The sequence below is a fragment of the Nocardioides guangzhouensis genome, assembly GCF_004519545.1.
GTDB classification, from domain to species: domain Bacteria; phylum Actinomycetota; class Actinomycetes; order Propionibacteriales; family Nocardioidaceae; genus Nocardioides; species Nocardioides guangzhouensis.
Genome location: NZ_SDKM01000021.1, coordinates 1 through 53526, shown reverse-complemented (window position 1 = coordinate 53526; position 53526 = coordinate 1). Strand labels below are relative to the sequence as shown.

70 protein-coding genes (1 of these 70 only partly in view) are annotated in these 53526 nt (G+C 71.3%); 58 read left to right on the top strand and 12 right to left on the bottom strand.

What is annotated here, in order from left to right; translation table 11 throughout:
• A protein-coding gene (locus EKO23_RS14850; RefSeq protein WP_167880491.1) for a hypothetical protein crosses the window boundary here: on the bottom strand, positions 1-225 show its start. 537 nt of this gene lie to the left of the window's left edge; 225 of the gene's 762 nt are visible here — the first part of the coding sequence; the start codon lies at positions 223-225; its stop codon lies beyond the left edge, outside the window.
• Between the two features lie 122 nt (positions 226-347).
• Here EKO23_RS14850 and trmB point away from each other — a divergent pair, with 122 nt between their 5' ends.
• Positions 348-1076 (top strand): tRNA (guanosine(46)-N7)-methyltransferase TrmB, encoded by a 729-nt coding sequence (gene trmB, locus EKO23_RS14840; protein ID WP_134718619.1) that lies wholly within the window; start codon positions 348-350, stop codon positions 1074-1076.
• 21 nt (positions 1077-1097) lie between these two features.
• On the opposite strand, the gene EKO23_RS14835 is transcribed toward trmB, so the two are convergent.
• Both EKO23_RS14835 and EKO23_RS14830 read right to left on the bottom strand, forming a co-directional pair.
• Positions 1098-1526, bottom strand: coding sequence for a hypothetical protein (locus tag EKO23_RS14835; RefSeq protein WP_134718617.1), 429 nt, complete (start codon positions 1524-1526; stop codon positions 1098-1100).
• A 63-nt stretch (positions 1527-1589) separates the two neighbouring features.
• Entirely contained in the window at positions 1590-2210 is a 621-nt protein-coding gene (locus tag EKO23_RS14830; RefSeq protein WP_167880490.1) for a TetR/AcrR family transcriptional regulator, read from the bottom strand.
• 76 nt (positions 2211-2286) lie between these two features.
• Between EKO23_RS14830 and EKO23_RS14825 the strand changes: the two genes are divergently transcribed.
• The 39 genes from EKO23_RS14825 (at position 2287) to EKO23_RS14635 (ending at position 26474) form a co-directional block, all read left to right on the top strand.
• Positions 2287-3192, top strand: coding sequence for a homocysteine S-methyltransferase family protein (locus tag EKO23_RS14825; protein WP_134718613.1), 906 nt, complete (start codon positions 2287-2289; stop codon positions 3190-3192).
• Between the two features lie 9 nt (positions 3193-3201).
• Positions 3202-4497: an MFS transporter gene (locus tag EKO23_RS14820; RefSeq protein ID WP_246051101.1), complete on the top strand. Its 1296-nt coding sequence runs from the start codon at positions 3202-3204 to the stop codon at positions 4495-4497.
• Between the two features lie 388 nt (positions 4498-4885).
• Entirely contained in the window at positions 4886-5194 is a 309-nt protein-coding gene (gene rpsJ, locus EKO23_RS14815) for a 30S ribosomal protein S10 (protein ID WP_007078637.1), read from the top strand.
• A gap of 11 nt (positions 5195-5205) precedes the next feature.
• The gene (gene rplC / locus EKO23_RS14810; RefSeq protein ID WP_134718611.1) at positions 5206-5877 is read left to right on the top strand and encodes a 50S ribosomal protein L3; all 672 of its coding nucleotides are present in this window, start codon (positions 5206-5208) and stop codon (positions 5875-5877) included.
• A gap of 2 nt (positions 5878-5879) precedes the next feature.
• On the top strand, positions 5880-6518 hold the full coding sequence (rplD, locus tag EKO23_RS14805) for a 50S ribosomal protein L4 (protein ID WP_134718609.1): 639 nt from the start codon (positions 5880-5882) through the stop codon (positions 6516-6518).
• Positions 6515-6820 (top strand): 50S ribosomal protein L23, encoded by a 306-nt coding sequence (gene rplW / locus EKO23_RS14800; protein ID WP_134718607.1) that lies wholly within the window; start codon positions 6515-6517, stop codon positions 6818-6820. Before rplD ends, rplW begins: the two co-directional genes overlap by 4 nt.
• A 29-nt stretch (positions 6821-6849) precedes the next feature.
• A complete protein-coding gene (gene rplB / locus EKO23_RS14795) occupies positions 6850-7686 on the top strand; it encodes a 50S ribosomal protein L2 (protein ID WP_134718605.1) in 837 nt (278 codons plus the stop codon).
• A 5-nt stretch (positions 7687-7691) separates the two neighbouring features.
• Positions 7692-7973: a 30S ribosomal protein S19 gene (gene rpsS / locus EKO23_RS14790; RefSeq protein WP_090969263.1), complete on the top strand. Its 282-nt coding sequence runs from the start codon at positions 7692-7694 to the stop codon at positions 7971-7973.
• Between the two features lie 33 nt (positions 7974-8006).
• A complete protein-coding gene (gene rplV / locus EKO23_RS14785; protein WP_134718603.1) occupies positions 8007-8429 on the top strand; it encodes a 50S ribosomal protein L22 in 423 nt (140 codons plus the stop codon).
• A complete protein-coding gene (gene rpsC, locus EKO23_RS14780) occupies positions 8429-9268 on the top strand; it encodes a 30S ribosomal protein S3 (protein WP_134718601.1) in 840 nt (279 codons plus the stop codon). The genes rplV and rpsC overlap by 1 nt, the downstream gene beginning before the upstream one ends.
• Positions 9269-9273: 5 nt before the next feature.
• The gene (rplP, locus tag EKO23_RS14775; protein WP_134718599.1) at positions 9274-9693 is read left to right on the top strand and encodes a 50S ribosomal protein L16; all 420 of its coding nucleotides are present in this window, start codon (positions 9274-9276) and stop codon (positions 9691-9693) included.
• Positions 9693-9932, top strand: a complete 240-nt coding sequence (gene rpmC / locus EKO23_RS14770; RefSeq protein ID WP_134718597.1) for a 50S ribosomal protein L29 — start codon at positions 9693-9695, stop codon at positions 9930-9932. Before rplP ends, rpmC begins: the two co-directional genes overlap by 1 nt.
• Entirely contained in the window at positions 9929-10201 is a 273-nt protein-coding gene (rpsQ, locus tag EKO23_RS14765) for a 30S ribosomal protein S17 (protein ID WP_134718595.1), read from the top strand. Before rpmC ends, rpsQ begins: the two co-directional genes overlap by 4 nt.
• 105 nt (positions 10202-10306) lie before the next feature.
• Entirely contained in the window at positions 10307-10675 is a 369-nt protein-coding gene (gene rplN / locus EKO23_RS14760; protein WP_011757324.1) for a 50S ribosomal protein L14, read from the top strand.
• A complete protein-coding gene (gene rplX / locus EKO23_RS14755) occupies positions 10675-11037 on the top strand; it encodes a 50S ribosomal protein L24 (protein WP_217702637.1) in 363 nt (120 codons plus the stop codon). Before rplN ends, rplX begins: the two co-directional genes overlap by 1 nt.
• 1 nt (position 11038) lies before the next feature.
• On the top strand, positions 11039-11614 hold the full coding sequence (rplE, locus tag EKO23_RS14750) for a 50S ribosomal protein L5 (protein WP_134718593.1): 576 nt from the start codon (positions 11039-11041) through the stop codon (positions 11612-11614).
• Position 11615: 1 nt separating this feature from the next.
• Positions 11616-11801, top strand: a complete 186-nt coding sequence (locus EKO23_RS14745; protein WP_011757321.1) for a type Z 30S ribosomal protein S14 — start codon at positions 11616-11618, stop codon at positions 11799-11801.
• Between the two features lie 79 nt (positions 11802-11880).
• Positions 11881-12288 (top strand): 30S ribosomal protein S8, encoded by a 408-nt coding sequence (rpsH, locus tag EKO23_RS14740; protein WP_134718591.1) that lies wholly within the window; start codon positions 11881-11883, stop codon positions 12286-12288.
• A gap of 28 nt (positions 12289-12316) precedes the next feature.
• Positions 12317-12859, top strand: a complete 543-nt coding sequence (rplF, locus tag EKO23_RS14735) for a 50S ribosomal protein L6 (protein WP_134718589.1) — start codon at positions 12317-12319, stop codon at positions 12857-12859.
• 2 nt (positions 12860-12861) lie between these two features.
• Positions 12862-13245 (top strand): 50S ribosomal protein L18, encoded by a 384-nt coding sequence (rplR, locus tag EKO23_RS14730; RefSeq protein ID WP_134718684.1) that lies wholly within the window; start codon positions 12862-12864, stop codon positions 13243-13245.
• Between the two features lie 31 nt (positions 13246-13276).
• A complete protein-coding gene (rpsE, locus tag EKO23_RS14725; RefSeq protein ID WP_134718587.1) occupies positions 13277-13876 on the top strand; it encodes a 30S ribosomal protein S5 in 600 nt (199 codons plus the stop codon).
• Positions 13876-14058, top strand: a complete 183-nt coding sequence (rpmD, locus tag EKO23_RS14720) for a 50S ribosomal protein L30 (RefSeq protein ID WP_134718585.1) — start codon at positions 13876-13878, stop codon at positions 14056-14058. Before rpsE ends, rpmD begins: the two co-directional genes overlap by 1 nt.
• 1 nt (position 14059) lies before the next feature.
• On the top strand, positions 14060-14500 hold the full coding sequence (rplO, locus tag EKO23_RS14715; RefSeq protein ID WP_134718583.1) for a 50S ribosomal protein L15: 441 nt from the start codon (positions 14060-14062) through the stop codon (positions 14498-14500).
• Positions 14501-14680: 180 nt separating this feature from the next.
• Positions 14681-15982: a preprotein translocase subunit SecY gene (gene secY, locus EKO23_RS14710; protein WP_134718581.1), complete on the top strand. Its 1302-nt coding sequence runs from the start codon at positions 14681-14683 to the stop codon at positions 15980-15982.
• The gene (locus tag EKO23_RS14705; RefSeq protein WP_134718579.1) at positions 15982-16557 is read left to right on the top strand and encodes an adenylate kinase; all 576 of its coding nucleotides are present in this window, start codon (positions 15982-15984) and stop codon (positions 16555-16557) included. Before secY ends, EKO23_RS14705 begins: the two co-directional genes overlap by 1 nt.
• 12 nt (positions 16558-16569) lie before the next feature.
• Complete coding sequence (map, locus tag EKO23_RS14700; RefSeq protein ID WP_134718577.1) at positions 16570-17394, top strand: type I methionyl aminopeptidase; 825 nt, start codon at positions 16570-16572, stop codon at positions 17392-17394.
• A 178-nt stretch (positions 17395-17572) separates the two neighbouring features.
• A complete protein-coding gene (locus EKO23_RS14695) occupies positions 17573-17803 on the top strand; it encodes a hypothetical protein (RefSeq protein WP_134718575.1) in 231 nt (76 codons plus the stop codon).
• 29 nt (positions 17804-17832) lie between these two features.
• Positions 17833-18936 carry an LLM class flavin-dependent oxidoreductase gene (locus tag EKO23_RS14690; protein ID WP_246051100.1) on the top strand — a complete coding sequence of 368 codons (1104 nt, stop codon included), beginning with the start codon at positions 17833-17835 and terminating at the stop codon, positions 18934-18936.
• Positions 18923-19777: a phosphotransferase family protein gene (locus EKO23_RS14685; RefSeq protein ID WP_167880489.1), complete on the top strand. Its 855-nt coding sequence runs from the start codon at positions 18923-18925 to the stop codon at positions 19775-19777. The genes EKO23_RS14690 and EKO23_RS14685 overlap by 14 nt, the downstream gene beginning before the upstream one ends.
• A 219-nt stretch (positions 19778-19996) precedes the next feature.
• Positions 19997-20218: a translation initiation factor IF-1 gene (gene infA, locus EKO23_RS14680; RefSeq protein WP_036490070.1), complete on the top strand. Its 222-nt coding sequence runs from the start codon at positions 19997-19999 to the stop codon at positions 20216-20218.
• A 33-nt stretch (positions 20219-20251) separates the two neighbouring features.
• Positions 20252-20365: a 50S ribosomal protein L36 gene (gene rpmJ / locus EKO23_RS14675; protein WP_056707964.1), complete on the top strand. Its 114-nt coding sequence runs from the start codon at positions 20252-20254 to the stop codon at positions 20363-20365.
• A 174-nt stretch (positions 20366-20539) separates the two neighbouring features.
• A complete protein-coding gene (rpsM, locus tag EKO23_RS14670; RefSeq protein WP_134718569.1) occupies positions 20540-20914 on the top strand; it encodes a 30S ribosomal protein S13 in 375 nt (124 codons plus the stop codon).
• Between the two features lie 70 nt (positions 20915-20984).
• Positions 20985-21380: a 30S ribosomal protein S11 gene (rpsK, locus tag EKO23_RS14665; RefSeq protein WP_134718567.1), complete on the top strand. Its 396-nt coding sequence runs from the start codon at positions 20985-20987 to the stop codon at positions 21378-21380.
• 35 nt (positions 21381-21415) lie between these two features.
• Positions 21416-22024: a 30S ribosomal protein S4 gene (gene rpsD / locus EKO23_RS14660; protein WP_134718565.1), complete on the top strand. Its 609-nt coding sequence runs from the start codon at positions 21416-21418 to the stop codon at positions 22022-22024.
• Between the two features lie 69 nt (positions 22025-22093).
• Entirely contained in the window at positions 22094-23110 is a 1017-nt protein-coding gene (locus EKO23_RS14655; RefSeq protein ID WP_134718563.1) for a DNA-directed RNA polymerase subunit alpha, read from the top strand.
• An 85-nt stretch (positions 23111-23195) separates the two neighbouring features.
• The gene (rplQ, locus tag EKO23_RS14650; RefSeq protein WP_134718561.1) at positions 23196-23798 is read left to right on the top strand and encodes a 50S ribosomal protein L17; all 603 of its coding nucleotides are present in this window, start codon (positions 23196-23198) and stop codon (positions 23796-23798) included.
• Between the two features lie 85 nt (positions 23799-23883).
• Complete coding sequence (locus tag EKO23_RS14645) at positions 23884-24801, top strand: PfkB family carbohydrate kinase (protein ID WP_134718559.1); 918 nt, start codon at positions 23884-23886, stop codon at positions 24799-24801.
• Positions 24802-25036: 235 nt separating this feature from the next.
• Positions 25037-25876, top strand: a complete 840-nt coding sequence (gene truA, locus EKO23_RS14640) for a tRNA pseudouridine(38-40) synthase TruA (protein ID WP_217702636.1) — start codon at positions 25037-25039, stop codon at positions 25874-25876.
• Entirely contained in the window at positions 25869-26474 is a 606-nt protein-coding gene (locus EKO23_RS14635) for a class I SAM-dependent methyltransferase (RefSeq protein WP_134718555.1), read from the top strand. Before truA ends, EKO23_RS14635 begins: the two co-directional genes overlap by 8 nt.
• Here EKO23_RS14635 and EKO23_RS14630 read toward each other — a convergent pair.
• A complete protein-coding gene (locus EKO23_RS14630; RefSeq protein WP_167880488.1) occupies positions 26471-27340 on the bottom strand; it encodes a phosphatase PAP2 family protein in 870 nt (289 codons plus the stop codon). The genes EKO23_RS14635 and EKO23_RS14630 overlap by 4 nt on opposite strands.
• Positions 27341-27531: 191 nt before the next feature.
• On the opposite strand from EKO23_RS14630, the gene EKO23_RS14625 reads away from it, so the two are divergent.
• Together EKO23_RS14625 and EKO23_RS14620 are read left to right on the top strand one after the other, a co-directional pair.
• Positions 27532-29217 carry an ABC-F family ATP-binding cassette domain-containing protein gene (locus EKO23_RS14625; protein ID WP_134718551.1) on the top strand — a complete coding sequence of 562 codons (1686 nt, stop codon included), beginning with the start codon at positions 27532-27534 and terminating at the stop codon, positions 29215-29217.
• Positions 29218-29348: 131 nt separating this feature from the next.
• Positions 29349-30317: a zinc metalloprotease gene (locus EKO23_RS14620; protein WP_134718549.1), complete on the top strand. Its 969-nt coding sequence runs from the start codon at positions 29349-29351 to the stop codon at positions 30315-30317.
• 72 nt (positions 30318-30389) lie between these two features.
• Here the strand turns inward: EKO23_RS14620 and EKO23_RS14615 are convergent, their stop codons facing one another.
• Positions 30390-30902 carry a MarR family winged helix-turn-helix transcriptional regulator gene (locus EKO23_RS14615; protein WP_134718547.1) on the bottom strand — a complete coding sequence of 171 codons (513 nt, stop codon included), beginning with the start codon at positions 30900-30902 and terminating at the stop codon, positions 30390-30392.
• A 64-nt stretch (positions 30903-30966) separates the two neighbouring features.
• On the opposite strand from EKO23_RS14615, the gene EKO23_RS14610 reads away from it, so the two are divergent.
• Positions 30967-32214 carry an MFS transporter gene (locus EKO23_RS14610; protein ID WP_134718545.1) on the top strand — a complete coding sequence of 416 codons (1248 nt, stop codon included), beginning with the start codon at positions 30967-30969 and terminating at the stop codon, positions 32212-32214.
• A gap of 17 nt (positions 32215-32231) precedes the next feature.
• Here the strand turns inward: EKO23_RS14610 and EKO23_RS25325 are convergent, their stop codons facing one another.
• Both EKO23_RS25325 and EKO23_RS14605 read right to left on the bottom strand, forming a co-directional pair.
• A complete protein-coding gene (locus EKO23_RS25325) occupies positions 32232-32375 on the bottom strand; it encodes a hypothetical protein (protein ID WP_167880487.1) in 144 nt (47 codons plus the stop codon).
• 66 nt (positions 32376-32441) lie between these two features.
• Positions 32442-33761, bottom strand: a complete 1320-nt coding sequence (locus tag EKO23_RS14605) for a citrate synthase (RefSeq protein WP_246051099.1) — start codon at positions 33759-33761, stop codon at positions 32442-32444.
• Positions 33762-34054: 293 nt separating this feature from the next.
• Between EKO23_RS14605 and rplM the strand changes: the two genes are divergently transcribed.
• The 3 genes from rplM to glmM are packed head-to-tail and all read left to right on the top strand — an operon-like array spanning position 34055 to position 36418.
• Positions 34055-34498 carry a 50S ribosomal protein L13 gene (rplM, locus tag EKO23_RS14600; protein ID WP_134718543.1) on the top strand — a complete coding sequence of 148 codons (444 nt, stop codon included), beginning with the start codon at positions 34055-34057 and terminating at the stop codon, positions 34496-34498.
• 29 nt (positions 34499-34527) lie between these two features.
• Complete coding sequence (gene rpsI, locus EKO23_RS14595; RefSeq protein ID WP_425464398.1) at positions 34528-35049, top strand: 30S ribosomal protein S9; 522 nt, start codon at positions 34528-34530, stop codon at positions 35047-35049.
• Positions 35050-35071: 22 nt separating this feature from the next.
• Complete coding sequence (gene glmM, locus EKO23_RS14590; protein WP_134718541.1) at positions 35072-36418, top strand: phosphoglucosamine mutase; 1347 nt, start codon at positions 35072-35074, stop codon at positions 36416-36418.
• An 8-nt stretch (positions 36419-36426) separates the two neighbouring features.
• Here glmM and EKO23_RS14585 read toward each other — a convergent pair whose 3' ends face one another.
• The 3 genes from EKO23_RS14585 to coaA form a co-directional block, all read right to left on the bottom strand.
• Positions 36427-38031 (bottom strand): caspase family protein, encoded by a 1605-nt coding sequence (locus EKO23_RS14585; protein WP_134718539.1) that lies wholly within the window; start codon positions 38029-38031, stop codon positions 36427-36429.
• Between the two features lie 39 nt (positions 38032-38070).
• On the bottom strand, positions 38071-38457 hold the full coding sequence (locus EKO23_RS14580) for a hypothetical protein (protein ID WP_134718537.1): 387 nt from the start codon (positions 38455-38457) through the stop codon (positions 38071-38073).
• An 80-nt stretch (positions 38458-38537) separates the two neighbouring features.
• A complete protein-coding gene (gene coaA / locus EKO23_RS14575) occupies positions 38538-39512 on the bottom strand; it encodes a type I pantothenate kinase (protein ID WP_217702635.1) in 975 nt (324 codons plus the stop codon).
• A gap of 78 nt (positions 39513-39590) precedes the next feature.
• Here coaA and glmS point away from each other — a divergent pair, with 78 nt between their 5' ends.
• From glmS to tsaD, 10 genes are all read left to right on the top strand, one after another.
• Entirely contained in the window at positions 39591-41435 is a 1845-nt protein-coding gene (gene glmS / locus EKO23_RS14570; protein ID WP_134718534.1) for a glutamine--fructose-6-phosphate transaminase (isomerizing), read from the top strand.
• A 10-nt stretch (positions 41436-41445) separates the two neighbouring features.
• Complete coding sequence (locus EKO23_RS14565) at positions 41446-41796, top strand: holo-ACP synthase (RefSeq protein ID WP_134718532.1); 351 nt, start codon at positions 41446-41448, stop codon at positions 41794-41796.
• A 14-nt stretch (positions 41797-41810) separates the two neighbouring features.
• Positions 41811-42536: a ZIP family metal transporter gene (locus EKO23_RS14560; RefSeq protein WP_167880486.1), complete on the top strand. Its 726-nt coding sequence runs from the start codon at positions 41811-41813 to the stop codon at positions 42534-42536.
• Between the two features lie 178 nt (positions 42537-42714).
• Positions 42715-44094: an NAD(P)H-hydrate dehydratase gene (locus tag EKO23_RS14555; RefSeq protein ID WP_134718529.1), complete on the top strand. Its 1380-nt coding sequence runs from the start codon at positions 42715-42717 to the stop codon at positions 44092-44094.
• A 122-nt stretch (positions 44095-44216) separates the two neighbouring features.
• Complete coding sequence (gene alr, locus EKO23_RS14550) at positions 44217-45446, top strand: alanine racemase (protein WP_134718527.1); 1230 nt, start codon at positions 44217-44219, stop codon at positions 45444-45446.
• Entirely contained in the window at positions 45443-46537 is a 1095-nt protein-coding gene (locus EKO23_RS14545; protein ID WP_134718525.1) for an alpha/beta fold hydrolase, read from the top strand. The genes alr and EKO23_RS14545 overlap by 4 nt, the downstream gene beginning before the upstream one ends.
• Complete coding sequence (gene tsaE / locus EKO23_RS14540; protein WP_134718523.1) at positions 46534-47481, top strand: tRNA (adenosine(37)-N6)-threonylcarbamoyltransferase complex ATPase subunit type 1 TsaE; 948 nt, start codon at positions 46534-46536, stop codon at positions 47479-47481. Before EKO23_RS14545 ends, tsaE begins: the two co-directional genes overlap by 4 nt.
• Before the next feature lie 2 nt (positions 47482-47483).
• Positions 47484-48122 carry a tRNA (adenosine(37)-N6)-threonylcarbamoyltransferase complex dimerization subunit type 1 TsaB gene (gene tsaB, locus EKO23_RS14535; RefSeq protein ID WP_134718521.1) on the top strand — a complete coding sequence of 213 codons (639 nt, stop codon included), beginning with the start codon at positions 47484-47486 and terminating at the stop codon, positions 48120-48122.
• Complete coding sequence (rimI, locus tag EKO23_RS14530; RefSeq protein WP_246051097.1) at positions 48119-48577, top strand: ribosomal protein S18-alanine N-acetyltransferase; 459 nt, start codon at positions 48119-48121, stop codon at positions 48575-48577. The genes tsaB and rimI overlap by 4 nt, the downstream gene beginning before the upstream one ends.
• 67 nt (positions 48578-48644) lie before the next feature.
• Positions 48645-49688: a tRNA (adenosine(37)-N6)-threonylcarbamoyltransferase complex transferase subunit TsaD gene (gene tsaD, locus EKO23_RS14525; protein ID WP_134718519.1), complete on the top strand. Its 1044-nt coding sequence runs from the start codon at positions 48645-48647 to the stop codon at positions 49686-49688.
• A gap of 109 nt (positions 49689-49797) precedes the next feature.
• Here the strand turns inward: tsaD and EKO23_RS14520 are convergent, their stop codons facing one another.
• On the bottom strand, positions 49798-51066 hold the full coding sequence (locus tag EKO23_RS14520; RefSeq protein WP_134718517.1) for a hypothetical protein: 1269 nt from the start codon (positions 51064-51066) through the stop codon (positions 49798-49800).
• Complete coding sequence (locus tag EKO23_RS14515; protein ID WP_246051096.1) at positions 51063-51623, bottom strand: SigE family RNA polymerase sigma factor; 561 nt, start codon at positions 51621-51623, stop codon at positions 51063-51065. Before EKO23_RS14515 ends, EKO23_RS14520 begins: the two co-directional genes overlap by 4 nt.
• A gap of 105 nt (positions 51624-51728) precedes the next feature.
• Between EKO23_RS14515 and EKO23_RS14510 the strand changes: the two genes are divergently transcribed.
• Positions 51729-52880 carry an S-(hydroxymethyl)mycothiol dehydrogenase gene (locus EKO23_RS14510; protein WP_134718515.1) on the top strand — a complete coding sequence of 384 codons (1152 nt, stop codon included), beginning with the start codon at positions 51729-51731 and terminating at the stop codon, positions 52878-52880.
• Positions 52877-53482, top strand: coding sequence for an MBL fold metallo-hydrolase (locus tag EKO23_RS14505; RefSeq protein ID WP_134718512.1), 606 nt, complete (start codon positions 52877-52879; stop codon positions 53480-53482). Before EKO23_RS14510 ends, EKO23_RS14505 begins: the two co-directional genes overlap by 4 nt.
• Positions 53483-53526: the final 44 nt, after the last annotated feature.

Genomic DNA, 53526 nt, shown 5'->3' with positions numbered 1-53526 from the left:
GGTGTCGCCGAGGTGTGCGATCACTGCGGCGGCGAGGCCGCGCGCCGTTGCCGGTTCGAGGGTCGGGTCGGCCGACGCGCCGGCCACGGCGGTGCTCGACGAGGGGACCTCGCGTACCGCACGGTCGGCCCCCTCTGCCGAGCCGCACGCCGAGAGGGCTGCAGCGAGGACCGCCGTGGTGAGCCCGGTGGTCAGTGCGGTGGTGAGCGGGCGGCGCGGTGTCATGGCGTCCTCCTTCGTCGGGGTGGCCCCAGCGTGCGGCCGCGCCGCACCCGCCCGCCTGAGCACGGGTACCCAACCGCCATGGCCCTTCCGGTCGCCGACCCGGGTTGCGAGAGGATGGCGGCATGTCCGAGCCGCACGCCCGCCCCGCGCGCCCGCACCAGAAGCTGACCGAGGACGGGCGCCGGATGCGCGAGGTGCTGACCTACGCCCGCCGCGGCAACCGGTTCACCCCGCGCCAGCAGCAGGCGTGGGACGCCTACGCACGCCGGTACGTCGTGCCCGACGAGGCCGTGGACGACCCCGGGTTCACGCTGGCCGGGCTCTTCCCCGACCCCACCCGGCCGCTGGCGGTGGAGATCGGCTGCGGTATCGGTGAGGCCACGGTCGCGCTGGCCTCGGCCCGGCCGGAGGTCAACGTGGTGGGCTTCGAGGTCTGGCGCCCGGGCGTCGCCGACTGCGTCGGCCGGTTCGGGGAGGCCGGCCTCGACAACGTGCGGATGCTCGGCGTGGACGCCGTCTGGTCGATGGAGAACCTCGTCGGGCCGAGCAGCCTGACGGAGCTCTGGACCTTCTTCCCCGACCCCTGGCACAAGAAGAAGCACCACAAGCGGCGCCTGGTCTCCCCGGCCTTCGCCCGCCTCGTCGGAGAGCGCCTGGTGCCCCGGGGCAGCTGGCGGCTGGCGACCGACTGGGCCGACTACGCCGAGCAGATGGTGGAGGTCCTCGACGCCGAGCCGACGCTCGAGGGCGGCGTGGTCGGACGCTGGGCCGAGCGGCCGGTGACCCGGTTCGAGCGCAAGGGGGTCGCGGCGGGGCGCAGCATCACCGACCTCGCCTACCGCCGGGCCTGAGGCGCGCCGACCGGAGGGCGGTCAGGCCGCCTGCGCCGGCGGGTCGACGTCGAGCCCGGCCTCCGCGAGCAGGAACTGGAGGTGCAGCCGCTCGGCGTCCCGCTCCGTCCCCTCCGTCACCCCGGTCAGCAGGTCGGGCACGTCGAGTGCCCGGCACGCCTGCAGCAGCAGGTCGTCGTACGCCGCGAGCCGGGCGGTGCGGCGCAGCGCCGACTCCCCGGGACCGGGTGCCTGGACCAGTCGGTGCACCCGCCGCAGGTCGCGGGCGATCGCCTGGAGCGGCCGGTTGGGCAGCACCTCCGGCTCGGGTCGCGCGAGGTGCAGCCGGCGGGCGGCGCGCAGCACCGCCTCCCCGACCTCGCCCTGGTGGCAGAGGAAGAGCCACAGGGCCCCGAACCCCACCGAGAGGATCACGGTCGAGAGCGCCACGATGAGCAGCCCGACCAGCATCTCTCCACGGTACGCCGGGCCGCCGGGTGACGGCAGCGTCTTTTCGGAGGGTTCGGCGGGTGGTCAGCGGGCGCGGAGCAGGGCGCGCACCAGGTCGCGCAGCACGTGGAGCTGGCGGCGCATGTGGCCGGGGTCGCCGGTTGCCCGGGCCAGCAGGAACGCACCCTCGAAGGTGACGAACACGTGGTCGGCGAGCGCGTCGACGTCGACCTGGTGCCGGCGCCCGCCGGCCCCGTCGGCCAGTGCCGCCGCGAGCAGCCGGGCCAGCCCGTCGCGCCACGCGACGACGGCCTTGACGATCGGCTCGGCGGTGCCGGCGTTGACCAGCTGCCGCTCGGTGAGCACGGAGATGTAGAGACAGCTCGACTGCTCGTCCATGAGGTCGTCGGCCCGCTCCTCGAACCAGGCGAGGAACGCGTCGACCTGCCCGAGGGGTTCGTCGGTGACGGCCTCGGCGTACGCGGTCGCCGCGTCGAGCTGGGCGACGTCACCGGCGGCGTAGCGCTCGACCAGCGCACGGGCGAGGTCGAGCTTGGAGCCGAAGTGGTGGAAGAACGCCCCCTTGGAGGTGCCCGAGGCGGCGATCACCTGGTCCACCGAGGTGGCGGCGTAGCCGTTCTCGATCACCAGCGCCTCGGCGCTGATGAGGATCCGTTCGCGCGTGGGGCGTCCGTCGCGGGGCACAAAGTCCTTGATACCAGACCAAACAGTCTGATACAAACAGACCGAATAGTCCGTTACGTCCCTTTGGAGAAACGTCATGAGCACCACGACACAGTTCGTCACCGACGGCGGCCTGGAGACCGACCTGATCTTCAACAAGGGGATCGACCTGCCCGACTTCGCGGCGTTCCCGCTGCTCGAGGACGAGCGCGGCCGGTCCCTGCTCTCGGACTACTACGACCAGTACGCCGGGATCGCGGCCGCCGCGGGCGCCGGGCTGCTGCTCGAGGCCCCGACCTGGCGGGCGAACCGGGACTGGGCCGCCCGGCTCGGGTACGACGCGTCCCGGCTGGCCGCGGTCAACGAGGCCGCGGTCCTGTTCCTCCGCGAGGTCGCGGCCCGGTGGGACGACCGGCTGTCGGCGGTCCGGGTGAGCGGGCAGGTCGGGCCGCGCGGCGACGGCTACCGGCCGGGCGCGGCGATCGACCCGCAGGAGGCCGCCGACTACCACCGGCCGCAGCTCGCCGCGTTCGCGCGGGCCGGCGCCGACCAGGCGACCGTGCTCACGCTGACCGACGTCGGCGAGGCCGTCGGCGTCGCCGCCGCGGCCCGCGAGGTCGGCCTCCCGGTCGCGATCGGGTTCACCGTCGAGACCGACGGCCGGCTGCCCGGCGGCACCACCCTCGAGGAGGCGGTGACCGCGGTCGACGCGGCCGGCGGCCCGGCGTACTTCGTCGTCAACTGCGCGCACCCGCAACACATCGAGCGCGGCGTGGGCGACGAGGCTCCCTGGCGCTCGCGGGTCGGCGGGCTGCGCGTGAACGCCTCGACCATGAATCACGAGGAGCTCGACAACTCCACCGAGCTGGACGACGGCGACCCCGACGCCCTGGCGGCAGACCATGTCCGGCTCGAGGCGTCGTTCCCCGCACTCTCGGTCGTGGGGGGCTGCTGCGGGACCGACGCCCGGCACGTCGCCGCCCTCTGGCGAGACCGCGCCTAGCATGTCCCGGTGACCGCCACCCTGCCCGCGTCCGGGCGCACCCGGATCCACCGGGCCTGGTGGGTGGCCGCGGTCACCATGGGCGCGCTGGTCGCCGCCGCGGGATTCCGCTCGTCGACCGGCGCGCTGCTCGAGCCGCTGGAGGCGGAGTTCGGCTGGAGCCGGGCCACCACCTCCGGGGCGGTCAGCCTGAACCTCGTGGTCTACGGGCTGACCGCCCCGTTCGCGGCGGCCCTCATGGAGCGCTTCGGCATCCGCCGGGTCGTCACCGCCTCGCTGGCCCTGGTCGCGCTCGGCTCCGGCCTGACCCTGGTGATGACCAGCCCCTGGCAGCTGTGGCTGCTCTGGGGGTTCGCGGTCGGCATCGGGACCGGCTCGCTGGCGCTGGTGTTCGGCGCGATCGTGGCCAACCGGTGGTTCGTCCGCCACCGCGGGCTCGTGATCGGGATCTTCTCGGCGGCCAGCTCGACCGGGCAGCTGGTCTTCCTGCCCGCGATCGCCCAGCTCGCCGACGGGCCCGGCTGGCGCTGGGCGGCCGGGCTGGTCACGCTGTTCGCACTGCTGCTGGTGCCGCTGGTGTGGTGGGTCCTGCGGGACCAGCCCACCGACGTCGGCACCACACCGTACGGCGCCCCGCCGGACTGGCAGCCCCTGCCCCTGAAGGCGGTCCGTCGCAGCGCGGCGTGGGTGGCGCTCGACGCCCTGCGCGAGGCGTCCCGGAGCCGCGCGTTCTGGATCCTGTTCGTCACCTTCTGGATCTGCGGCTGGTCGACCAACGGGCTGATCGGGACCCACTTCATCCCCGCGGCCCACGATCACGGGATGCCCGCCACCACCAGCGCCTCGCTGCTGGCCCTGATCGGCATCTTCGACATCGCCGGCACCGTCGCCAGCGGATGGCTCACCGACCGCGTTGACTCCCGCTATCTGCTGTTCGGCTACTACTTCCTCCGCGGCCTGTCGCTGCTGGTGGTGCCGTGGCTGCTCGGACCGCACGTCCACCCCAGCCTGTTCCTCTTCATCCTGTTCTACGGCCTGGACTGGGTCGCCACCGTGCCGCCGACGGTGACCCTGTGCCGGGTGCACTTCGGGATCGAGCGGTCCGGCGTCGTCTTCGGGTGGGTCTTCGCCAGCCACATGGTCGGCGCCGGCGTCGCGGCCAGCTACGCCGGGTGGATCCGCACCTGGCAGGGCGACTACTTCGCGGCGTGGATGACCGCCGGCGGCCTGTGCCTGCTGGCGGCGCTCCTCTGCCTCGCGATCCCGCGCCGTGGTCCGGCCGGGGTGGCCGACCAGCGGGCCTGACCGGGGACCGCCCGGTGGTCGTGGGCCGTGGACGTCCTGATTTGGTGTCTCAGGGACATCTCTGCCAAGATAGTCCGGTTGCTTCGGCGGGTTGCCGGGGTGCGACCAACTTGACTACTGAATCGCGTTTCCAGAACGACGTTCGGTGGTTGGCGTGTGGCCGCACCGGACCTGGAGACCCGATCGGCCCGACGAACCCGTCGGGCGTCACCACAACAGCTGCGAGATCCCGGTCTCGTGTTGCGCAGAAAATGTGCGACACGCCCGACCGCGGGGGTCGGCGGTGCGAGGTGGCGGGGCACGGGCGGTGCGGCTCCACCCGGAGGCGCGTCGTGAGAGGACAGCACGCGGTACCCCCGGGTACGAACGAAAAGGACGAGAGAGACCTATGGCGGGACAGAAGATCCGCATCAGGCTCAAGGCCTATGACCACGAGGTGATCGACACCTCGGCGCGGAAGATCGTGGACACCGTCACCCGCACGGGTGCGAAGGTCGCCGGCCCGGTGCCGCTGCCGACCGAGAAGAACGTCTTCTGCGTCATTCGCTCGCCGCACAAGTACAAGGACTCCCGCGAGCACTTCGAGATGCGCACCCACAAGCGCCTCATCGACATCATTGACCCCACGCCGAAGACGGTCGACTCGCTCATGCGCCTCGACCTGCCTGCCGGCGTTGACATCGAGATCAAGCTCTGAGGTCGCGAGTCATGACTATCGAACGCAATGTGAAGGGCCTGCTGGGCACCAAGCTCGGCATGACCCAGACCTGGGACGAGAACAACCGCATCGTCCCCGTGACCGTCGTCGCCGCGGCGACCAACGTGGTCACCCAGGTCCGCCAGCCCGAGACCGACGGCTACAACGCCATCCAGGTCGGGTTCGGTGAGATCGAGGGCCGCAAGGTCACCAAGCCGGCCGCGGGCCACTTCGCCAGGGCCGGCGTCACCGCGCGCCGCCACCTGGTCGAGATCCGCACCGCCGACGCCGCGTCGTACGCCGTCGGCCAGGAGCTGACCGCCGAGCTCTTCGAGGCCGGCGACGAGATCGACGTGACCGGGACGAGCAAGGGCAAGGGCTACGCGGGCACGATGAAGCGCCACGGCTTCGCCGGCGTCTCCGCCTCGCACGGTGCCCACCGCAACCACCGCAAGCCGGGCTCGATCGGCGCCTGCGCCACGCCCGGTCGCGTCTTCAAGGGCATGCGCATGTCCGGCCGGATGGGTGGCGACACCGTCACCACCCAGAACGTCACGGTGCACGCCGTCGACGCAGAGAAGGGCCTGATCCTCCTCAAGGGTGCCGTCCCCGGCCCCAAGGGTGGCGTCGTGGTCCTCCGCTCGGCCGCCAAGAAGACCGTCACCTCTGGCAAGGAGGCCTGAGCATGGCGACCAAGACCAAGACCGTGAAGGTCGACCTGCCCGCCGAGATCTTCGACGTGGACGTCAACGTCCCGCTGATCCACCAGGTCGTCGTCGCGCAGCAGGCCGCCGCCCGCCAGGGCAGCGCCGCCACCAAGACCCGCGGCGAGGTCCGCGGTGGTGGCCGCAAGCCCTACAAGCAGAAGGGCACCGGCCGCGCCCGTCAGGGCTCGACCCGGGCGCCCCAGTTCGCCGGCGGCGGCACCGTCCACGGCCCGCAGCCGCGTGACTACGACCAGCGCACCCCCAAGAAGATGAAGGCCGCCGCCCTCCGTGGCGCCCTCTCCGACCGGGCCCGCAACGACCGCGTCCACGTGGTCGAGTCGCTGGTCACCGGCGACGCGCCGTCGACCAAGACCGCGCTCGCCGCGCTGGCCGGCCTCTCGGACCGTGTCCGCTTCCTGGTGGTGCTCGAGCGGGGCGACAACCTGACCTGGCTGTCGCTGCGCAACGCCGCGAACGTCCACATCATCGCGGTCGACCAGCTCAACACCTACGACGTCCTGCTGTCCGACGACGTGGTGTTCACCAAGGGCGCGTACGACGCGTTCGTCGGTGCCGCGGGCGGCGCGAAGGCCGAGACCGAGGAGGCTGCCAAGTGAGCACCCTGCACAAGGACCACCGCGACATCCTGATCGCACCGGTCGTGTCCGAGAAGAGCTATGGCCTCCTCGACGCGAACAAGTACACCTTCCTGGTGCGTCCGGACGCCAACAAGACCGAGATCAAGATCGCGGTCGAGAAGGTGTTCAACGTCAAGGTGACGTCGGTCAACACGATCAACCGCCAGGGCAAGACGCGTCGTACCCGCTTCGGCATGGGCAAGCGTGCCAACACCAAGCGCGCGATCGTCAGCCTCGCCGAGGGCCACCGCATCGACATCTTCGGAGGTCCGGTCTCCTGACCGGGCACCTGGATAACGAGGACTGAGAAATGGCTATCCGCAAGTACAAGCCGACCACCCCGGGCCGTCGCGGCTCGTCGGTCGCCGACTTCGTCGAGGTGACCCGGTCGACGCCGGAGAAGTCGCTGACGCGCCCGCTGCCCAAGAAGGGCGGCCGCAACAACCAGGGCCGGATCACCACCCGGCACCAGGGTGGCGGCCACAAGCGTGCCTACCGCGTCATCGACTTTCGTCGCTACGACAAGGACGGCGTTCCGGCCAAGGTCGCGCACATCGAGTACGACCCGAACCGCACCGCGCGCATCGCGCTGCTGCACTACGCCGACGGCGAGAAGCGCTACATCATCGCGCCGCGCGGCCTGGCGCAGGGCACCGTCGTGGAGTCGGGCCCGAACGCCGACATCAAGTGGGGCAACAACCTCCCGCTGCGCAACATCCCGGTCGGCACGACCATCCACTGCGTGGAGCTGCGTCCGGGCGGCGGCGCGAAGATCGCCCGCTCGGCCGGCAACTCGGCCCAGCTGGTCGCCAAGGAGGGCTCGCGCGCCACGCTGCGCATGCCGTCCGGCGAGATGCGGTTCGTCGACGTCCGCTGCCGCGCCACCATCGGTGAGGTCGGCAACGCCGAGCAGTCGAACATCAACTGGGGCAAGGCCGGCCGCATGCGCTGGAAGGGCAAGCGCCCGACCGTCCGCGGTGTGGTCATGAACCCGGTCGACCACCCCCACGGCGGTGGTGAGGGCAAGACCTCGGGTGGTCGCCACCCGGTGTCCCCCTGGGGCCAGCCGGAGGGCCGCACGCGCAAGCGCAAGGCGTCCGACTCCCAGATCATCCGTCGTCGCAAGACCGGCAAGGGTAGGAAGTAACCGAGATGCCTCGCAGCCTGAAGAAGGGCCCCTTCGTCGACGACCACCTTCAGAAGAAGGTGGACGCCGAGAACGAGAAGGGCAGCCACAACGTCATCAAGACCTGGTCGCGCCGCTCGATGATCGTGCCCGACATGATCGGCCACACGATCGCCGTGCACGACGGCCGCAAGCACGTTCCCGTGTTCGTCACCGACTCGATGGTCGGTCACAAGCTCGGCGAATTTGCCCCCACCCGCACCTACCGCGGGCACGTGAAGGAAGACCGGAAGGGTCGCCGCCGCTGACGCGGGGCGATCAGGAACTGGAGAGAACGAGCAATGAGCGTTACTGAGCGCCGGCGCACCAGCGCCCGCCGCGAGTCGCTGCTCGGCGACCAGCCGGGCGCCTTCGCGAGCGCACGCTTCGTGCGGATCACCCCGATGAAGGCCCGCCGTGTCGTCGACATGGTCCGCGGCCTCCCCGTCGAGGACGCCCTGGCCCTGCTGCAGTTCGCGCCGCAGGCCGCCGCCGAGACCGTCTACAAGGTCCTCGAGAGCGCCGTCGCGAACGCCGAGACCACCGAGGGCCTGGACACCTCGGACCTGGTCGTCTCGGTCGCGATGGTCGACGAGGGCCCGACGATGAAGCGGTGGCGTCCGCGTGCGCAGGGTCGGGCGACCCGCATCAACAAGCGCACCAGCCACATCACGCTGGCCGTGCAGCCGGCTGATGCCGTCGAGAAGAAGGGACGGACTGCCTGATGGGGCAGAAGATCAACCCGAACGGCTTCCGCCTCGGTATTTCGACCGACCACAAGAGCCGCTGGTACGCCGAGAAGCTGTACAAGTCGTACGTCGGCGAGGACGTCGCGATCCGCAAGCTCCTGTCCAAGGGCATGGAGCGGGCCGGCATCTCCAAGGTGGAGATCGAGCGCACCCGTGACCGCGTCCGGGTCGACATCCACACCGCGCGTCCGGGCATCGTCATCGGCCGCCGCGGCGCCGAGGCCGACCGCATCCGTGGCGAGCTGGAGAAGCTCACCGGCAAGCAGGTGCAGCTGAACATCCTCGAGGTCAAGAACCCCGAGGTCGACGCGCAGCTGGTCGCCCAGGGCGTCGCCGAGCAGCTCGCCGGCCGTGTGCAGTTCCGTCGCGCGATGCGCAAGGCGATCCAGACCTCCATGCGCTCCGGTGCCAAGGGCATCCGGATCCAGTGCTCCGGCCGCCTCAACGGCGCCGAGATGTCGCGCACGGAGTTCTACCGCGAGGGCCGCGTGCCGCTGCACACCCTCCGTGCCGACATCGACTACGGGTTCTACGAGGCCAAGACCACCTTCGGCCGCATCGGCGTGAAGGTCTGGATCTACAAGGGCGAGGTCGCGGGCACCCGCGCCGAGCGTGAGGCCCAGGCGGCCGCGCGCGCCGGTGCGCCAGGTGGCGGCCGTGGCCGTCCGTCCCGCGGTGGCGACCGTCCGAGCCGGGGCTCGCGCGGCGACCGACCGACGCGTGCCGACCGTGCCGCCTCCGAGGCGCCGGCGACCGAGGCTCCGGCCGAGACCGCCGCTCCGGCCGAGGCTGCGACCACCGGACAGGAGGGCTGAGCACCATGTTGATGCCCCGTCGTGTCAAGCACCGCAAGCAGCACCACCCCAAGCGGACCGGTGCGGCCAAGGGTGGCACCCGTCTCGCCTTCGGCGAGTTCGGCATCCAGGCGGTCGAGGGTCACTACGTGACGAACCGGCAGATCGAGTCGGCCCGTATCGCGATGACCCGTCACATCAAGCGTGGCGGAAAGGTGTGGATCAACATCTACCCCGACCGTCCGCTGACCAAGAAGCCTGCCGAGACCCGCATGGGTTCCGGAAAGGGTTCCCCCGAGTGGTGGGTTGCCAACGTCAAGCCCGGCCGCGTCATGTTCGAACTTTCCGGAGTGGACGAGGACGTTGCCCGCGAGGCGATGCGCCGCGCGATGCACAAGCTTCCGATGAAGTGCCGCTTCGTCTCCCGCGAGGCAGGTGAATTCTGATGGCAACCGCATACGAACTCGACGAGATGAGCAACGTCGACCTCGAGACCAAGCTGCGCGAGGCCAAGGAGGAGCTGTTCAACCTCCGATTCCAGGCGGCCACCGGCCAGCTGGAGAGCCACGGCCGGCTGCGCACGGTCAAGAAGGACATCGCCCGGATCTACACCGTGGTGCGCGAGCGTGAGCTCGGCATCCGCACCGCTCCGGGCTCGAGCAACGAGAAGGGCGGCGCCGCATGAGCGAGCAGGCTTCCACCGAGCGCACCGCGCGCAAGGTCCGTGAGGGCCTCGTCGTCAGCGACAAGATGGACAAGACCGTGGTCGTGTCCGTCGAGGACCGTGTCAAGCACGCCCTCTACGGCAAGGTCATGCGTCGCACCAGCAAGCTGAAGGCGCACGACGAGACCAACGAGTGCGGCATCGGCGACCGGGTCCTGATCATGGAGACCCGTCCGCTGTCGGCCACCAAGCGCTGGCGCGTCGTCCAGGTCCTCGAGAAGGCCAAGTGACACCCGGCCCCACGGCCGACCCGCAGTTTTCAAACCATTCAGTTCGGCAAGGCTCGTCGCCCGCCTGAGGCGGCGAGAACCGGCTCGACAACCAGGAGATAACCGATGATCCAGCAGGAGTCGCGACTCAAGGTCGCCGACAACACCGGTGCGAAGGAGATCCTCTGCATCCGTGTTCTCGGCGGCTCTGGTCGGCGCTACGCCGGTATCGGCGACGTCATCGTCGCCACCGTCAAGGACGCGATCCCCGGTGGCAACGTGAAGAAGGGTGACGTGGTCAAGGCCGTCGTCGTCCGCACGGTGAAGGAGCGCCGTCGTCCGGACGGCTCCTACATCCGCTTCGACGAGAACGCCGCCGTGATCCTCAAGAACGACGGCGAGCCACGTGGCACCCGCATCTTCGGCCCCGTGGGCCGTGAGCTGCGCGAGAAGAAGTTCATGAAGATCATCTCGCTCGCCCCGGAGGTGCTGTGATGGCGAAGTCGCTGAACATCAAGAAGGGCGACACCGTCAAGGTGATCGCGGGCAAGGACAAGGGCGCCGAGGGCAAGGTCATCGCCGTCCTTCGTGACGAGGACCGCGTCATCGTCGAGGGCGTCAACCGCGTCAAGAAGCACGAGAAGGTCGTCAACCAGGGCGGCCGCGACGGCAAGACCGGCGGCATCGTGACCACCGAGGCCCCGATCCACGTGTCCAACGTGATGCTGGTCGTCGGCGACGACGTGACCCGCGTCGGCTTCCGCCGCGACGAGGTCAGCAAGCGCCGCCCGGACGGCTCGACGTACACCGCGGGCCGCAGCGTCCGTGTGTCGCGCAAGACCGGCAAGGAAATCTGAGATGACCGAGACCCAGAACAAGACCGAGGCCCCGCAGGCCCGGCTCAAGCAGCGCTACCGCGAGGAGATCGTTCCCGCCCTCCGTGGCGAGTTCGAGTTCGCCAACGTCATGCAGGTGCCCGGGCTGACCAAGATCGTGGTCAACATGGGCGTCGGCGAGGCGGCCCGCGACTCGAAGCTGATCGAGGGCGCGATCAAGGACCTCACCGCGATCACCGGCCAGAAGCCGCAGGTCACCAAGGCCCGCAAGTCCATCGCGCAGTTCAAGCTGCGTGAGGGCATGCCGATCGGTGCGCACGTCACGCTGCGCGGCGACCGCATGTGGGAGTTCCTGGACCGGCTGCTGTCGCTGGCGCTCCCGCGCATCCGCGACTTCCGCGGCCTGTCGCCCAAGCAGTTCGACGGCCGGGGCAACTACACCTTCGGCCTGACCGAGCAGGTCATGTTCCACGAGATCGACCAGGACAAGACCGACCGGCAGCGGGGCATGGACATCACGATCGTGACCACGGCCGCCAACGACGACGAGGGTCGGGCGCTGCTCAAGCACCTCGGCTTCCCGTTCAAGGAGAACTGACATGGCGAAGACTGCTCTGAAGGTCAAGGCCGCCCGCAAGCCCAAGTTCGCGGTCCGTGGCTACACCCGGTGCCAGCGCTGCGGCCGGCCCAAGGCCGTCTACCGCAAGTTCGGCCTGTGCCGGATCTGCCTGCGCGAGATGGCTCACCGCGGTGAGCTCCCCGGCGTGACCAAGTCCAGCTGGTAATCCACTCAACACACGATCGCTGAAGGTCGGCCCGCGAGACGGCGGGTCGAAACCACGGTGGGAAAGGGCCCTTTCGGCCATGACGATGACTGACCCGATCGCAGACATGCTCACGCGTCTGCGCAACGCCAACCAGGCGTACCACGACTCGGTGTCGATGCCGTACAGCAAGCTCAAGGCTGGCGTCGCCGAGATCCTCCAGCAGGAGGGCTACATCACGTCGTACGACGTGCACGAGCCGGCCGAGGGCGAGGTGGGCAAGACCCTCGACATCACCCTCAAGTACGGCCGCAACCGGGAGCGCTCCATCGCGGGCGTCCGCCGGATCAGCAAGCCCGGCCTCCGGGTCTACGCCAAGCACACGGGTCTCCCGAAGGTGCTGGGCGGCCTGGGTGTCGCGATCATCTCGACCAGCCAGGGCCTGCTGACCGACCGCCAGGCGAACCAGAAGGGCGTGGGTGGGGAAGTCCTCGCCTACGTCTGGTGACGACGAGACCACGAAGGAGAGACGAAGCATGTCGCGCATTGGCAAGCTCCCCATCCCGGTCCCGTCGGGTGTCGAGGTGAACCTCGACGACCGCCTGGTGACCGTGAAGGGCCCCAAGGGCACCCTGTCGCACACCGTTGCCGCCCCGATCACCGTCGAGAAGGGCGAGGACGGCGCGCTCGAGGTCAAGCGCCCGGACGACGAGCGCGAGAGCCGCTCGCTGCACGGCCTGACCCGCACGCTGATCGCCAACATGGTGACCGGTGTGACCGAGGGCTACGAGAAGAGGCTCGAGATCGTCGGCGTGGGTTACCGCGTGCTGCCGAAGGGCCCGACCCAGCTGGAGTTCCAGCTCGGGTACTCCCACCCGATCACGTTCAACGCCCCCGAGGGCATCACGTTCACCACCGAGGGCCCGACCAAGGTCGGCGTCGTCGGGATCGACAAGCAGCTCGTCGGCGAGGTGGCCGCGAACATCCGCAAGCTGCGCAAGCCGGAGCCCTACAAGGGCAAGGGCGTTCGGTACGCGGGTGAGCACATCCGCCGCAAGGTCGGAAAGGCTGGTAAGTGACCATGGCGATCTCGCTCAAGCAGCACAAGCACACCGCCGGTCGCACTGCGTCGCGCCTGCGTCGCCAGATGCGCGGCCGCAAGAAGATCGCCGGCACCGCCGAGCGTCCTCGCCTGGTCGTGACCAAGTCGAGCAAGCACATCGGTGTCCAGGTCGTCGACGACCTGGTCGGCAAGACCCTCGCGTCGGCCTCCACCATGGAGTCGGACCTGCGGTCCTTCGACGGTGACAAGACCGCCAAGGCCAAGAGGGTCGGCGAGCTGGTCGCCGAGCGCGCGAAGGCCGCCGGTGTCGAGGGCGTGGTCTTCGACCGCGCCGGCAACAAGTACCACGGCCGCATCGCGGCCCTTGCAGACGGCGCCCGCGAGGGCGGCCTGACGTTCTGATCGCGAAGAACAGAGAGAAGAGGAAAGTCTGATGAGCGGAGCCCAGCGCGGACAGCGCGCCGGTGGCGACCGTCGTGGCAACCGCGACGACCGTCGCGGCGGCCAGGCTGCCGACAAGACCGCCTACATCGAGCGCGTCGTCGCGATCAACCGAGTCGCCAAGGTCGTGAAGGGTGGTCGTCGCTTCAGCTTCACTGCCCTCGTGGTCGTGGGTGACGGCGAGGGTCTCGTCGGTGTCGGCTACGGCAAGGCGAAGGAAGTCCCCGCGGCGATCGCCAAGGGTGTCGAGGAGGCCAAGAAGCACTTCTTCAAGGTCCCGCGCATCCAGGGCACCATCCCGCACCCGGTCCAGGGCGAGAAGGCCGCGGGCGTCGTCCTGCTGCGCCCCGCCGCCCCCGGTACCGGTGTGATCGCGGGTGGCCCGGTGCGTGCGGTGCTCGAGTGCGCCGGCATCCACGACGTCCTGAGCAAGTCGCTCGGTTCGTCGAACCAGATCAACATCGTGCACGCGACCGTCGAGGCGCTGCGGATGCTCGAGGAGCCGGAGACGGTCGCCTCGCGCCGTGGCCTGCCCGTCGAGGACGTCGCCCCGGCCGCGCTGCTCAAGGCGCGCGCGGAGGTGGCTCAGTGATGGCCCGCCTCAAGGTCGAGCAGAAGAAGAGCACGATCGGCTGCAAGGCCAACCAGCGCGAGACCCTGCGCACGCTCGGTCTCAAGCGGATTGGCGACGTGGTCGTCAAGGAGGACCGCCCGGAGATCCGCGGCATGGTCCACACCGTCCGTCACCTGGTGACGGTCGAGGAGGTCGACTGACATGACGCTCAAGCTGCACCACCTGCGTCCGGCTCCCGGGGCGAAGACCGCCAAGACCCGCGTGGGTCGCGGTGAGGCCTCGAAGGGCAAGACCGCCGGCCGCGGTACCAAGGGCACCAAGGCCCGCTACCAGGTCCCGGCCTCCTTCGAGGGTGGCCAGATGCCGATCCACATGCGGCTGCCGAAGCTCAAGGGCTTCAAGAACCCGTTCAAGGTCGAGTTCCAGGTCGTGAACCTGGACCGCGTGAACGAGCTCTTCCCCGAGGGCGGCACCGTCGGTGTCGACGAGCTCGTGGCCAAGGGCGCCGTCCGCGACGGCCAGCCCGTCAAGGTGCTCGGCCAAGGTGAGATCACGGTCGCCGTCCAGGTCACCGCGCACGCGTTCTCGGCCTCCGCCAAGGAGAAGATCGAGGCCGCCGGCGGCACCGTGACGGTGCTCTGATCGGGGTTCCCGATCGACACGCCAGGGACCAAGCGAGGGGCCCGGATCACTCCGGCGCCCCTCGCGGCGTCCCCGGGGGCTCTCGGCAACGCCGTCGCAACGACCCCCTGTTAGGCTTCCCCGAGCCTTCGCCCGGGCCCCCGTGGCCGGCGAAGAACCCGCTGTGAGAAAGAGGATCACGTGCTAGGCGCGTTCGCCAACGCTTTCCGGACCCCGGACCTGCGTCGCAAGCTTCTGTTCGTCCTGTTGATCATCGTGATCTTCCGGCTCGGGTCGCAGATCCCGACGCCCGGCGTCAACACCGCCAACGTGCAGTCGTGCATCAACGACGTCCAGGACAACAGCGTCTACTCGCTGATCAACCTGTTCTCGGGCGGGGCGCTGCTCCAGCTCTCGATCTTCGCGCTCGGCATCATGCCGTACATCACGGCGAGCATCATCCTGCAGCTGCTCGTGGTCGTGATCCCGCGCCTCGAGGCCCTCAAGAAGGAGGGCCAGGCCGGGCAGACCAAGATCACGCAGTACACCCGCTACCTCACGCTCGCGCTGGCGCTGCTCCAGGCCACCGGCATCGTGGCGCTGGCTCGCTCAGGGCAGCTGCTCCAGGGGTGCCAGAAGGACCTGCTGCACAGCGACGGCGTCAGCACCTTCCTGGTCATGGTCGTCACCATGACCGCCGGCACCGCGGTGATCATGTGGCTCGGCGAGCTGATCACCGAGCGCGGCATCGGCAACGGCATGTCGATCCTGATCTTCACCCAGGTCGTCGCGACCTTCCCGTCCTCGCTCTGGGCCGTCCAGCGGGCCCGCGGCTGGTGGACCTTCGCGATCGTGATGGCGATCGGTCTGGTCATCGTCGCCGCGGTCATCTTCATCGAGCAGGCGCAGCGCCGGATCCCCGTGCAGTACGCCCGCCGCATGGTCGGGCGCAAGATGTTCGGCGGCAGCTCGACGTACATCCCGCTCAAGGTGAACCAGGCCGGCATCATCCCGGTCATCTTCGCCTCGTCGCTGCTCTACCTCCCGGCGATGGCGGTCCAGTTCAACCAGAACCGCAACCCGCAGCCGGGCTGGGTCACCTGGCTCAACGAGTACCTCGTCGGCGGCAGCCACCCGCTCTACATGGCGGTGTACTTCGCCCTCATCATCTTCTTCACCTACTTCTACGTGTCGATCACGTTCAACCCCACCGAGGTTGCGGACAACATGAAGAAGTACGGCGGCTTCATCCCCGGGATCCGGGCGGGCAAGCCGACCGAGGACTACCTGTCCTACGTCCTGTCCCGCATCACGCTGCCGGGTGCGCTGTACCTCGGCCTGATCTCGCTGATCCCGCTGATCGCCTTCGCGGTGATCAACGCCAACCAGAACTTCCCGTTCGGTGGCACGTCCATCCTGATCATGGTGGGCGTCGCGCTGGACACGGTGAAGCAGATCGAGAGCCAGCTCCAGCAGCGCAACTACGAAGGATTCCTGCGCTAATGCGACTGATCATCATGGGCCCGCCGGGTGCGGGGAAGGGAACCCAGGCGAAGTACATCGCCGAGCACTTCGGGATCCCCGCGATCTCCACCGGCGACATCTTCCGCGCCAACGTCTCCGCCGGCACCCCGCTCGGCGTGGAGGCCAAGCGCTACATGGTCGCCGGCGAGTACGTCCCGGACAAGGTCACCAACCTCATGGTCCGCAACCGGATCGACGAGCCCGACGCGGAGCCCGGCTTCCTGCTCGACGGCTACCCGCGCACGCTCGCGCAGGTCGAGGAGCTCGACGGGATGATCAAGTTCACCGGCCACGCGCTCGACGCCGTGGTGGTGCTGACCGTCGACCAGGACGAGATCGTCCAGCGGCTGCTCCAGCGTGCCCAGGTCGAGGGTCGCGCCGACGACACCGAGGACGTCATCCGGCGCCGTCAGGAGGTGTACGTCGAGCAGACCGAGCCGCTGATCGACGTCTACCGCGACCGCGGGATCCTGGTCGAGATCGACGGCATGGGCGAGGTCGACGAGGTCACCCAGCGGATCTTCGCCGCGCTCGACGTCATCCCAGAGAGCTGACCGGAGCCGCAGGTGTCCTTCCGCGACCGCGGCATCGAGATCAAGACGCCGGAGCAGATCGAGCTCATGCGGGTGGCCGGCCGGCTGGTCGGCGATACCTTGGAGCTGCTCCGCTCGTCGGTGCGGCCGGGCATCACGACCGGTGAGCTCGACCGGATCGCGGAGGACAACATCCGTTCCGGGGGCGGTGTGCCGTCGTTCCTCGGCTACGGCCACCCGCCGTTCCCCGGCACGATCTGTGCGTCGGTGAACGACGAGGTCGTCCACGGCATCCCGGGAGACCGCGCGCTGGTCGACGGCGACGTGATCTCCATCGACTGCGGTGCCATCGTCGACGGCTGGCACGGCGACGCGGCGATCACCGTCGCGGTCGGCGCGGTCCGGCCGGAGGTGCTGGAGCTGATGCGGGTCACCGAGGAGTCGATGTGGCGCGGCTTCGCGGCCGCGCGGCTCGGCGGCCGGGTCTCCGACATCTCGCACGCGGTGGAGCAGTACGTCCGCTCGCAGGGCGACTACGGCATCCTCGAGGAGTTCACCGGCCACGGCATCGGCACCGCGATGCACCAGCCGCCGAACGTCCCCAACTACGGCCGCCCCGGCCGCGGCCCCAAGCTGGTCCGAGGTCTCGCGCTCGCGGTCGAGCCGATGGTCACCCTCGGCGACCGCCACGTCCACCTGCTCGAGGACGACTGGACGATCTCGACTGCCGACGGCAGCTGGGCCGCGCACTTCGAGCACACCTTCACGCTCACCCCCGACGGTCCGTGGGTGCTGACCGCCCTCGACGGGGGCGAGGCGAAGCTCAAGGAGCTCGACGTCCCGTTCGGCGGCCGCTGACAGGCTCACGGTCCGGTCCCCGGGCAGCTCCCGGCGAGGTCCTCGGCACCGCCTGCTTCCTCCAGGGGATGCTGGTGACGTTCCTGGCCTGGTCCGGCTGCCCGGTGCCGACGGCGGCGGCCTGTTCGGTCTCGGCGACCTCGAGACCGCGGGTGCGATCGGGCTGGTCGCGTTCACGATGGCGGTCCTCGGGCTCGCGATCTCCGCGCGGGTCACCTCCTCGGAGCAGACCATGCCGGCGCTGGTGGGTCTGGTCGTGGTGCAGCTGGTGCTCTGCGGGGCCCTGGTGCCGGTGGCCCGCTGCTCGTGCTGGGGTTCGCGTGCTGCGCCGTCCGGCGCAGCGCGACGCCGCGCCGCTGACGCGATGGCGCACGGCTGGGCCCGCCATTCGGACGGTTCGGCGGAATGAGGGGAGGATGGCGTGCGTTGTCACGTCACGTGAGCCACCCCGCCGACGAAGCCGCCGACGACCGCACGTTCCCCGCCCTCTCCGTGCTCGACCTGGTGCCGGTGCGCGGCGACCAGACCAGCGGTGACGCGATCGCCGCGACGCTGGCGCTGGCGCGCACCGCGGACCGGCTCGGCTACCGGCGCTACTGGCTGGCCGAGCACCACAACATGCCGGCGGTCGCGGCCACGAACCCGCCGGTGCTGGTCGCTCTCGTGGCCGGCGCCACCGAACGGATCCGGGTCGGCTCCGGCGGCGTGATGCTGCCCAACCACGCGCCGCTGGTGGTCGCCGAGCAGTTCGCGCTGCTCGAGGCGGCGCATCCCGGCCGGATCGACCTGGGCCTGGGCCGGGCGCCGGGGACGGACCCGGTGACGAGGTACGCGCTGCGGCACGGCGCCGGCGGGGTGGACGACGACGCGGTGAACCGGTTCCCGGAGTACGTCGACAACATCGTGGCCATGATGGACACCGCCGGGGTCGGACTCGACGTCGGCGGCCGCGTGCACGAGCTCCGGGCCACGCCGCGGGCCACCTCCCGCCCCCCGGTCTGGCTGCTCGGGTCCTCCGACTACTCCGCCCGGCTGGCCGCCGCGAAGGGCCTGCCCTACGTCTTCGCCCACCACTTCTCCGGGCAGGGCACCGCGGAGGCGCTCGCGCTCTACCGCGACCAGTTCCGGCCCTCACCCGAGCTGGCCGAGCCGCGCACCTTCCTCACCGTGAACGCCGCCGTCGCGGAGACCGCCGGGGAGGCGGAGCGGCTCGCGCTCCCGCAGCTGCACGCGATGGTGGCGCTGCGCACCGGAGGGCCGCTGCGACCCCAGCTCCTCGTGGAGGAGGCCGAGGCGGTCAGCCTGCCGCCCGAGCATCAGGGCCTGCTCGACGCGATGCGCCGCCGCTGGGTGATCGGCGACCCGGAGACGGCCGCCGCCGAGGTCGCGCGCCTCGCCGCGACGTACCGCGTCGACGAGGTGATGGTGCACCCCGTGGCCGGCGCGTACGACGAGGAGCCGGTCCGGCGGTCGCGGTCGCGCGAGAACTCGCTGTCCCTGCTGGCCGGGGCCGTGCATGCTGGGGCGCGTGCCCGCGCCTGACGACGTCCTCGCCACGCTTGCGCCCGGCCGTTCCGGCCCGGTGCGGCCGCTGGGCGAGGGCTGGGACAACCTCGTGTGGGCGGTCGGTGACGACCTCGTCCTTCGGGTCGTGAAGGACCCCGACCCCACGGTCAAGCGCGCGACCGTCGAGCGGGACGTCGCGCTGCTCGCGTTCGCCGGCCGTCACTCCACCCTGGCGCCCCCGCGGGTGGTCGCCGCGGATCCCGAGGCCGGTGCGTTGCTGACCACCCGGGTCCCGGGGGTGGCGGCGGTCGAGTCCGGGCGCCTGGACACCTCGGCGCTGGCCGACGACCTGGCGAGGTTCCTGACCGCCCTGCACGCCGTGGACCCGGTCCTGGCGGCCGGGGTGGTCCGCCCCGATCCGGACTCGGCCGAGGTGTGGCTGGCGCAGGTGGGGGAGGAGTACGCCGCGGTGGCCGGCGACGTCGCCCCCGACCTGCGGGCGCCGGTCGAGGAGTTCCTGGGGGCCGCCCCACCGCCACCGGCACAGGACCTCGTGTTCTGTCACAACGACGTCCGGGACGACCACGTGATGGTCGACCCGGCGAGTGGCCGCGTCACCGGGCTCATCGACTGGGGCGACGCGGTGCTCGGCGACCCGGCGCTCGACCTGGCCACGGTGCTCACCGACTTCGGGCCGGCAGTGCTGGACCGGGTCCTGGACGGGTACCTCCGGCCCCGGGAGGCGGGACTGGCCGACCGGACCCGCTGGGTGGCCCGGCGGCGCATGGTGGAGGACCTGGCCTGGCGGATCCGCACGGGTGACGAGCCCGGCGGCAGGAGGACGTCGGCCACGCTGCGCCGGCTCCTGGCTGATTAGGGATTCCGGTCCATTTCGGACTAGACTTGCGGTTCGGCCCAACGTGGGTCTGTTTCGTGGTGCCTCGCGGCTGCCCGGACCATCATCCGATCGCTCGTTCGAGCGTGTGGGTGCGCGCCCGGGAAGAGGCTCACGGCACGGCTTCACGAGGTCCACCCGGCACCCGCCGGGAGGTTCCCGGGTCGACGGTAGAACACCAACGATCGGATTGCGGAGGACATGCCGAAGAAAGAAGGCGTGATCGAGATCGAGGGCACCGTGGTGGAGGCCCTCCCGAACGCGATGTTTCGGGTGGAGCTCACCAACGGACACAAGGTCCTCGCCCACATCAGCGGCAAGATGCGTCAGCACTACATCCGGATCCTCCCCGAGGACCGTGTGGTGGTCGAGCTCTCGCCGTACGACCTCACCCGGGGTCGGATCGTCTACCGGTACAAGTAAGCAGCAGCCGACACCCAAGAAAGGGCCCTCCTCGTGAAGGTCAACCCGAGCGTCAAGCCGATGTGCGACAAGTGCAAGGTCATCCGTCGCCACGGCCGCGTCATGGTCATCTGCGAGAACCCGCGCCACAAGCAGCGTCAGGGCTGAGCCCACCGGCTCACGCACGACCGCGAGAACAACTGAACACCAGAACGTGACCGCTCGGCCGCACCTGTCCTGACAGGTCGGCCGTCGCCCCCGGACCAGAGGCCGGGGCCCGCCAGAACGGCGGGACGCGGCACGAACGACACCTCTGGAGCATCGAAGGGAAACCGCCAGACAATGGCACGCCTCGTTGGTGTGGACCTCCCGCGCGACAAGCGCATCGAGGTCGCACTCACCTACATCTACGGCATCGGCCGTACCCGCGCCCAGCAGCTCCTGGCCACGACCGGGGTCGACCCCAACATGCGGGTCCACCAGCTGGGCGACGAGGAGCTGGTCAAGCTCCGTGACGAGATCGAAGCCAACTTCAAGATCGAGGGTGACCTCCGTCGTGAGGTCCAGGCCGACATCCGTCGCAAGATCGAGATCGGCAGCTACCAGGGTCGCCGCCACCGCATGGGCCTTCCGGTCCGCGGTCAGCGCACCAAGACCAACGCTCGCACCCGCAAGGGTCCGAAGCGGACTGTCGCCGGCAAGAAGAAGGCCAAGTGATCGAGCGCTGACGCGCCGATCCGCCTCTTCCTCGAACTCAGCTTCCAGCACACTTTCCAGGAGTAACTGAATGCCTCCCAAGAGCCGCGGGACCAAGGTCCGCCGCAAGGAGAAGAAGAACATCGCTCAGGGCGAAGCCCACATCAAGAGCACGTTCAACAACACCATCGTCACGATCACCGACCCCACCGGTGCGGTGATCTCGTGGGCCTCGGCCGGCACTGTCGGCTTCAAGGGCTCGCGCAAGTCCACGCCGTTCGCCGCGCAGATGGCTGCCGAGGCCGCTGGCCGTCGGGCGATGGAGCACGGGATGAAGAAGATCGACGTCTTCGTGAAGGGCCCGGGCTCGGGCCGCGAGACGGCGATCCGCTCGCTGGGTGCGATCGGCCTCGAGGTCGGCACCATCCAGGACGTCACCCCCACGCCCCACAACGGATGCCGCCCGCCCAAGCGTCGCCGCGTCTGACCCCGACACCCAGAAGACTTAGGAGCATCTGAACCATGGCCCGTTACACCGGCCCCATGACCAAGAAGTCGCGCCGTCTCGGTGTCGACCTCGTGGGTGGCGACCAGGCTTTCGAGCGTCGCCCCTACCCGCCCGGCCAGCACGGCCGTGGCCGCATCAAGGAGAGCGAGTACCTCCTCCAGCTGCGCGAGAAGCAGAAGGCCCGCATCTCGTACGGCATCCTCGAGAAGCAGTTCCACAACTACTACGTGGAGGCCTCCCGCCGTCCCGGCAAGACCGGTGACAACCTGCTGCAGCTGCTCGAGTGCCGTCTCGACAACGTGGTCTACCGCGCCGGCTTCGCGCGCACCCGCCGTCACGCCCGCCAGCTGGTCGTGCACGGTCACTTCAAGGTCAACGGCAAGAAGGTCGACATCCCGTCCTTCCAGGTCTCCCAGCACGACGTGATCGACGTCCGTGAGAAGAGCCTGGAGATGACGCCGTTCATCGTCGCCCGCGAGACCCACGGTGAGCGGGTCGTGCCGGCGTGGCTCGAGGCGCTGCCGAACCGCATGCGGATCCTCGTGCACCAGGTTCCGGTCCGGGCCCAGATCGACGTCCCGGTCCAGGAGCAGCTGATCGTCGAGTACTACTCGAAGAAGTAACGCCTCCCTCATCGATCACGTTAGTTCGGGCCCGTCAAATAGTGGGTGGGCCCGGAAAGGAAAGAATCAGTGCTTATCGCACAGCGACCGACCCTGTCGGAAGAAGTCGTCGACGATTTCCGCTCCCGGTTCGTCATCGAGCCGCTCGAGCCGGGGTTCGGCTACACGCTCGGCAACTCGCTCCGTCGTACGCTCCTCAGCTCCATCCCGGGTGCGTCCGTCACGAGCATCAAGATCGACAACGTGCTCCACGAGTTCTCGACCATCGAGGGCGTCAAGGAGGACGTGACCGAGGTGATCCTGAACCTCAAGGGCCTCGTCGTCTCCTCGGAGCACGACGAGCCCGTGACCATGTACCTGCGCAAGCAGGGCGCCGGTGAGGTCACCGCCGCGGACATCGCGCCGCCGGCCGGTGTGGAGGTGCACAACCCCGACCTGAAGATCGCGACCCTGTCCGACAAGGGCAAGCTCGAGATGGAGCTGGTCGTGGAGCGTGGCCGTGGCTACGTGTCCGCGGTGCAGAACAAGGGCGGCGACACCGAGATCGGCCGCATGCCGGTCGACTCGATCTACAGCCCGGTCCTCAAGGTGACCTACAAGGTCGAGGCCACCCGTGTCGAGCAGCGCACGGACTTCGACAAGCTGGTCATCGACGTCGAGACCAAGCCGTCGATCCGTCCCCGCGACGCGATCGCCTCGGCGGGCAAGACCCTGGTCGAGCTGTTCGGCCTGGCCCGCGAGCTGAACGTCGAGGCCGAGGGCATCGACATCGGCCCGTCGCCGGTCGACGAGCAGCTGGCCGCGGACCTCGCCCTCCCGGTCGAGGACCTGCAGCTCACCGTCCGCTCCTACAACTGCCTCAAGCGCGAGGGCATCCACACCGTGGGTGAGCTCATCAGCCGCTCGGAGCAGGACCTGCTCGACATCCGGAACTTCGGCTCCAAGTCGATCGACGAGGTCAAGGGCAAGCTGCAGGAGATGGGTCTGTCCCTCAAGGACAGCGCGCCCGGCTTCGACCCGGCGTCCGCCCTGGCGGCGTACGGCGACGACGACGACGACGCCTTCGTCGAGGACGAGCAGTACTGAGCGCACCATCTCCACGCTCAGCTCGCGTGAACTGACCAACATCTACTCCGGTACCTGACACGGCCGGGGAGAATCGAGAAGAAGAATGCCTACCCCCAAGAAGGGTGCCCGCCTCGGCGGCAGCCCGGCCCACCAGCGCCTGATCGTCTCGAACCTCGCCACCGCGCTATTCGAGCACGGCCGGATCACCACCACCGAGGCCAAGGCGCGCGTGCTGCGTCCGGTCGCGGAGAAGCTGATCACCAAGGCGAAGAAGGGTGACCTGCACAACCGTCGCGAGGTCCTCAAGACCATCCGCGACAAGTCCGTCGTGCACACCCTGTTCACCGAGATCGCTCCGACCTTCGCGGAGCGTCCCGGTGGCTACACCCGGATCACCAAGATCGGTCCGCGCAAGGGCGACAACGCCCCGATGGCGGTCATCGAGCTGGTGACCGAGGCCTACTCCCCGAAGGCACCGTCGACGAAGAAGTCGACCGCCAAGGCCGCCCCGAAGAAGACCGAGGCCCCGGCCGAGGAGACCGTCGAGGAGACCGAGGTGACCGCCGCGGAGACCCCGGCCGAGGAGACCGTGGCCGTCGAGGCCGAGGCGACCGAGACCGAGGCCACCGACGAGGCTGCCGACGAGGCCGCCGAGTCGTCCGAGGAGGCCCCGGCCGCCGAGGAGACCGAGGACACGAAGGACTGAGGCAGACCGCCCCGGTCCACCGGCGAGGGCCCGCACCCGTCTCAGGGTGCGGGCCCTCGTCGCGTCCGTGCGCGATGATGGCGCCATGTTCTCCGGCGCAGCCCTGGTCATCGGCGAGGCCCTGGTCGACGTCGTCCGCGGTGACGGCAACCAGGTCGAGTACCCCGGCGGCAGTGCCGCCAACGTCGCCGTCGCGCTGGCCCGGCTCGGACGGCCGACGTGGCTGGCCACCAGCTACGCGGCCGACGAGTACGGCGTGCTGCTGGCCGAGCACCTGAGCCGCAACGACGTGCAGCGGGCCAACGACCCGGGCGCCGTCACGCGCACCTCGTCCGCGGTGGCCACGCTCGACGCCGGCGGCGCGGCGACGTACACCTTCGACCTGCAGTGGCGGCTCAACCCCGTCGACCTGCCCCCGGACGTGGTCCCGGCGGTCGTGCACGCCTGCTCCATCGGCGCGGTGCTGGAGCCGGGGGCGGTCGACGTGCTCGGCGAGGTGCAGCGCTTCCGCGGCGTCGCGACCGTGAGCTACGACCTGAACCTGCGGCCGTCGATCACCGGGACCGGGCCCGACGTGGTGGCCCGGATCGAGAAGCTGGTCGCCACCGCTGACGTGGTCAAGGCCTCCGACGAGGACCTCGAGGCGCTCTCGCCCGAGGCAGCGTGGGAGGACACCGCGCTCCGGCTGCTCGAGCTCGGACCGACGGCCGTCGTGGTCACCCGTGGCCGGTCGGGCGCCACCGTGCTCCGGCGAGGCGGTCGGGTCGACGTGCCCGCGAGCCGGGTCAAGGTCGCCGACACGATCGGCGCCGGCGACACCTTCGGGGCCGCCCTGCTCGACGCCCTCAGCTCCCTCGGCCTGCTCGGCGCCGTTCGTCGTGACGCGCTGGCCGCGCTCGACGACGCCGGCTGGCACGAGGTGGTCTCCGCCGCGGTGCGCGCCGCTGCCATCACGGTCTCGCGCCCGGGCGCCGACCCGCCGACCCGGGCCGAGCTGGGCTGACTCCACCGGCCACGACGGGCACGCCGAGCGGCCAGGTCGTGCGCCGAGGTGCCCGGACTTGATGGCCGAGGTGCCCCGACTTGATGGCCGAGGTGCCCGGACTTGACGGCCGAGCTGCCCGGATGCGCAAGCGCTGGCCGTTCGCACCGCAAGAGGTGGCCGCTCGGCGCAATTCGGGGCACCTCGGCCATCAATAGGGGGCACCTCGGGGAGGGGGATGGCAGGATGGCCGACCGTGCGGATCCGGATCGACCTCGCCTACGACGGCACCGACTTCAAGGGGTGGGCTCGGCAGCCGGCGCTGCGGACCGTGCAGGGTGAGGTCGAGGCGGCGCTGGCGACGGTGCTCCGGGTGCCGGAGGCCGCGGTGACCTGCGCCGGGCGCACGGACACCGGCGTGCACGCGCGCGGGCAGGTGGTGCACGTCGACGTCGCCGACGACGCGGTCACCGCCAGCGCCGGTCGGTCCGAGGACCCGCCGCTGGCGGCGCTGCACCGGCGCCTGAACGGGGTGCTGCCCCCCGACATCCGGGTACGGCGCGTGGCCGAGGCGCCGGCCGGGTTCGACGCCCGGTTCTCCGCGACCTGGCGGCGCTACGCCTACCGGGTCGCCGACGGCGTGGTCGACCCGTTGGTGCGCAACCACGTGCTGGCCTGGCCGCGACCCCTGGACCTCGACGCGATGAACGCAGGGGCCGCCTCGCTGGTGGGCGAGCACGACTTCGCGTCCTTCTGCAAGAAGCGGGAGGGGGCCACGACCGTGCGGGCTCTGCTGGACCTGCACTGGGAGCGCGAGGGCGACCTCGCGGTGGCGACGGTGCGTGCGGACGCGTTCTGCCACAACATGGTCCGCTCGCTGATGGGCTGCCTGCTCACCATCGGGGAGGGGCGGCGCCCGCCGACCTGGGCGGCCGAGGTGCTGGCCGCCGCGGTCCGCGACCCGTCCGTGACCGTCGTACCGCCGCACGGGCTGACCCTCGAGGAGGTCGGCTACCCCGCCGACGCCGAGCTCGCCGCCCGCGCCGACGCCACGCGGCGGCTGCGGGTGCCCGGGGAGGAGCCCGCCGATGGATGACCACTACTTCTCCGCCGACCCGTCCGTCGCCTTCAGGCGGACCCCGGTCGAGGCCACCGTGTGGGGCCACGACCTCACGCTGACCAGCGGCTCCGGCGTCTTCGCGCAGGGGCGGCTCGACATCGGCACCGCCGTGCTGTTCCGCGAGACCGATCCGCCGGCGGCCGGGCGGATCCTCGACCTCGGCTGCGGCTACGGGATGATCGGCCTGGCCATCGCGCGGGCCGTGCCCGGCGCCGTGGTCACCGGCGTCGACGTCAACGAGCGGGCGGTGCTGCTGGCGCGGGAGAACGCGGCCGCGCTCGGCGTCGCCGACCGCTTCACCGCGCACCTGCCGGAAGACGTGCCCGCCGACGCGACGTACGACGAGATCTGGTCGAACCCGCCGATCCGGATCGGCAAGGACGCCCTGCACGACCTGCTGCTGCGCTGGCTGCCACGCCTCACCCCGAAGGGGCGCGCGGTGATGGTGGTCGGCAAGAACCTCGGCGCCGACTCGCTCCAGCGCTGGCTGGACGCCGAGGGCTGGCCGACCGAGCGGCTGGCCAGCGCCAAGGGTTTCCGGGTCCTGGAGACCCGCAGGCCCGACGCACCCTAGGTGCCCCGGCTGCGCTCCCAGAACGAGCAGGCGGCCATCACCGCGATCGCCAGCGCCGCCCCGGCGAGGATGTCGATGACGTAGTGCTCGCCGTCGTAGACCAGCGCGAGCGACATGGTCAGCGGGTAGGCGATCAGGACCCAGCGCCAGGCGGACCGGAGCCGCTGGATGGCGTAGAGCGCCACCAGGAACGAGATGCCGGCGTGCAGCGAGGGCATCGCGGCCACCGGGTTGCCGACACCGGTGAGGATGAGGTGGAAGCGGTCGAGGCCGGTGTCGGCCCAGCCGCGGTGGGTGATCCGCTCGACCTCGCTGGTGAGGTAGCCCTCCTCCGAGGCCATCCACGGCGGGGCCATGGGGTAGAGGATGTAGACCACCAGCGCGGCGATGTTGATGCCGACGTAGCGGCGCATCCACTTCATCCACTCGCCGCGGTTGCGCAGCCACAGCACCATCGCGAGGGTCAGGCCGACCACGAAGTGCGTCGTGTAGACCGACGTGAAGAGCACGTCGTACCACCGTGGGTCGCTGGCAGGGTCGCAGGGAGCACCGCACAGCGCGGCCTGGAGCCGCTCCGACGGCAGCTCGCCGGCGCCGATCCAGGTGTCGACCGTGATCGGCATCTGGAAGTGCGGGGTGAGCCCGAACTCGTCCGCGAGACCGCGGCTGTAGAAGTAGACGACCAAGGCCGCGACCGGCACCCACCAGTCGCGGAGGAAGCCGAGGTGGTGCCGCCAGGGCGCCTCGACGTTCCACGCGATGGTGGCCAGCCACAGCCACAGGAAGATCTGCACGGTGTCGCTGGGCACGCCGAACGCCCGGACCCAGAGCGCGAGCACGCCGGCGTACACCAGCAACGCCGTCACCCGGGAACGGGTGCGTGTGCTGGGTGGGACCTGGATGGGGACGGCAGGCCGAACAACTTCCCCCGGACCGCTTGCCATGGGCGGATTCTACGGGAGCGACCCCTTCCGACCTCGTCATTTTCGGGTGGGAGGGGGAGGTGACGGACCATATCCGGTGGCGGGATCGGGGCCGGTCCGGGACCATTTCGGACGTGGGTCACGTGGATGTCGCCGGGGTCAGGTTCCAGCTGCCGGACGGGCGGGTGCTGCTGGACGACGTGTCGTTCCGCGTCGGCGAGGGCGCCAAGGTCGCCCTGGTCGGCGCCAACGGCGCCGGAAAGACCACCCTGCTGCGGATCATCACCGGTGACCTCGCCCCCCAGGCCGGCACCGTCACCCGCAGCGGCGGGCTGGGCGTGATGCGGCAGATGGTCGGCGCGGGGCTCGGCGACGACCCGACGCTGGCCGACCTGCTGCTGTCGGTCGCGCCGCCCCGGGTCCGCGCCGCGGCGCACGACGTGGACGCCTGGGAACGCGCCCTGATGGAGGCCGAGGACGAGAAGACCCAGATGCGGTACGCCGCCGCGCTGGCCGAGTTCGCCGACGCCGGCGGCTACGACATCGAGGTCGTCTGGGACGTGTGCACCATGGCCGGGCTGGGCGTGCCCTACGACCGCGCGAAGTACCGCGAGCTGCGCACCCTCTCGGGCGGCGAGCAGAAGCGGCTGGTGCTGGAGTACCTCCTGCGCGGGCCGGACGAGGTGCTGCTGCTCGACGAGCCGGACAACTTCCTCGACGTACCGGGCAAGATCTGGCTGGAGGAGCGGATCAACGGATCCGAGAAGACCATCCTCTACATCAGCCACGACCGGGAGCTGCTCGACAACACCGCCACCCGGGTGGTGACGGTCGAGCTCGGCAGCGCCGGCAACAAGGTGTGGACGCACCCGGGCGGGTTCTCGTCGTACCACGAGGCCAGGCGCGACCGCTTCGCCCGCTTCGAGGAGCTGCGCAAGCGCTGGGACGAGGAGCACGCCAAGCTGCGCGCCCAGATGCTGATGTACAAGCAGAAGGCGGCCTACAACTCCGACATGGCCAGTCGCTACCAGGCCGCGCAGACCCGGCTCCGGAAGTTCGAGGAGGCCGGGCCGCCGACCGAGCAGCCACGTGAGCAGCAGGTGCGGATGCGGCTGACGGGCGGGCGGACCGGCAAGCGCGCGGTGATCTGCGAGGGCCTGGAGCTGACCGGGCTGATGCAGCCGTTCGACCTCGAGGTCTGGTACGGCGAGCGGGTCGCGGTGCTGGGGTCCAACGGGTCGGGCAAGTCGCACTTCCTGCGGCTGCTCGCCGCCGGCGGCACCCGCCCGGACAAGGAGCACGAGCCGGTCGGCGACGTCGTGATCGAGCCGGTGCGTCACCTCGGCACCGCGCGGCTCGGCGCACGGGTGCGGCCGGGGTGGTTCGTGCAGACCCACGAGCACCCCGAGCTGGTCGGCCGCACCCTGCTGGAGATCCTGCACCGGGGCGACGAGCACCGGTCCGGGATGCCGCGCGAGGAGGCGTCGCGGGCGCTGGACCGCTACGAGCTCGCGCACGCCGCCGAGCAGCGCTTCGAGTCGCTCTCCGGCGGTCAGCAGGCGCGGTTCCAGATCCTCCTGCTCGAGCTCTCGGGTGCCACGCTGCTGCTGCTCGACGAGCCGACCGACAACCTCGACGTGCAGTCCGCGGAGGCGCTCGAGGACGGGCTGGAGGCGTTCGAGGGGACGGTGCTCGCGGTGACCCACGACCGCTGGTTCGCGCGCGGTTTCGACCGGTTCCTGGTGTACGGCGCGGACGGCTCGGTCTACGAGTCGGACGGACCCGTGTGGGACGAGGGCCGGGTGCAGCGGTCCCGATGAGCGACCACCCCAGAATGGAAAGTTGCACATTCTAAAGGGAAACTCTCGGGTCTGCAGGTCTTTCGGTGGAACCGGGTCGGGCGTTACGTTCCTCGCGTCATTGCCTTGCCCGGGAGAGGAAACCCTTTGCGATGCGCAGTCTGAAGATCCGCAGCACCCTGGTCGCCGGAGCGACCGCAGCCCTGCTGGCGGGCGGCGCGGCGCCCGTCGCCGTCGCCACCGCGAACAGCGTGGCGTCCGGAACCCACGCCAGCCCCGCCGTCCAGAAGTGCGAGGACGGTTCGTCCGTCGCCCGCGTCCGCAACAAGAAGGGCAAGGAGCCCGCGCAGGACCCGAATGCGGCGGCCTATGGTCGGATCAAGGCCCAGCCCCGCATGCCGAACGGCTCGGTGCACATCCCGGTGGCCTTCCACATGATCCAGTCCGCCTCCGAGCCGAGCTCGCGGTCGAACGCCGACTGGACCTCCATGGTCGACGCGCAGATACAGGTGCTCAACGACGCGTTCTCCGGCGCCGCGGAGCCGGCCGGCCACGAGGGCGAGGGTGCGGACACGCCGTTCCGCTTCGACCTCCAGTCGATCGAGTTCGTCAAGAACGACGCCTGGTACACGGTGGGCCTGCAGAGCAGGGAAGAGCGCAGCATGAAGCGTGCTCTCTACACCGGCAACAGCGAGACCCTCAACGTCTACGCCGGCAACATCGGCGACGGACTGCTCGGCTGGGCGTACTTCCCGCAGGGCTACAACAGTGGCCGTGACTACATCGACGGCGTCGTGATGCTCGACGAGTCCATGCCGGGCGGCAGTGCCGGCAAGTACTCCCTCGGCGACACGCTCACCCACGAGGTCGGACACTGGCTGGCCCTGCACCACACGTTCCAGGCCGGCTGCTCGGCGTCGAACGACTTCGTCAAGGACACCCCGAAGGAGGCCATCCCGCAGTTCGACTGCCCCGAGGGAGCCGACACCTGCACCGCGCCGGGCCTCGACCCGATCCACAACTTCATGGACTACACGCAGGACTCCTGCATGTACCTGTTCACGAAGGGTCAGGCGCAGCGCATGAACGACGCCTGGATCAACTTCCGCGCCGTTCCCTGACGCACCCCGCGTCACGGCGTACGACGGGCCGCTCCCGGTGACGGGGGCGGCCCGTCCGTGTCCCGGGACGGCTCAGTCGTCGGCCTCGGGCTCGAGGGTCAGGGTCATCTTCTTCAGCAGCCGGTTGAGCTGCTTCTGCTCCGCAGCCGTGAGCGCTCCGACCAGGGCGTTCTCGGTATCGCCGCGGCGGGCCATCGCACTGCGCCAGATCGCGGCGCCGGCCTTGGTGACCTCGATGCCGACCCGGCGCCGGTCCTCGGCGGAGGGCCGGCGCTGGATCCAGCCGGCCTTCTCGAGCCCGTCCAGCCGTCCGGTCATCCCCGCGGGGGAGACGCCGAGGTCGCGGGCCAGGTCGGTCGGGCTCGCGTGCCCGGGGGTGTCGCGGATCATCAGCATGTGCAGGGTGTCGTACTCGAAGTCCTGGAGGCCGGTGTCGACGAGCGCCTCCTTCTTCTTCTGCCGCAGGTAGCGCGCGATCGCGCCGATCCGCGTCACCACGCCCTCCACCTCGTCGTCGAAGTGGACGTCGATCCAGTGGTCGCGCCAGCGGGCGACATGCCGGTCGACCCAGTCCTCCTCGGGCATGCCCTCAGGGTACCGGGGCGGTATTTCATTGACGAATAATTCGTTAGCGAAGTAATTTCACGGCATGACCACGGAGACCCCGCTCGACCTGCCGGTCACGCCGCACCCGCCCCGGTCCGGCGGCCCGCTGCGCCACGCGCCGTACCGGTTCCTGGTCACGGGCACCACGGTCAGCTCGCTCGGCAACGCGATCACCCCCGTCGCGCTGGCCTTCGGGGTGCTCGAGCTCGGCGGCTCGGCCTCGCAGCTCGGGATGGTCGTTGCGGCGTTCGCGCTGGCCGAGGTGGTCACGCTGCTGTTCGGCGGCGTGCTCGGTGACCGACTGCCGCGCCAGGTGCTCATGCAGGGCGCGGCCGCTGGCGCCGCAGTCACCCAGGGCGTGATCGCGCTGGCCCTGATCGGCGGCTGGGCGTCGGTCACGCTGCTCGGCCTCATCGGCCTCGTCAACGGCTGCCTGCAGGCGCTGAGCGGCCCGTCCTCCCAGGCGATGACCCGGCAGACCGTGCCGGCCGAGCTGCTCGGGTCCGCGGTCGCGATCCGCCGGCTGTCCCAGAACACCGCCGGCGTCATCGGGTACGCCGTCGCCGGCATGCTGGTCGCGGCGTTCGGCGCCGGCTGGGCGATCGCGATCGACGCGCTGAGCTTCGTGGTGGCGGCCTGCTGCTTCGCGCTGATCCGGGTGCCGTCGGTGGTCGCCACCGGTGATCGGCAGAGCCTGCTCGGCGACCTCGGTGCCGGTGCCCGTGAGGTCCTCCGGCACACCTGGCTCTGGTTGCTGATCGGGCAGGCGCTGCTCTACCACCTGTTCTACGGCGGCGTGCAGGGCGTGCTCGGCCCGATCGTCGTCGGCGACGAGTGGGGCACCGCGGCCTGGGGCTGGGCGCTCGCCCTGCTCATGGGCGGCTTCATGGTGGGCGGCCTGGTCACGCTGCGCTGGCGCCCCCGGTACGGCCTGGCAGTCGGCACCGTGTTCCTGGCGCTGACCGCGTGCTTCCCGCTCGCGATGGCGCTCTCGGACCAGCTGCCGGTGCTGCTGCTCGGCGCGTTCCTGCACGGCTTCGGACTCGAGATCTTCAGCGTCAACTGGGACCTGTCGATCCAGCAGAACGTCGCCGAGGACAAGCTGGCCCGGGTCTACGCGTTCGACATCGTGGGCTCGTTCGTGGCCCGGCCGCTCGGGCTGGTGCTGGTCGGCCCGGTGGTCGCACTCACCGGCACCACGACCTGGCTGCTGGTGTTGGCCGCGATCATGGGCGGCAGCTCGCTGCTGGCCGCCACGGTGCCGTCGGTGCGCCGCCTCGAGCGGCAGTAGGGCTCAGGCGGGGCGGTTCACTCGACGGTACGGCGGGGCGCCGGAACGCGCGGGCTGCCTTTCGCCGCGCCGCGGTTGGTGCCGCGTCGCTGCCGGGTCGTCGTACGGTCCGGGCTGTTCCTCAGGGCCAGCCAGGCTGCCAGGGGGTGTGCGTTCGTCATGCGGGTGAGGAGACGCAGAACGCCGCGCCAGATACGTCCGGCGCGGCGTTCTGCGGAGCGGTCTGGTCAGCCCCAGCGCTCGGAGGCGGGCACGAAGTCGAGCGTGCGGTCGCCGGTGTAGATCTGCTTGGGGCGGGCGATCTTCTGCTCCTTGTCCTGGACCAGCTCGAGCCACTGGGCCAGCCAGCCCGGGGTGCGGCCGATCGCGAACAGGACCGTGAACATCTCCGGCGGGAACTGGAAGGCCTCGTAGATGAGGCCGGAGTAGAAGTCCACGTTGGGGTAGAGCTTGCGCTTGACGAAGTACTCGTCCTCCAGCGCGATCTTCTCCAGCTCCTGCGCGATCTCGAGCAGCGGGTTGACGCCGGTCACCTCGAAGACGTCGTCACAGGCCTTCTTGATGATCTTCGCCCGCGGGTCGTAGTTCTTGTAGACCCGGTGGCCGAAGCCCATCAGCCGCTCGTTTCCGTCCTTCACGCCCTGCATGAAGTCGGGGATGTTCTCCTTCTTGCCGATGCGCTTGAGCATCCGGAGCACGGCCTCGTTGGCGCCGCCGTGCAGCGGGCCGTAGAGCGCGGCCACGCCGGCCGCCACCGCGGAGTACGGGTCGACCTGGGAGGAGCCGACCGAGCGTACGGCGTTCGTCGAGCAGTTCTGCTCGTGGTCGGCGTGCAGGATGAACAGTACGTCGAGGGCCCGGACCAGGCGCTCGTCGGCCTCGAACTTCTGCTCGCTCATCTTGAACAGCATCGACAGGAAGTTCGCGGTGTAGCCGAGGTCGTTGTCCGGGTAGACGAACGGCTTGCCCTGCGCGTGGCGGAACGACCAGGCGCCGAGGGTCGGCATCTTGGCGATCATCCGCACGATCTGCATGTGGCGGTTGTCCGCGTCGTTGATGTTGCGGGCGTCGGGGTAGAACGTCGACAGCGCGCCCACCGAGGCCATCAGCATGCCCATCGGGTGCGCGTCGTAGCGGAAGCCGTGCATGAAGCCCTTGACGTTCTCGTGCACGAACGTGTGGTAGGTGATCTCGTGCACCCACGCGTCGTACTCCGCCTTGGTGGGCAGCTGGCCCTTGATCAGGAGGTAGGCGACCTCGAGGAACGAGGACTTCTCGGCGAGCTGCTCGATGGGGTACCCGCGGTACTCCAGGATGCCCTGCTCGCCGTCGATGTAGGTCACCGAGCTGCGGCAGGAGGCGGTGTTGACGAAGCCGGGGTCGTAGACCGCCAGGCCGGGCTCGTCCTCGGCGGTGCGGATCTTGCCCAGGTCGGCGGCCTTGATGGTGCCGTCGGTGATCGGCACGTCGTACTCGGAACCCGTGCGGTTGTCACGGATGGTCAGGGTTGCTGCGTCGTTCGCAGCCACGGCCGCTGCGTCGGTCACGTCGGCTCCTGTCACAGAAGATAGGGTGAGTGCACCTCGGAAATTGTGTCCCCCCAACCTATTCCGTGACCGGCCGGGACGCTAACCCGGGCCGTTTTGACCCTCGCGCACGCACACACCTAGACTCGTTCCTTGCGACTCCTGCCGCGTCGTGGCCGCCTGTACGGGGCCCACGGTGCAGATCCGGACAGCCAGCGCCGCTGGTGAAGCCGGGCAGTGTTCGTCAGAAGCCGCAGCAACCCACCCGGCACGGTCCTCGTGCCGGGCCCAACGAACGAAGAAGGCTAGTTCCTGTGCGCACGTACAGCCCCAAGCCCGCGGACATCAAGCGCGAGTGGCACGTCATCGACGCCACCGACGTGGTCCTCGGACGGCTCGCCGTCCAGACCGCCAACCTCCTCCGCGGCAAGCACAAGCCGATGTTCGCGCCCCACGTCGACACGGGTGACTTCGTCATCATCGTGAACGCCGAGAAGGTCGCGCTGTCCGGCACCAAGAAGACCACCAAGATGGCCTACCGCCACTCCGGCTACCCGGGCGGCCTCAGCGCCACCCCGATCGGCGAGCTCCTGGAGAAGGACGCGCGCAAGGCCATCGAGAAAGCCGTCTGGGGCATGCTCCCCAAGAACCGCCTCGGCCGCCAGATGCTGAAGAAGCTCAAGGTCTACTCCGGCCCCGAGCACCCGCACGCGGCCCAGAAGGCCACGCCGTTCGAGATCAAGCAGATCTCCCAGTAATCGTCGTCGAAGAAGGATCGAGAGAAGACATCGTGGCTGAGACCACCGAGAACCCGACCGTCGACGGAGACGTCGAGGAGACCTACGAGGTCAACGAGCAGGGCGTTGCCTACAGCTCCGAGTCCGCGCCGTCCGCCGACGCCCCGCTGCGCCCGGCGACCGTCGCCCCGGCTGCCGCCACCGGCCGCCGCAAGCAGGCCGTCGCCCGCGTCCGCCTGGTGCCCGGCACCGGTCAGTGGACCGTCAACGGCCGCACGCTGGACTCCTACTTCCCGAACAAGCTGCACCAGCAGGTCGTCAACGAGCCCTTCGTGAACACCCAGCTCGAGGGCCGCTTCGACGTCATCGCCCGCATCCACGGCGGCGGCATCACCGGCCAGGCCGGTGCGCTGCGCCTGGGCGTGGCCCGTGCGCTGAACGCCGTCGACGCCGAGGCGAACCGTCCTTCGCTCAAGAAGGCCGGCCTGCTGACCCGCGACGCCCGCGTCATCGAGCGCAAGAAGGCCGGTCTCAAGAAGGCCCGCAAGGCTCCGCAGTTCAGCAAGCGCTGATCAACGCATACAGTCTGGGCGCATGACGCGACTCTTCGGCACGGACGGGGTCCGGGGCCTGGCCAACGGTCACCTGACCGCTGAGCTGGCCCTGGACCTCTCCGTTTCTGCAGCACACGTCCTCGCCGAGCGCGGCACGTTCGCGGGCCACCGCCCTGTCGCCGTGGTCGGCCGGGACACGCGCATCTCCGGGCAGTTCCTCGAGGCCGCGGTGGTGGCCGGCCTGGCCTCCGCCGGCGTCGACGTGCTGCTGCTCGGCGTGCTCCCGACCCCGGGGGTGGCGCACCTGACCGGCGCACTCGACGCCGACCTCGGCGTGATGCTGTCGGCCTCGCACAACCCGATGCCCGACAACGGCATCAAGTTCCTGGCCCGCGGCGGCCACAAGCTGGACGACGCCATCGAGATCGCGATCGAGAAGCAGCTCCGCGAGGACTGGCAGCGCCCGACCGGCCGGGACGTCGGCCGGGTGTCGACGTACGACAAGACGGTGGACGACTACGCCGCCCACCTGGCAGGCACCGTCCAGGGCTCGCTCGCGGGCCTCAAGATCGTGCTCGACTGCGCCGAGGGTGCGGCCGCCGAGGTCGGCCCGCAGGCGCTGCGCGCGGCCGGGGCCGAGGTGGTGCCGATCCATGCCGACCCCGACGGCCTCAACATCAACGACAACTGCGGCTCCACGCACCTCGACGACCTGCAGAAGGCCGTCGTCGAGCAGGGTGCCGACGCCGGGTTCGCCGTCGACGGCGACGCCGACCGGGTGCTCGCGGTCGACGCCTCGGGCACCGTCGTGGACGGCGACCAGCTGCTGGCGGTGCTCGCGCTCGGCCTGCGTGAGCAGGGCCTGCTCGCCCACGACACGGTGGTCGCCACGGTGATGAGCAACCTCGGCTTCGTCCAGGCGATGCGCGGCGAGGGCGTCGGCGTGCGGCAGACCAAGGTCGGCGACCGCTACGTGCTCGAGGCGATGAAGGCCGGCGGGTACACCCTCGGCGGTGAGCAGTCCGGCCACATCATCATGACCAACCACGCCACCACCGGCGACGGCCTGCTGGCCGCCCTGCACGTGCTCGAGCGGATGGCCGCCACCGGCCGCCCGCTCGCCGACCTGGCCGGCGTGATGACCCGCCTCCCCCAGGTCCTGGTCAACGTCAAGGGGGTCGACAAGTCGCGAGCCGACGACGACACCGCGCTCGCGGCGGCGGTCGCCGAGGCCGAGGCCCAGCTCGGTGACACCGGCCGGGTGCTGCTGCGCCCGTCCGGCACCGAGCCGCTGGTGCGGGTGATGGTCGAGGCACCGACCCAGGAGATCGCGAGTGACGTCGCCGGACGGCTGGCCGCGGTGGTCAAGGAGCGGCTCGCGCTGTAGGTCCGGCGTCAATCGCTGCGCGTCATCGGGACCTCGAACGGCCCCTGGTACGGATCGGCGGTGTCGGGATCGACGTCCATGCGGAGCCTGTTGTCCGCGCCGGACAGGTGCCGGAGGATGACGGTCCACTTCGGGCAGGCCGGGTTGGTGCTGGTGAACCGCATCGTCATCTCGGACGAGGACGCCTCCCGGACGGCCAGCGAGCCGCCGTAGCACGACGAGTCACCCGATTCGAGGCGGCCGGTCACGTTGCCCTCGATGAGGGTGGCGGTGAGGTCGGCCTTGCCACCCTCGGGCGGGAAGCCCCTGCCCTTCCACTGGCCGTCGAAGGAGGCTGGAATCGTCGTCGACGAGGTCGATCCGGAGCCCCCTGACCCGCCGGAGTCGTCCAGCGCGCGCCAGACCACGAAACCGGCCACGGCCAGGACGACGACGAGTCCGGCGGCGAGCAGGGCGCGGCTGCGGGTCGACCCGGGCAGCCGGGGGCCGTGCGATCCCGGTGCGACCACCGGTGCCGGGTCGCCGCCGCGCGGTCCCGCGGGAGCAGGCGTCGTGGGTGGTGCGGGGGTGCGGGTCGGTGGCGGTGCCGCCGGTGGCGTCGCAGGTGGTGGCGAGGCAGGGACGTCCGCGAGCGCTGCGGTCGCGGCCGCGCCGACCGAGCGGCTGTCGTCGTCGACCAGCTCCTCCAGCGCCTGCCGGGCGGCCAGCGCCAGGCCCTGGTGCCGACCCGCGGCCAGCCGGGCCAGCTCGCCCACGGCGCCCGCCCGTACGCCGGCCAGCGGGCTGTCGAGCGAGTGCTGGAGGTCGGACGGCAGCGCCACCGGCTCGGTCACCGGGCTGCCGCGGCGGGCGATGACCAGGCCGCCCTGCACGCCGTACGTCCACTTGCCGGGGGTCTGGTGCGGGGTGGCCTCGCGGACCGCGTCGTAGACGTAGTCGTAGAGCTCGTCGAGGTCGACGTAGCCGTCCTGGTCCCGGTCCGCCTCCCCGGTGGTCAGGCCGCGCACCATGGCCGAGGTGAAGACCGAGGGCTCGGGGTCGCCGGAGGCGGTGAGCGCACCGCCCTCGAAGGCGTACTCGACGGCCCCGGACGCGGTGATCACCGCCCGTCCGCGTCCGCTGAAGCGTTCCTCGAGGTCCATCACCGTCGAGCCTCGAGGTCGCATCCCGCGGTCGAACGCGCCTGCGTAGCAGCAGTCGAGGAACAGCACGATGCGCTGGGACCGGCTCTGGGTCATCCGCCGGTTCACGAAGTCGGCGGCGACCGCGGTGGCGCCGAGCAGCCGGAGCTTGGTGTTGGTCATCGCGAAGTAGAGCTCGCCGCCCTGGTCCTTGATGCCGTGGCAGGAGAAGTGGAGCAGCAGGAGGTCGTCGGGGGAGCGGTCGGCGAGGAACTCCTCGACCGCCTCGGCGACCAGGTGCGCCGGCTCGTTGAGCAGGGTCCGGACCTCGAAGCCGCCGACCTCGGGGTCGCTCAGGACCGCGGCCAGGGCGTCCGCGTCCGCACCCGGGGCCCGCAGCTCGCTCAGCCCCGGGTCCTGGTAGTCGTCGCTGGCCACGATCAGCGCGCAGCGCCTGCCGCCCGCCGGCTCCGGCCCGGGTCCGGCAGCCATGCTCTCCAGTGTGGTCGTGCGGGACTGCGGCCGTAAGACTCAGACGGGTGGTTGACCGGCCGCCTGGAGGAACGCCTCGATCAGGCGTGCCTGCTCCTCGCGCGGCCCGCCGGACAGCTTGAGGTGGTTGGCGCCGATCGTCATCTCCACGGTCCGCCCGTCGCCGCCAGCACGGGTGAGCCAGCGGCGTACGACCTCCACGACCGACGCGATCGAGCCGACCGTGCTGGCGACGGTCACCACCAGCGCCCCGGCCGCGGCGACGTCGAGGGCCCGGGTGCCGGGCGGCGCCTCGCCCTCGACCAGACGCGCGACGTCCTCGGCATCGGTGCCCAGCAGCTCCTCGCGCAGCTGCAGCGACAGCTCCTCGAGCCGCTCCGCGTCGGCGCCCGACTCGTCCACCGCGACCACGATGCTCTGCGTCATCCGCCACCTCCCTCACCGGACGGGCAGCACTCCCAGCGTGGTGGGTGGGGATGCCGAGCGCAATCCCGGTCAGGCGCCGGTCAGAGCTTGCGGAGACGGACGTAGCGGACCGAGTGGTCGCCGTCCTTGCGCAGCACGAGCGTGGCCCGGGAGCGTGTGGGCAGCACGTTCTGGGTGAGGTTCGGGCCGTTGATCGTGTCCCAGATGCGCTTCGCCTCGGACCGCGCCTCGTCCTCGGTGAGGGCGCCGTAGCGCGTGAAGTACGACGCGGGGTCGCGGAAGGCGGTCTCGCGCAGGCGCAGGAAGCGGTCGACGTACCAGCGCCGGATGTCGCTGGTGGCCGCGTCGACGTACACGCTGAAGTCGAAGAAGTCCGAGACCGCCAGCCCGGTGCGGCCGTCGTCGCGGACCCGGGCCGGCTGGAGCACGTTGAGGCCCTCGATGATCACGATGTCGGGGCTCTGAACGACCACCTTCTGGTCGGTGACGTCGTAGACCAGGTGGGAGTAGATCGGCGCCTCGACCTCGTCCCTGCCGGACTTGATGTCGATGACGAACCGGAGCAGCGCCTTGCGGTCGTAGGACTCCGGGAAGCCCTTGCGGTGCATGATCCCGCGTCGCTCCAGCTCGGCGTTGGGCAGCAGGAAGCCGTCGGTGGTGACCAGGGCGACCGACGGGTGCTCGGGCCAGTGCGCCAGCATCTGCTGGAGCACGCGGGCGGTGGTCGACTTGCCCACCGCCACCGAGCCGGCCAGCCCGATCACGAACGGCGTGCGCGGCGGGTAGGGGCGCTCGAGGAACTCCTCCTGCATCCGGTGCAGCCGGCCCGCGGACTCGACGTACATGCTGAGCAGCCGGGACAGCGGGAGGTAGACCTGCCGGATCTCGTCGAGGTCGAGCTGGTCGCCCAGGCCACGCAGCCGGACGATCTCCTCCGCGCTGAGCGGCTGCTCCGTCGAGTGGGCGAGGGCGGCCCAGGCGGCGCGGTCCAGCTCGACGTACGGCGAGGTGTCGCGGCTCTCGGACCCGTTCTCGCGTCCGGGGGAGGAGGACATGGGCGGCATTGTTGCAGCCGCCACAGGTGCCCGGGCGCGACCGGGGGTTCCCGAAGCCGGCCCGATATGCTCCCGACCATGTGCGGAATCGTCGGATACGTGGGTGAGAAGCAGGCGCAGGGCGTCGTGATCGAGGGACTCCGCAGGCTGGAGTACCGCGGCTACGACTCGGCCGGCATCGCCCTGATCGACGACGGCCGGATCGCCTCCGACAAGCGTGCCGGCAAGCTGGCGAACCTCGAGAAGGCGATCGAGGAGAGCCCGCTGCCGTCGTCCACCACCGGCATCGGGCACACCCGCTGGGCGACCCACGGTGCCCCCAACGACGCCAACGCCCACCCCCACCTCGGTGCGCGCGGCCGGGTCGCCCTGGTCCACAACGGGATCATCGAGAACTTCGCCCGGCTGCGGGCGCGGCTGGAGGCCGACGGGCACGACCTGGTCTCCGAGACCGACACCGAGGTGGCCGCCCACCTGCTCGAGCAGCAGCTCGAGGCCGGGGCCGACCTGACCACCGCGATGCAGGCCGTCTGCCGCGAGCTGGAGGGAGCGTTCACGCTGGTCGCGATGGACGCCCAGGACCCGTCCCGCGTGGTCGCCGCCCGTCGCAACTCCCCGCTCGTCGTCGGGCTCGGCGAGGGCGAGAACTTCCTCGGGTCCGACGTTGCCGCGTTCATCGAGCACACCCGCGACGCGCTGGAGCTCGGCCAGGACCAGGTGGTCACGATCACGCGCGAGGGCGTGGACGTCAGCGACTTCGACGGCAACCCGGCCGAGGGCACGTGTTACCACGTCGACTGGGACCTCTCGGCCGCCGAGAAGGACGGCTACGACTGGTTCATGCGCAAGGAGATCCACGAGCAGCCGCGGGCGGTCGCGGACGCCCTGCTCGGCCGGCACACCGAGTCCGGTGCCCTCAAGCTCGACGAGGTCCGGATCTCCGACGAGGACCTCCGCGAGATCGACAAGATCATCATCATCGCCTGCGGCACCTCCAACTACGCGGCGATGGTCGCGAAGTACGCCATCGAGCACTGGACCCGGATCGCGTGCGAGGTCGAGCTGTCCCACGAGTTCCGCTACCGCGACCCGATCCTGACCCGCAACACGCTGGTGGTCGCGATCAGCCAGTCCGGCGAGACCGCCGACACCCTGATGGCGATCCGCTATGCGCGCGAGCAGAAGTCCAAGGTGCTCGCGATCTGCAACACCAACGGCTCGACCATCCCGCGCGAGTCCGACGCGGTGATCTACACCCACGCCGGTCCGGAGATCGGCGTCGCGTCCACCAAGGGCTTCGTCACCCAGCTCATCGCCTGCTACCTGCTCGGGCTGTTCCTCGCGCAGGTGCGCGGCACCCGCTTCGGCGACGAGATCAGGGACGTGGTCGAGGAGCTCGCCAAGCTGCCCGGTCACCTGCAGCGGCAGCTCGACGAGTCCGCGAGCGTGCTCGACCTGGCAAAGACGCTCGCCGACGCCAAGTCGGTGCTGTTCCTGGGCCGGCACGCCGGCTTCCCGGTGGCGCTCGAGGGTGCGCTGAAGCTCAAGGAGCTGGCCTACATCCACGCCGAGGGCTTCGCGGCCGGTGAGCTCAAGCACGGACCGATCGCGCTGATCGAGCAGGACCTCCCGGTGTTCTGCGTGGTGCCTCCCCGGGGTCGCGACCAGCTGCACGACAAGATGGTCAGCGCGATCCAGGAGATCCGTGCCCGCGGCGCCCGCACCATCGTGCTGGCCGAGGAGGGCGACGACGACGTGGCGCCGTACGCCGACGTGCTGCTGCCGCTGCCCGTCGTACCCACGCTCCTCCAGCCCGTGGTCGCCGCGATCCCGCTGCAGCTGTTCGCCTGCGAGCTCGCGACGCTGATGGGCCACGACGTCGACCAGCCCCGCAACCTCGCCAAGTCCGTCACGGTCGAGTAGGCAGGCGCCTGTGATCGTCGGGGTCGGGATCGACGTCGTCGACGTCGACCGGTTCGTGGAGTCGCTCACCCGTACGCCGGGGCTCCGCGAGCGCCTGTTCACCCCGGCGGAGGCTGCGCTGCCGCCGGCCTCGCTCGCGGCACGCTTCGCTGCCAAGGAGGCGATCGCCAAGGCGCTCGGCGCGCCGGCCGGGCTGGCCTGGCACGACGCCGAGGTGGTCAAGGAGGACAGCGGCCGGCCCCGGTTCGTGCTGAGCGGCACCGTCGCCGCGTCCGCGGAGGCGCTCGGCGCACGCGACGTGCACCTGTCGCTGTCGCACGACGCGGGGATCGCCAGTGCCATCGTCGTGTTGGAGGGGTAGGGGAGGTGCCCTAGGTGCTCGAGGCGGCGTGGTGGGGCTTCGTCGGAGGCGCCGCGCTGCTGGTCGGCGCCGCGGCCGGGATCTGGCTGTCCGCGTCGAACCGGCTCATCGGGATCACGATGGGCTTCGGCGCCGGCGTCCTGATCAGCGCGGCGGCGTACGAGCTGACCGGCGACGCGTTCGACCTGGCCGGCGGGACCCCGGTCGTGCTGGGGCTGCTCGCCGGGGCCCTGACCTTCTTCGCGGGCGACTGGTGGATCGACCAGCGCGGCGGTCACCGGCGCAAGAGCCCGGTCGGCCCGCAGGCCGGGGCCACCGCGTCCGCGCTCGTGCTCGGCGCGCTGCTGGACGGCATCCCGGAGTCCGCGGCGATCGGCATCACCCTGGTCGAGGGCGGCTCGGTCGGGGTCGCGGTGGTGGCCGCGGTGTTCCTCTCCAACATTCCCGAGGCGCTGTCCGCGTCGGCCGGCATGCGCGCGGTCGGGCGGCCGGCGGGGCACATCATGGGCCTGTGGGCCGCGGTGACCGCGGCCTCGACGGCGGCCGCGGCGGTCGGGTACGCCGCCCTCGGCGACGCCCGGCCCGAGGTGGTGGCCGCGACCCAGGCGTTCGCGGCCGGCGCGATCCTGACCATGCTCGCGGACACGATGCTGCCCGAGGCGGTCGAGCATGCCGGCCGGCTGGTCGGGCTGGTGACCGTGCTCGGCTTCGCGTGCGCGTTCCTGCTGTCGATGGCCTGACCCGGGCACGGCTCCCACGTCGGTGCGCCTGCTGCGCGGACTTTCGCATCCGATCTGGCGGCGTTGTCGGCGACTCGTCGGGACTCCGTCCCGCCTTCGCACCTCCGCCTTGCCAGATGCGGCGCGAAATCCCGCTCGCGACGGCGCCGACGTGGGAGACGCGCCCTATCTTGAGGCCATGCGCAGCGCACACACCGTCGAGCAGGTCCGGGCCGCCGAGCAGGCCCTGATGGCGCAGCTGCCGGACGGCACGCTGATGGCACGGGCCGCGGCCGGGCTGGCCGCGGCGGTCGTCGACCTGCTCGGCGGTGCCTACGGCCGCCGGGTCCTCCTCCTGGTCGGGTCCGGCGACAACGGCGGCGACGCGCTGTACGCCGGAACGCTGCTCGCCCGCCGCGGCAGCGCGGTCGAGGTGGTCCCGCTGGGGTCGACGGTGCACGAGGCCGGGCTGGCGGCACTGCGGGCGGTCGGCGGACGCGTGGTCGCGACCGGCGAGGCCGCGCGCCCTGACGTGGTCGTGGACGGGATCGTCGGGATCGGCGGCCGGCCCGGGCTGCGCGACGACGCCGCGGCGGAGCTGGCCCGGCACGAGGGGGTCCCGGTGGTCGCGGTGGACGTGCCGTCCGGAGTGTCGGTCGACGACGGGCGGGTGGACGGGCCGCACGTGCGGGCCGACGTGACCGTCACCTTCGGCACCCACAAGGTCGCGCACCTGGTCGATCCGGCCGCCACTGCCTGCGGAGCGGTGCTGCTGGTCGACATCGGGCTCGAGCTGCCGACGGCGCCGGTCACCGCGCTCCAGCCGGACGACGTGGCGGCGCTGCTGCCGCGACCGCGCGGCGCGGACCACAAGTACACCCGCGGCGTGGTCGGGATCCGCACCGGCACCGCGTACCCCGGCGCCGGGCTGCTCTCCGTCGCCGGAGCGGCGACCGGCCTGGTCGGGATGGTGCGGTACGCCGGCCCGGACGCGGTCTTCGAGCAGGTCCGGCTGGTGCACCCCGAGGTCGTGGCGGCCACCGGCCGGGTGCAGGCCTGGGTGGTCGGGTCGGGCGGGGGCGAGGCGGCCGGTGCCGACCTCGCGTCCGCGCTCCGCGACGACATACCGGTGGTGGTGGACGCCGACGCCCTCGCCCACCTGCCCGCCGAGCCGCCGGTCCCGCTGGTGCTGACCCCGCACGCGGGCGAGCTGGCCCGGATGCTCGGGGTCGAGCGTGACGAGGTCGAGGCGCGGCAGCTCGAGCACGCGCGGGCCGCCGCCGAGCGCTGGAACGCGGTCTGCCTGCTCAAGGGCCGGCACACGCTGGTCGCGGCGCCGGGCGGCGACGTGCGGGTGACCACGACCGGCGTGCCCTGGCTGGCTACCGCCGGGGCCGGTGACGTGCTGGCCGGGCTGGTCGGCGCGCTGCTGGCGGCCGGGCTCGCGCCGTACGACGCGGCGTCGGTGGGCTCCTGGCTGCACGGCGCCGCCGCGACGTACGCCTCGGACGGCGGGCGGGCCCCGATCACCGCCCTCGACGTCGCCCGCTCCGTCCCCGCCGTCATCCGCACCCTCTGACCGCCGAAGTGCCCCGTATCGCGCGCCGAGGTGCCCGGAATCGATGTCCGAAGTGCCCCGACTTGCGCCGTCCTGCGGCACGCCCCCGCACCCCGGCGGCCGGACCTGAAAGAATCGGCGGCATGAGTCCGGAGCCGGCACGCGCCGAGATCGTGGTCGACGTGGCCGCGATCCGGCACAACGTACGCCGGCTCCGCGAGGTCGTCGCGACCCCCGCGACCCCGGACGACAGGACCGGGCACCTCGGCCGTCAAGACGGGGCACCCGGGCCGTCAAGAGCAGGCACCTCGGCGTTGATGATGACGGTGGTGAAGGCGGACGGGTACGGCCACGGGATGCTCGCCTCGGCGCGCGCGGCCCGGGAGGCGGGGGCCGACTGGCTCGGCGTGGCCACCATCGACGAGGCGCTGACGCTGCGCGCCGCCGGCGACTCCGGCCCGGTCCTGTGCTGGCTCGGCGTCCCGGGCGAGGACTACGGCGCGGCCGTCGAGCTCGGCGTCGACGTCACGGCGTACTCCCTGGCCGAGCTCGCCGAGATCGAGCACGCCGCCCACCACCTCAGGGTCACCGCCCGGGTCCAGCTCAAGGTCGACACGGGGCTCTCCCGCGGCGGCTGCGCGATCGCGGACTGGCCCACCCTGGCCGGGGCGGCGCGGCAGGCCGAGGAGACCGGTGACGTCCGGATCACCGGCATCTGGTCCCACTTCGCGTGCAGCGACGAGCCCGAGCACCCGGCGAACGACGAGCAGGAGGCGGTCTTCCGTGAGGCACTGGTGGTGGCCGAGGAGGCCGGCCTCGACCCGGAGGTCCGCCACCTCGCCAACAGCGCCGCGGCGATCCTGCGGCCGAGCTCGCGCTTCGACCTGGTCCGCTGCGGCATCGCCAGCTACGGCCTCGACCCGGCGCCCGGGCAGCCCGGCACCGCCGAGGTCGGACTGCTGCCCGCGATGACGGTGCGCGCCCGGCTGGCGATGGTGAAGCGGCTGACCGCCGGCGCCAGCGTGTCCTACGGCCACAGCTGGACCACCGACCGCGACACCACCGTCGCCCTCGTGCCCGCCGGGTACGGCGAGGGGGTGCCGCGGATCGCCGGCAACCGCGCCGAGGTCGGCATCGGAGGCAAGCGGCGCCCGATCCGCGGCGTGGTCTGCATGGACCAGTTCGTCGTCGAGCTCGGCGACGATACTGCCGAGCCCGGCGACGAGGTGGTGCTGTTCGGGACCGGCCTCGACGGCTCCCCGACCGCCACCGACTGGGCGCGTGCCGTCGGCACCATCAACTACGAGATCGTGACCCGCATCGGGGGCCGCTTCACCCGCCGCACCGTCGACTCCGAGGAGAGCCCCGAGTGAGCCTGCGCCGCCGCGTCCTGACGTACGCCGCCGGGGCCGCCGGGCTGGCGGCCGCCGGTGCCGCGGTCGGAGTGGCCCGGCGGCGCCGCGTGATCGCCCAGCGCGGCCAGGGCGAGGCGACCAGGCTCGGGTCGCTCCGGTCGGAGCCTCGCACCGTGATCGCGGAGGACGGGGTGCCGCTGCACGTCGAGGTCGACGAGTACCACCCCGAGGGCGGCGCGCGGCGCCGCGCCCGCGACGACGCCGCCCGGATGACCGTCGTGTTCGTGCACGGCTACGCGCTCAACCTCGACTGCTGGCACTTCCAGCGGGCCGGCTACCGCGGCCTGGTCCGCACCGTGTTCTACGACCAGCGCTCGCACGGCCGCAGCGGCCGCTCCCGCCCCGGGCACGCGACCATCGACCAGCTCGGCCACGACCTGCGCCAGGTCATCGAGCAGGTGGCCCCGGACGGGCGGATCGTCCTGGTCGGGCACTCCATGGGCGGGATGTCCGTGATCGCGCTGGCCGAGCAGCACCCCGAGCTGTTCGGCGACCGGATCACCGGGGTCGCTCTCATCTCCACGACCGCCGGCGGACTGCACCCGCACCGGATGCTGGTGCCGCTGCTCCCGGAGACCTTCGGCGGCGACGTCGCCCAGCGCGTGGTCGCCGCGCTGGCCCGCACCGGCCGGGTGGTCGACGGCCTGAGACGGGTGAGCAAGGACGTCGCGACCGTCGCCACCGACATGTTCGCGTTCGGCGACGAGGTGCCCGCGGACTACGTGCAGTTCGTCGACGACATGCTGTCCTCGACGAAGTTCGAGGTGATCGCGGAGTTCTTCCCGAACTTCGAGTCCCTCGACAAGTTCGCCACTGTCAGCGCGCTCGAGCGGATCCCGACCACGATCATCTGTGGCACCCGCGACAAGGTCACCGCGATCGGTCACAGCCGCAAGCTGCACGCGATGATCCCGGGCTCCCAGCTCGTCGAGTGCGAGGGCGCCGGCCACATGGTGATCCTCGAGCGCCACGAACAGGTCAACGCCGCGCTCGACCAGCTCATCGCGGCCGCCGCGGCGCACGTCCCGGAGGAGGAGGACGAGTGGTGAGCGTCGAGGTCCGCGTAGTCGACGCGACGGCGGCGCGCCAGGTGCTGTCGGTGATCCAGGAGGCGTTCGGGGCCCGGCCCGTGCTCGACCCGCCGGCCGACGCGCTGTCGGAGGACGAGCCGTCGGTCGCCGCCGAGCTCGCGGCGTACGGCGGGTTGCTGGCGTCCCTCGACGGCCGCCCGGTCGGCGCGCTGCTCTTCGACGACTCCGGCCCCGGCCTGATGCTGCGCCGGTTCGGAGTCGTGCCCGACGCGCAGGGCCACGGGGTCGCGTCGCGGCTGGTCGCCGTCGCCGAGGAGTACGCCGCGGCGCGCGGCGCCGAGGGCGTGCGGGTGAAGGCCCGGGTCGAGCTCCCGGAGTCGATCGAGTTCTGGAAGCACCACGGGTACGTCCCGTCCGGCCGGGTCGGCGTGACCGAGCGGCTGGCCAAGGTGTTCCCGCGCACGGTCGCGCTGCCGACCGCCGAGGACGCCCGGGCGTTCGGCGTGGGCCTGGCCGCGCTGCTGCGCCGCGGCGACCTGCTGATCCTCTCCGGCGACCTCGGCGCCGGGAAGACCACGATGACCAAGGGCATCGGGGAGGGCCTCGGCGTGCGCGGGGAGATCACCTCGCCGACGTTCGTGATCGCGCGGGTGCATCCGTCCCTGGCCGCCGGCCCGCCGCTGGTCCATGTCGACGCCTACCGCCTCGGCGGCATCGACGAGCTGGACGACCTCGACCTCGACACCTCGCTGACCGACGCGGTCACCGTCGTGGAGTGGGGCGAGGGGGTCGCCGAGGGCCTCGCCGACGAGCGCCTCGAGCTGCGGCTGCACCGGGCCGTGGGGGACGACGAGACCGGCGAGGACCACGACCCCCGGACCGTCGAGATCGAGCCGGTCGGGCTGCGCTGGCTCGACGCGGGCCTCGACCGGCTGGTCGCCGCGACGGTCGCTAGCCTCTAGTCGTGCTGCTCGCCCTCGACACCTCCTCGCCGCAGGTCGCCGTCGCCCTCGCCGACGGGGACGACGTCGTCGCGGACCTGCGCTCGGAGCAGACCATGAAGCACGGCGAGCAGCTCGCCCCGCTGATCGCCCGCGTGCTGGACGAGGCCGGCGCCTCCCGCACCGACCTCACGGCGGTCGCCGTCGGCGCCGGTCCCGGCCCGTTCACCGGGCTCCGGGTCGGGCTGGTCACCGCCCGCACCCTCGGCCTGGTGCTCGGCATCCCGGTCCACGGGGTCTGCTCGCTGGACGTGCTGGCCGCCGAGGCGGTCGCCACGGACGCGGTCTCCACCGCCTTCCTGGTCGCCACCGACGCACGGCGCAAGGAGGTCTACTGGGCGACGTACGACGCCACCGGGCGTCGTACCTCCGGCCCGGCCGTCGACCGCCCCGGCGAGATCGAGACCGAGCACCCGGTGGTGGGCGAGGGGGCGCACCTCTACCCGATGACGTTCCCGTCCGCGACCGGCCCGGTCCGCCCGTCCGCCGGCTGGCTGGCCCGGGTGGTCGCCCGCGGCCTGGCCGAGGTGGTCGCGCCGGAGCCGCTCTACCTCCGCCGCCCCGACGCGATGGCGCCGCACCCGCCGAAGGCTGTGTCGTGACCAGCGCGATCCTCCGCCCGGCCGTGCCCGACGACGTACCCGCCCTGGTCGCCCTCGACGCCGCCCTGTTCGGTCGGGACGCGTGGGGCGAGGCGGCGCTGCACGAGGAGCTCACCGGCCCCGGCCGCCGCTCGGTGGTGGCCGACGCCGAGGGGGGCGTGGTCGGCTACGCGGTCACGATGCTGGCCGGCGACGTCGTCGACCTGCAGCGGATCGCGGTCGCCCCGGACCACCGGCGGGCCGGGCTCGGGGGCCGTCTGCTCGAGCACCTCGTGGTGTCCGCGCGCGCCGACGGCGCCGACCGGATGCTGCTCGAGGTGAGCGCCGCGAACAAGCGCGCTCTCGGGTTCTACGCGGCGGAGGGCTTCACGCGCATCGACGTGCGCCGGCGCTACTACCGCGACGGCTCCGACGCCCTGGTCCTCGCCCGCCCCCTCCTGGAGGCCGCGTCATGAATCACCCCACGAGATTCCCGGCTCCCCCCGCTTCGCTCCTCCCGCCGACAATCATGTGGGGGCCCCGATGAACGAGCCCCTGGTCCTCGGCATCGAGACCTCCTGCGACGAGACCGGCGTCGGCATCGTCCGCGGCCACACGCTGCTCGCGGACGCGGTCGCCAGCAGCGTCGACGAGCACGCCCGGTTCGGTGGCGTGGTTCCCGAGGTCGCCTCGCGTGCCCACCTCGAGGCGATGGTGCCGACCATCGAGCGCGCCTGCGAGACCGCCGGCGTACGCCTCGACGACGTCGACGCGATCGCCGTCACCAGCGGTCCCGGCCTGGCCGGCGCCCTGCTGGTCGGGGTCGCCGCCGCGAAGGCGCTGGCGCTCGGCCTGGGCAAGCCGATCTACGGCGTCAACCACCTCGCCGCCCACGTCGCGGTCGACCAGCTCGAGCACGGCCCGCTCCCCGAGCCCTGCCTGGCCATGCTGGTCAGCGGCGGCCACTCCTCGCTCCTCGAGGTCGACGACGTGACCGTCGGCGTCGAGCCGCTCGGTGCCACCATCGACGACGCCGCCGGCGAGGCCTTCGACAAGGTCGCCCGGCTCCTCGGCCTGCCGTTCCCCGGCGGCCCGCACATCGACCGCGCCGCCACGTCCGGCTCCAGCGTGTACGTCGACTTCCCGCGCGGGCTGACCTCGCGCAAGGACCTCGAGCGGCATCGCTTCGACTTCTCGTTCTCCGGCCTCAAGACTGCCGTCGCGCGCTGGGTCGAGGCGCGCGAGCGGGCGGGGGAGCCGGTGCCCGTCGCGGACGTGGCCGCCTCCTTCCAGGAGGCCGTGTGTGACGTGCTGGTCCGCAAGGCCCTCGACGCTGCCACCACCCGCGGGATCGAGGACATCCTCATCGGCGGCGGGGTCGCGGCGAACTCCCGGCTCCGGGCGATGGCGACCGAACGGGCCGCCGACCTCGGCATCCGGGTGCGGGTGCCCCGGCCGGGCCTGTGCACGGACAACGGCGCGATGGTCGCCGCGCTCGGCGCGGAGCTGGTGGCGCGCGGTCGGACGCCCTCGGCCCTGGACCTTCCCGCCGACTCCTCGCAGCCGATCACCACCGTCGTCGCCTGAGTCCGCGGACGTCATGCGCCCCGGCTGCCCGGGCGACCCGTTCGCCTGACGTCGCGCAGACGCCCCGGCTGCCGAGGGCAACCGGGGCGCCGTAGGCCGTGCGGTGGAGTCAGTCCAGGAAGACCCAGGGCTGGACCTCGCCGCCGGAGGTGTTGTCGTGGTCGAGGACCCGCTCGACGCTGCCGTCGAGCCCGACCCGCCACAGGTTGTACGACGGGATGCCGTCGGCGCTCGACCCCTCGGTCTTCACGACCAGGTGGGCGTCGTCCTCCCACGCCGTGTCCACGATCGACCCCGCCGGGCGCCGGGTCTCGGCGCCCTCGACCTCGAACCGCATCCTCACCTCGCCGGTCCGCGCGTCCAGCACCACCATCGAGCGCGGCCCGGCGCCGTCGGCGTCCTGGTGGTAGCCGACGATCGTGGACTCGTCCGGGGAGAAGCCGGAGCCGGCGTACTCGAAGACGTAGTCGCAGGTCTTCCACAGCTGCTTTCCCGCCCGCAGGTCGTAGACCGCGCTGCAAGCCGGGGCGCCCGGGTCGCCGCTCATCGGGGAGACCTGGCCGGCCACGAGACCCTCCGGCGACACCGCACGGACGGCGCTGAAGCCGCCGGGGACGACGTCGACGATGCCGTGCGAGTCCGCGGCCTCCGGCTTGCCCTCGCCGAAGCGGTTGAAGAACACCTGGCAGCCGCCCTCGTCCTCCAGGCACGAGCCGCTGCCGAGGATCTCGACCGCCTGGCCCCCGTCGTTGCCCGCGTCGTTCAGCCGCACGGTGCGGCCCTGGAAGCGGGTCAGGATCGCGCCGGACGGGGTGATCCACGCGCCGACCGTGTGGTCGGCGGAGCTGACCGCCTCGGCCATGGTCTCGGAGGTGTCGACCACCGTGCCCTCGGCGTCGAGGACGTCGACGAAGGTGCCGGGGTCGCCCGCGCGGACGGCGAGCAGCTCGTCCCCGACCCGCGCGACGTAGTGGTACGACGCGTCCAGCGGGATCCGGTTGCCGCTCGAGGTGACCAGGGTCTCGCCGTCGACGTACTCCATCGTCGGGTCCGCACCCTGCGGCGCGTCGCCCTTCAGCACGACCGTGCCGCCCGGCTCGATGGTGACGTCCTGGGTGGGGTTCGGGCTGTTGGTCGCGGGGACCTGCCCCTTGTCGGAGGCGTCCGGGAACAGGTTGCCGGCCGCCATGAACGACGGGACCGCGATGGCGACCACCGCCGCCACGGCCGCGCCGGCCGCGAGGCTGCGGCGCCGGCGGATCCGGCCCGCCTGCCGCTTCACGTCGCCGAGGCCGATGGGCTGGCCCTCCACGGTCGCGCCGCGCTGGTGCAGCTCGCGGGTCAGCTGGTCGGTCAGGTTGTCCTGGGGGTTGCTCATCGCTCCTCCTCCCCGCTCATCTCGAGGTGTCGTGCGGCGTCCTGCCGCAGGGTGGCCAGCGCGCGGCTGGCCTGGGACTTCACGGTCCCGACGCTGATGCCGAGCACCTCGGCGGTCTCGGCCTCGCTCAGCTCCTCGTAGTACCGGAGCACGATCACCGCCCGCTGCTTGCGCGGGAGGGTCTGCACGTGGTCCCAGAGCGCCGAGCTCTGCCCCTCGTCGTACCGGTCGCGCACGCCGCGCTGCTCGGGGACCTGGTCGCTGGTGACCTCGCGCTTCTTCCACGCGCGGCGCCAGATCGAGTTGTTCTCGTTGACCAGGATCCGCCGGGCGTAGCCGTCGACGACCTCCCGCTTCCTCACCTTGTCCCACGAGAGGTAGACCTTGGCCAGCGTGGTCTGCACGAGGTCCTCGGCGCTGTGGTGGTCGCCGGTGAGGAGGTACGCCGTGCGGAGCAGCGCAGGCTGCCGGGCCGTCATCCACGCACTGAACTCGGCGTCCTTCGCCGACGTGCCGTCACGCGTCATCACAGCCCCCGGGTGCGTCGTGGTGTGCATCCGCCTCACCATCCTTCCGCACCCAAGACGCGAAAGCGTGGAGCCGGGTTGCATTCCGGCCGGTCTGCTTGGATGACGACAACCACGACCCGTGAGGAGACGTCGATGCAGCAGGTCCGTGCAGTGGTGGCGAAGGCCAAGGGAGCGCCCGTGGAGGTGGTCACGATCAACGTGCCCGACCCCGGTCCGGGCGAGGCCGTCGTCCGGGTCCAGGCCTGCGGCGTGTGCCACACCGACCTGCACTACCGCGAGGGCGGGATCAACGACGACTTCCCGTTCCTGCTCGGTCACGAGGCGGCCGGGATCGTGGAGTCGGTCGGCCCGGACGTCACCGAGGTGGCGCCGGGCGACTTCGTGGTCCTCAACTGGCGGGCCGTGTGCGGGGAGTGCCGGGCCTGCCGGCGGGGCGACCTGCACTACTGCTTCAACACCCACAACGCGACGCAGAAGATGACCCTGGAGGACGGTACGCAGCTGTCGCCGGCGCTGGGGATCGGGGCGTTCGCGGAGAAGACGCTGGTCGCCGCCGGCCAGTGCACGAAGGTCGACGCCGAGGCCCGCCCGGCCGCGGTCGGGCTGCTGGGCTGCGGGGTGATGGCCGGCATCGGGGCCGCCATCAACACCGGCGCGGTGACCCGCGGGACGTCCGTGGCGGTCATCGGCTGCGGCGGCGTGGGGGTGGCGGCGGTGGCCGGCTCGGCGCTGGCCGGGGCGAGCCCGATCATCGCGGTCGACATCGACGCGAAGAAGCTCGTGACCGCGCGCCGGATGGGTGCCACCCACGTCGTGGACTCCTCGGCGACCGACCCGGTGGCGGAGATCAAGCGGATCTGCGCGGAGACGTACGCCGGCGCGGACGGTGCCGACGTGGTCATCGAGGCGGTCGGCCGCCCGGAGACCTGGAAGCAGGGCTTCTACGCCCGCGACCTGGCCGGGGTGCTGGTACTGGTCGGGGTGCCGACCCCGGACATGAAGCTGCCGGACCTGCCGCTGATCGACGTGTTCGGTCGCGGCGGCGCACTGAAGTCCAGCTGGTACGGCGACTGCCTGCCCACCCGCGACTTCCCGATGCTGGTCGACCTCTACCGCCAGGGCCGGCTGGACCTGGACACGTTCGTCTCCGAGGAGGTCGGCCTCGAGGACGTGGAGGCGGCGTTCGAGAAGATGCACCACGGCGACGTGCTCCGCAGCGTGGTGATCCTGACACCCCACGACGCCACTCGCTCCGCGCGCGCCGACGCGGGGACCCCGGCATGACGGCACGGGTCGACCATGCCGTGGTGAGCGGCACGTTCAGCCTCGACGGCGAGACCTTCGACGTCGACAACAACATCTGGGTGGTCGGCGACGACGCCGAGTGCGTGGTGATCGACGCCCCGCACGACGTCGACGCGATCCTGGCGGTGGTGGGGGACCGGACCGTGAAGGCGATCCTGTGCACCCACGCCCACGATGACCACGTCCGGGTCGCGCCGGCGCTGCGTGCCGCCGTACGCGCGCCGATCCTGCTGCACCCCGACGACCGGCCGCTGTGGGAGCTCACGCACACCGACGAGCTGTGGGACGTCGACCTCGCCGACGGCCAGGAGATCACGGTCGGCGGCACCACCCTGGTCGCGCTGCACACCCCCGGCCACGCTCCCGGCGCGGTCTGCTTCCACGCCCCCGACCTCGGCTGCGTGTTCACCGGCGACACCCTCTTCCAGGGCGGCCCCGGCGCGACCGGCCGGTCGTTCAGCGACGCCGACCAGATCCGCGACTCCATCCGGGCCCGGCTGCTCACCCTCCCCGACGACACCGTCGTCCACACCGGTCACGGCGACGACACCACGATCGCCGCCGAGCGCCCCGGGATCTGACCGCCCGCTCAGCTGTAACGCGGTGTTCTTGTCACTTCGCACGC

Bases quoted from the DNA above. Each gene is read 5' to 3' on its own strand.
- rplN (WP_011757324.1), top strand. From the start codon at position 10,307: ATGATCCAGCAGGAGTCGCGACTCAAGGTCGCCGACAACACCGGTGCG.
- rplE (WP_134718593.1), top strand. From the start codon at position 11,039: ATGACCGAGACCCAGAACAAGACCGAGGCCCCGCAGGCCCGGCTCAAG.
- EKO23_RS25325 (WP_167880487.1), bottom strand. From the start codon at position 32,375: ATGACGAACGCACACCCCCTGGCAGCCTGGCTGGCCCTGAGGAACAGC.
- EKO23_RS14620 (WP_134718549.1), top strand. From the start codon at position 29,349: ATGCGCAGTCTGAAGATCCGCAGCACCCTGGTCGCCGGAGCGACCGCA.
- EKO23_RS14510 (WP_134718515.1), top strand. From the start codon at position 51,729: ATGCAGCAGGTCCGTGCAGTGGTGGCGAAGGCCAAGGGAGCGCCCGTG.
- glmM (WP_134718541.1), top strand. From the start codon at position 35,072: ATGACGCGACTCTTCGGCACGGACGGGGTCCGGGGCCTGGCCAACGGT.
- rplF (WP_134718589.1), top strand. From the start codon at position 12,317: ATGTCGCGCATTGGCAAGCTCCCCATCCCGGTCCCGTCGGGTGTCGAG.
- EKO23_RS14705 (WP_134718579.1), top strand. From the start codon at position 15,982: ATGCGACTGATCATCATGGGCCCGCCGGGTGCGGGGAAGGGAACCCAG.
- rpsS (WP_090969263.1), top strand. From the start codon at position 7,692: ATGCCTCGCAGCCTGAAGAAGGGCCCCTTCGTCGACGACCACCTTCAG.
- EKO23_RS14835 (WP_134718617.1), bottom strand. From the start codon at position 1,526: ATGCTGGTCGGGCTGCTCATCGTGGCGCTCTCGACCGTGATCCTCTCG.
- EKO23_RS14520 (WP_134718517.1), bottom strand. From the start codon at position 51,066: ATGAGCAACCCCCAGGACAACCTGACCGACCAGCTGACCCGCGAGCTG.
- rplB (WP_134718605.1), top strand. From the start codon at position 6,850: ATGGCTATCCGCAAGTACAAGCCGACCACCCCGGGCCGTCGCGGCTCG.
- EKO23_RS14745 (WP_011757321.1), top strand. From the start codon at position 11,616: ATGGCGAAGACTGCTCTGAAGGTCAAGGCCGCCCGCAAGCCCAAGTTC.
- alr (WP_134718527.1), top strand. From the start codon at position 44,217: ATGAGTCCGGAGCCGGCACGCGCCGAGATCGTGGTCGACGTGGCCGCG.
- rpmC (WP_134718597.1), top strand. From the start codon at position 9,693: ATGGCAACCGCATACGAACTCGACGAGATGAGCAACGTCGACCTCGAG.
- rpsE (WP_134718587.1), top strand. From the start codon at position 13,277: ATGAGCGGAGCCCAGCGCGGACAGCGCGCCGGTGGCGACCGTCGTGGC.
- trmB (WP_134718619.1), top strand. From the start codon at position 348: ATGTCCGAGCCGCACGCCCGCCCCGCGCGCCCGCACCAGAAGCTGACC.
- rplR (WP_134718684.1), top strand. From the start codon at position 12,862: ATGGCGATCTCGCTCAAGCAGCACAAGCACACCGCCGGTCGCACTGCG.
- EKO23_RS14585 (WP_134718539.1), bottom strand. From the start codon at position 38,031: ATGGCTGCCGGACCCGGGCCGGAGCCGGCGGGCGGCAGGCGCTGCGCG.
- infA (WP_036490070.1), top strand. From the start codon at position 19,997: ATGCCGAAGAAAGAAGGCGTGATCGAGATCGAGGGCACCGTGGTGGAG.
- rplD (WP_134718609.1), top strand. From the start codon at position 5,880: ATGGCGACCAAGACCAAGACCGTGAAGGTCGACCTGCCCGCCGAGATC.
- glmS (WP_134718534.1), top strand. From the start codon at position 39,591: ATGTGCGGAATCGTCGGATACGTGGGTGAGAAGCAGGCGCAGGGCGTC.
- EKO23_RS14635 (WP_134718555.1), top strand. From the start codon at position 25,869: ATGGATGACCACTACTTCTCCGCCGACCCGTCCGTCGCCTTCAGGCGG.
- EKO23_RS14580 (WP_134718537.1), bottom strand. From the start codon at position 38,457: ATGACGCAGAGCATCGTGGTCGCGGTGGACGAGTCGGGCGCCGACGCG.
- EKO23_RS14515 (WP_246051096.1), bottom strand. From the start codon at position 51,623: ATGCACACCACGACGCACCCGGGGGCTGTGATGACGCGTGACGGCACG.
- EKO23_RS14825 (WP_134718613.1), top strand. From the start codon at position 2,287: ATGAGCACCACGACACAGTTCGTCACCGACGGCGGCCTGGAGACCGAC.
- rplV (WP_134718603.1), top strand. From the start codon at position 8,007: ATGAGCGTTACTGAGCGCCGGCGCACCAGCGCCCGCCGCGAGTCGCTG.
- rpmD (WP_134718585.1), top strand. From the start codon at position 13,876: ATGGCCCGCCTCAAGGTCGAGCAGAAGAAGAGCACGATCGGCTGCAAG.
- EKO23_RS14695 (WP_134718575.1), top strand. From the start codon at position 17,573: ATGGCGGTCCTCGGGCTCGCGATCTCCGCGCGGGTCACCTCCTCGGAG.
- rpsM (WP_134718569.1), top strand. From the start codon at position 20,540: ATGGCACGCCTCGTTGGTGTGGACCTCCCGCGCGACAAGCGCATCGAG.
- rplX (WP_217702637.1), top strand. From the start codon at position 10,675: ATGGCGAAGTCGCTGAACATCAAGAAGGGCGACACCGTCAAGGTGATC.
- EKO23_RS14610 (WP_134718545.1), top strand. From the start codon at position 30,967: ATGACCACGGAGACCCCGCTCGACCTGCCGGTCACGCCGCACCCGCCC.
- coaA (WP_217702635.1), bottom strand. From the start codon at position 39,512: ATGTCCTCCTCCCCCGGACGCGAGAACGGGTCCGAGAGCCGCGACACC.
- rplQ (WP_134718561.1), top strand. From the start codon at position 23,196: ATGCCTACCCCCAAGAAGGGTGCCCGCCTCGGCGGCAGCCCGGCCCAC.
- rpsD (WP_134718565.1), top strand. From the start codon at position 21,416: ATGGCCCGTTACACCGGCCCCATGACCAAGAAGTCGCGCCGTCTCGGT.
- rpsQ (WP_134718595.1), top strand. From the start codon at position 9,929: ATGAGCGAGCAGGCTTCCACCGAGCGCACCGCGCGCAAGGTCCGTGAG.
- rplO (WP_134718583.1), top strand. From the start codon at position 14,060: ATGACGCTCAAGCTGCACCACCTGCGTCCGGCTCCCGGGGCGAAGACC.
- EKO23_RS14555 (WP_134718529.1), top strand. From the start codon at position 42,715: ATGCGCAGCGCACACACCGTCGAGCAGGTCCGGGCCGCCGAGCAGGCC.
- rpsH (WP_134718591.1), top strand. From the start codon at position 11,881: ATGACGATGACTGACCCGATCGCAGACATGCTCACGCGTCTGCGCAAC.
- EKO23_RS14615 (WP_134718547.1), bottom strand. From the start codon at position 30,902: ATGCCCGAGGAGGACTGGGTCGACCGGCATGTCGCCCGCTGGCGCGAC.
- EKO23_RS14645 (WP_134718559.1), top strand. From the start codon at position 23,884: ATGTTCTCCGGCGCAGCCCTGGTCATCGGCGAGGCCCTGGTCGACGTC.
- rpsK (WP_134718567.1), top strand. From the start codon at position 20,985: ATGCCTCCCAAGAGCCGCGGGACCAAGGTCCGCCGCAAGGAGAAGAAG.
- tsaD (WP_134718519.1), top strand. From the start codon at position 48,645: ATGAACGAGCCCCTGGTCCTCGGCATCGAGACCTCCTGCGACGAGACC.
- rplC (WP_134718611.1), top strand. From the start codon at position 5,206: ATGACTATCGAACGCAATGTGAAGGGCCTGCTGGGCACCAAGCTCGGC.
- rpsC (WP_134718601.1), top strand. From the start codon at position 8,429: ATGGGGCAGAAGATCAACCCGAACGGCTTCCGCCTCGGTATTTCGACC.
- EKO23_RS14505 (WP_134718512.1), top strand. From the start codon at position 52,877: ATGACGGCACGGGTCGACCATGCCGTGGTGAGCGGCACGTTCAGCCTC.
- rplP (WP_134718599.1), top strand. From the start codon at position 9,274: ATGTTGATGCCCCGTCGTGTCAAGCACCGCAAGCAGCACCACCCCAAG.
- rpsJ (WP_007078637.1), top strand. From the start codon at position 4,886: ATGGCGGGACAGAAGATCCGCATCAGGCTCAAGGCCTATGACCACGAG.